Source organism: Acidovorax sp. Root219 (assembly GCF_001428665.1).
Classification (GTDB): Bacteria; Pseudomonadota; Gammaproteobacteria; order Burkholderiales; family Burkholderiaceae_C; genus Acidovorax.
In genome coordinates, this window is record NZ_LMIJ01000001.1 from 183,051 (window position 1) to 227,355 (window position 44,305).

Annotated in this window: 42 protein-coding genes and 1 riboswitch; of the genes, 14 read left to right on the forward strand and 28 right to left on the reverse strand. The window is 68.2% G+C overall.

Translation table 11 applies throughout. The features are described from left to right. Positions 1-386: 386 nt before the first annotated feature. Genes ASE28_RS00845 through ASE28_RS00875 form a run of 7 tightly spaced genes read right to left on the reverse strand, consistent with a single transcriptional unit; the run spans position 387 to position 7,721 of the window. The gene (locus ASE28_RS00845; RefSeq protein ID WP_057263840.1) at positions 387-1,064 is read right to left on the reverse strand and encodes an energy-coupling factor ABC transporter permease; all 678 of its coding nucleotides are present in this window, start codon (positions 1,062-1,064) and stop codon (positions 387-389) included. A gap of 51 nt (positions 1,065-1,115) precedes the next feature. Beyond that, positions 1,116-1,889 carry an ABC transporter ATP-binding protein gene (locus ASE28_RS00850; RefSeq protein ID WP_057263842.1) on the reverse strand — a complete coding sequence of 258 codons (774 nt, stop codon included), beginning with the start codon at positions 1,887-1,889 and terminating at the stop codon, positions 1,116-1,118. Beyond that, a complete protein-coding gene (locus tag ASE28_RS00855; protein WP_057263844.1) occupies positions 1,886-2,926 on the reverse strand; it encodes an iron ABC transporter permease in 1,041 nt (346 codons plus the stop codon). Before ASE28_RS00855 ends, ASE28_RS00850 begins: the two co-directional genes overlap by 4 nt. After that, a complete protein-coding gene (locus ASE28_RS00860) occupies positions 2,923-3,822 on the reverse strand; it encodes an ABC transporter substrate-binding protein (RefSeq protein ID WP_057263847.1) in 900 nt (299 codons plus the stop codon). The genes ASE28_RS00855 and ASE28_RS00860 overlap by 4 nt, the downstream gene beginning before the upstream one ends. Beyond that, positions 3,819-4,424 carry a bifunctional adenosylcobinamide kinase/adenosylcobinamide-phosphate guanylyltransferase gene (locus ASE28_RS00865; protein WP_057263849.1) on the reverse strand — a complete coding sequence of 202 codons (606 nt, stop codon included), beginning with the start codon at positions 4,422-4,424 and terminating at the stop codon, positions 3,819-3,821. The genes ASE28_RS00860 and ASE28_RS00865 overlap by 4 nt, the downstream gene beginning before the upstream one ends. After that, positions 4,421-5,788 (reverse strand): cobyrinate a,c-diamide synthase, encoded by a 1,368-nt coding sequence (locus ASE28_RS00870; protein ID WP_057263851.1) that lies wholly within the window; start codon positions 5,786-5,788, stop codon positions 4,421-4,423. The genes ASE28_RS00865 and ASE28_RS00870 overlap by 4 nt, the downstream gene beginning before the upstream one ends. Before the next feature lie 43 nt (positions 5,789-5,831). Further along, positions 5,832-7,721 carry a TonB-dependent receptor domain-containing protein gene (locus ASE28_RS00875; protein WP_057263853.1) on the reverse strand — a complete coding sequence of 630 codons (1,890 nt, stop codon included), beginning with the start codon at positions 7,719-7,721 and terminating at the stop codon, positions 5,832-5,834. An 86-nt stretch (positions 7,722-7,807) separates the two neighbouring features. Continuing rightward, positions 7,808-8,047, reverse strand: a riboswitch (cobalamin riboswitch). Between the two features lie 36 nt (positions 8,048-8,083). Here ASE28_RS00875 and ASE28_RS00880 point away from each other — a divergent pair. The 4 genes from ASE28_RS00880 to ASE28_RS00895 all read left to right on the forward strand — a co-directional run bounded on the left by ASE28_RS00880 (position 8,084) and on the right by ASE28_RS00895 (position 10,612). Further along, positions 8,084-8,308 carry a hypothetical protein gene (locus ASE28_RS00880; protein WP_007858570.1) on the forward strand — a complete coding sequence of 75 codons (225 nt, stop codon included), beginning with the start codon at positions 8,084-8,086 and terminating at the stop codon, positions 8,306-8,308. Beyond that, on the forward strand, positions 8,305-8,721 hold the full coding sequence (locus ASE28_RS00885) for a cell division protein ZapA (RefSeq protein WP_057263855.1): 417 nt from the start codon (positions 8,305-8,307) through the stop codon (positions 8,719-8,721). The genes ASE28_RS00880 and ASE28_RS00885 overlap by 4 nt, the downstream gene beginning before the upstream one ends. A gap of 393 nt (positions 8,722-9,114) precedes the next feature. After that, positions 9,115-9,702: an ankyrin repeat domain-containing protein gene (locus tag ASE28_RS00890; protein WP_082607803.1), complete on the forward strand. Its 588-nt coding sequence runs from the start codon at positions 9,115-9,117 to the stop codon at positions 9,700-9,702. Positions 9,703-9,796: 94 nt separating this feature from the next. Then, positions 9,797-10,612: a sulfite exporter TauE/SafE family protein gene (locus ASE28_RS00895; protein WP_057206337.1), complete on the forward strand. Its 816-nt coding sequence runs from the start codon at positions 9,797-9,799 to the stop codon at positions 10,610-10,612. An 81-nt stretch (positions 10,613-10,693) separates the two neighbouring features. Here ASE28_RS00895 and ASE28_RS00900 read toward each other — a convergent pair whose 3' ends face one another. Continuing rightward, entirely contained in the window at positions 10,694-11,071 is a 378-nt protein-coding gene (locus tag ASE28_RS00900) for a hypothetical protein (protein ID WP_057206339.1), read from the reverse strand. Then, a complete protein-coding gene (locus tag ASE28_RS00905) occupies positions 11,056-12,090 on the reverse strand; it encodes an NAD(P)-dependent alcohol dehydrogenase (RefSeq protein WP_057263859.1) in 1,035 nt (344 codons plus the stop codon). Before ASE28_RS00905 ends, ASE28_RS00900 begins: the two co-directional genes overlap by 16 nt. A gap of 86 nt (positions 12,091-12,176) precedes the next feature. Between ASE28_RS00905 and ASE28_RS00910 the strand changes: the two genes are divergently transcribed. Continuing rightward, positions 12,177-12,995, forward strand: coding sequence for a helix-turn-helix domain-containing protein (locus tag ASE28_RS00910; RefSeq protein WP_057263861.1), 819 nt, complete (start codon positions 12,177-12,179; stop codon positions 12,993-12,995). 73 nt (positions 12,996-13,068) lie between these two features. Here ASE28_RS00910 and ASE28_RS00915 read toward each other — a convergent pair whose 3' ends face one another. From ASE28_RS00915 to hemN, 4 genes are all read right to left on the reverse strand, one after another. Continuing rightward, positions 13,069-15,537 (reverse strand): bifunctional diguanylate cyclase/phosphodiesterase, encoded by a 2,469-nt coding sequence (locus ASE28_RS00915; RefSeq protein WP_057263863.1) that lies wholly within the window; start codon positions 15,535-15,537, stop codon positions 13,069-13,071. After that, positions 15,534-16,862 carry an HD-GYP domain-containing protein gene (locus tag ASE28_RS00920; protein ID WP_057263865.1) on the reverse strand — a complete coding sequence of 443 codons (1,329 nt, stop codon included), beginning with the start codon at positions 16,860-16,862 and terminating at the stop codon, positions 15,534-15,536. The genes ASE28_RS00915 and ASE28_RS00920 overlap by 4 nt, the downstream gene beginning before the upstream one ends. Positions 16,863-17,203: 341 nt before the next feature. Beyond that, complete coding sequence (locus tag ASE28_RS00925) at positions 17,204-17,929, reverse strand: sulfite exporter TauE/SafE family protein (RefSeq protein ID WP_057263867.1); 726 nt, start codon at positions 17,927-17,929, stop codon at positions 17,204-17,206. Between the two features lie 2 nt (positions 17,930-17,931). Then, positions 17,932-19,314, reverse strand: coding sequence for an oxygen-independent coproporphyrinogen III oxidase (gene hemN, locus ASE28_RS00930; RefSeq protein ID WP_057263869.1), 1,383 nt, complete (start codon positions 19,312-19,314; stop codon positions 17,932-17,934). 172 nt (positions 19,315-19,486) lie between these two features. Here hemN and fnr point away from each other — a divergent pair, with 172 nt between their 5' ends. Further along, on the forward strand, positions 19,487-20,206 hold the full coding sequence (gene fnr, locus ASE28_RS00935; RefSeq protein ID WP_057263871.1) for a fumarate/nitrate reduction transcriptional regulator Fnr: 720 nt from the start codon (positions 19,487-19,489) through the stop codon (positions 20,204-20,206). A 4-nt stretch (positions 20,207-20,210) separates the two neighbouring features. On the opposite strand, the gene ASE28_RS00940 is transcribed toward fnr, so the two are convergent. The 3 genes from ASE28_RS00940 to ASE28_RS00950 form a co-directional block, all read right to left on the reverse strand. After that, complete coding sequence (locus tag ASE28_RS00940; protein ID WP_082607804.1) at positions 20,211-20,819, reverse strand: histidine phosphatase family protein; 609 nt, start codon at positions 20,817-20,819, stop codon at positions 20,211-20,213. After that, positions 20,791-21,762, reverse strand: a complete 972-nt coding sequence (locus ASE28_RS00945; protein ID WP_057263875.1) for an MBL fold metallo-hydrolase — start codon at positions 21,760-21,762, stop codon at positions 20,791-20,793. Before ASE28_RS00945 ends, ASE28_RS00940 begins: the two co-directional genes overlap by 29 nt. Before the next feature lie 120 nt (positions 21,763-21,882). After that, positions 21,883-22,863: a tripartite tricarboxylate transporter substrate binding protein gene (locus tag ASE28_RS00950; protein ID WP_057263877.1), complete on the reverse strand. Its 981-nt coding sequence runs from the start codon at positions 22,861-22,863 to the stop codon at positions 21,883-21,885. 95 nt (positions 22,864-22,958) lie between these two features. On the opposite strand from ASE28_RS00950, the gene ASE28_RS00955 reads away from it, so the two are divergent. From ASE28_RS00955 to iaaH, 3 genes are all read left to right on the forward strand, one after another. Further along, positions 22,959-23,771 carry an IclR family transcriptional regulator gene (locus ASE28_RS00955; protein WP_057263879.1) on the forward strand — a complete coding sequence of 271 codons (813 nt, stop codon included), beginning with the start codon at positions 22,959-22,961 and terminating at the stop codon, positions 23,769-23,771. 55 nt (positions 23,772-23,826) lie between these two features. Then, the gene (locus ASE28_RS00960; protein WP_057263881.1) at positions 23,827-26,166 is read left to right on the forward strand and encodes a cytochrome P450/oxidoreductase; all 2,340 of its coding nucleotides are present in this window, start codon (positions 23,827-23,829) and stop codon (positions 26,164-26,166) included. Between the two features lie 111 nt (positions 26,167-26,277). Beyond that, complete coding sequence (iaaH, locus tag ASE28_RS00965; protein WP_235516009.1) at positions 26,278-27,834, forward strand: indoleacetamide hydrolase; 1,557 nt, start codon at positions 26,278-26,280, stop codon at positions 27,832-27,834. Here iaaH and ASE28_RS00970 read toward each other — a convergent pair. Then, on the reverse strand, positions 27,831-28,763 hold the full coding sequence (locus tag ASE28_RS00970) for a LysR family transcriptional regulator (RefSeq protein ID WP_057206368.1): 933 nt from the start codon (positions 28,761-28,763) through the stop codon (positions 27,831-27,833). The two genes, iaaH and ASE28_RS00970, sit on opposite strands and share 4 nt — an antisense overlap. A 98-nt stretch (positions 28,764-28,861) precedes the next feature. On the opposite strand from ASE28_RS00970, the gene ASE28_RS00975 reads away from it, so the two are divergent. After that, complete coding sequence (locus ASE28_RS00975; protein ID WP_057263883.1) at positions 28,862-29,545, forward strand: glutathione S-transferase family protein; 684 nt, start codon at positions 28,862-28,864, stop codon at positions 29,543-29,545. Between the two features lie 48 nt (positions 29,546-29,593). Further along, entirely contained in the window at positions 29,594-30,595 is a 1,002-nt protein-coding gene (locus tag ASE28_RS00980; RefSeq protein WP_057263885.1) for an MBL fold metallo-hydrolase, read from the forward strand. A 56-nt stretch (positions 30,596-30,651) separates the two neighbouring features. On the opposite strand, the gene ASE28_RS00985 is transcribed toward ASE28_RS00980, so the two are convergent. Beyond that, positions 30,652-31,536: a LysR substrate-binding domain-containing protein gene (locus tag ASE28_RS00985; RefSeq protein ID WP_057263888.1), complete on the reverse strand. Its 885-nt coding sequence runs from the start codon at positions 31,534-31,536 to the stop codon at positions 30,652-30,654. 180 nt (positions 31,537-31,716) lie between these two features. Here ASE28_RS00985 and ASE28_RS00990 point away from each other — a divergent pair, with 180 nt between their 5' ends. Beyond that, on the forward strand, positions 31,717-32,742 hold the full coding sequence (locus ASE28_RS00990) for a tripartite tricarboxylate transporter substrate binding protein (protein WP_057263889.1): 1,026 nt from the start codon (positions 31,717-31,719) through the stop codon (positions 32,740-32,742). 4 nt (positions 32,743-32,746) lie between these two features. After that, positions 32,747-34,219: an amidohydrolase family protein gene (locus ASE28_RS00995; protein WP_057263892.1), complete on the forward strand. Its 1,473-nt coding sequence runs from the start codon at positions 32,747-32,749 to the stop codon at positions 34,217-34,219. A 48-nt stretch (positions 34,220-34,267) separates the two neighbouring features. Here ASE28_RS00995 and ASE28_RS01000 read toward each other — a convergent pair whose 3' ends face one another. The 10 genes from ASE28_RS01000 to ASE28_RS01045 all read right to left on the reverse strand — a co-directional run bounded on the left by ASE28_RS01000 (position 34,268) and on the right by ASE28_RS01045 (position 43,651). Further along, positions 34,268-35,038: a helix-turn-helix transcriptional regulator gene (locus tag ASE28_RS01000; protein ID WP_057263894.1), complete on the reverse strand. Its 771-nt coding sequence runs from the start codon at positions 35,036-35,038 to the stop codon at positions 34,268-34,270. A gap of 278 nt (positions 35,039-35,316) precedes the next feature. Further along, a complete protein-coding gene (locus tag ASE28_RS01005; RefSeq protein ID WP_057263896.1) occupies positions 35,317-35,613 on the reverse strand; it encodes a hypothetical protein in 297 nt (98 codons plus the stop codon). Between the two features lie 160 nt (positions 35,614-35,773). After that, a complete protein-coding gene (locus ASE28_RS01010) occupies positions 35,774-36,061 on the reverse strand; it encodes a FixH family protein (protein ID WP_057263898.1) in 288 nt (95 codons plus the stop codon). Between the two features lie 59 nt (positions 36,062-36,120). Beyond that, the gene (ccoG, locus tag ASE28_RS01015; protein WP_057263901.1) at positions 36,121-37,578 is read right to left on the reverse strand and encodes a cytochrome c oxidase accessory protein CcoG; all 1,458 of its coding nucleotides are present in this window, start codon (positions 37,576-37,578) and stop codon (positions 36,121-36,123) included. A 115-nt stretch (positions 37,579-37,693) separates the two neighbouring features. Further along, positions 37,694-38,614: a cytochrome-c oxidase, cbb3-type subunit III gene (gene ccoP / locus ASE28_RS01020; RefSeq protein ID WP_057263903.1), complete on the reverse strand. Its 921-nt coding sequence runs from the start codon at positions 38,612-38,614 to the stop codon at positions 37,694-37,696. Between the two features lie 47 nt (positions 38,615-38,661). Further along, positions 38,662-38,799 carry a cbb3-type cytochrome c oxidase subunit 3 gene (locus tag ASE28_RS01025; protein WP_057206393.1) on the reverse strand — a complete coding sequence of 46 codons (138 nt, stop codon included), beginning with the start codon at positions 38,797-38,799 and terminating at the stop codon, positions 38,662-38,664. Positions 38,800-38,938: 139 nt separating this feature from the next. Beyond that, a complete protein-coding gene (ccoO, locus tag ASE28_RS01030) occupies positions 38,939-39,571 on the reverse strand; it encodes a cytochrome-c oxidase, cbb3-type subunit II (RefSeq protein WP_057206395.1) in 633 nt (210 codons plus the stop codon). 26 nt (positions 39,572-39,597) lie between these two features. Continuing rightward, positions 39,598-41,040 carry a cytochrome-c oxidase, cbb3-type subunit I gene (gene ccoN / locus ASE28_RS01035; RefSeq protein ID WP_057263905.1) on the reverse strand — a complete coding sequence of 481 codons (1,443 nt, stop codon included), beginning with the start codon at positions 41,038-41,040 and terminating at the stop codon, positions 39,598-39,600. 62 nt (positions 41,041-41,102) lie between these two features. Next, entirely contained in the window at positions 41,103-41,240 is a 138-nt protein-coding gene (ccoS, locus tag ASE28_RS01040) for a cbb3-type cytochrome oxidase assembly protein CcoS (RefSeq protein ID WP_007860012.1), read from the reverse strand. Then, complete coding sequence (locus ASE28_RS01045) at positions 41,240-43,651, reverse strand: cation-translocating P-type ATPase (RefSeq protein WP_057263908.1); 2,412 nt, start codon at positions 43,649-43,651, stop codon at positions 41,240-41,242. Before ASE28_RS01045 ends, ccoS begins: the two co-directional genes overlap by 1 nt. Before the next feature lie 103 nt (positions 43,652-43,754). On the opposite strand from ASE28_RS01045, the gene ASE28_RS01050 reads away from it, so the two are divergent. Continuing rightward, on the forward strand, positions 43,755-44,198 hold the full coding sequence (locus ASE28_RS01050) for a universal stress protein (RefSeq protein ID WP_057206401.1): 444 nt from the start codon (positions 43,755-43,757) through the stop codon (positions 44,196-44,198). Positions 44,199-44,305 lie beyond the last annotated feature (107 nt).

The window sequence follows — 44,305 nt, forward strand, 5'->3', positions numbered from 1 at the left end:
GCCCACCCCATGCTGACCGTGCCGAGAAGCGCAGGGCCTGGGGTGGGTGCGTGTGCCGCAGGACACACGCACTTCGTGATCTGNNNNTTGGCCGCAGGCCGAACGCAGCGAGTTCTGCGGCACCACCCCAGGCCCGAGCATCGCAGGTTGCCCCGTTCGCCCATCGGGCGAGCGGGGACACGGGCTGTGGGGTCGCCTTTTCTTTGGTGACTTTCTTTTGGCGACGCAAAAGAAAGTTACTGCGCCGCCGGGCGCACATCCCGGCTCCCGCGCCAGGCACAGACACTCCGTCACCAGAGCGACCAGCCCATCGAATGACCTGCAGCCGCCAGGCTGAGACCCGGCCTGCGCCCCTAGCAAAGAAACAGAACCAACCACAAGAAAACTCAAGCCGCCTGGTGCAACCGCCGCTCAACGAAAGAAGAACCTTCCAGACGACGCAACGCCTTGGCAGCCGCCAACACGCCCAGATCCACCAAAGGCTCCAGCAACACCACCGTCATGTAAGCAGCCCCGAACGTCGCAATGCTCTCCAGATTCGCAGAGCCAACACCCGCACCGTAGATCGCCCAGAAAGCCACCCACATCACGATCCCACCCTGGTACGCCACCGACAACTTGAACGTCTGCGCATACGTCATGTCCACATACGCCATGCTTTCCGGCACGATGCGCTTGGCAATCGCCGCCGTCGCGAACAACGGCACCAGCAAGGTGGTGACATTCATCCCGTACTGCGGCAGATCCTGCTGCGCAAAGAACACGCTCTGGATCAACAACCCGCCCGCCAAGCCGATGGCCGCCGGCGCAGCGCCGAACAGCAGCAGCAAGGTGGTGCCCAGGATCAGATGCACCTCGGACACCCCCACCGGGTGGTGCGGCAGCAACTCGAAGAACGCAAACACCAGCGCGATCGTGAAGACCGAGCGTGCCAGCAGGGCCAAGGGGCCCTCTTTCTTCACCATGTCGAGCGCCAGCTTGCCGGCGTACAGCAGCGCCGTGGCGCCCGTGGCATAGCTCAGGAAGATCTTGGTGGTATCCACCAGCCCGGGTTCGATGTGCATGGCACGGCTCCTTGGTTAAAACAAATGAAAGAGAGAAAACAAAAACAGCGATCAGCGCGGCAAGGCCACCCACTGCCCCAGCAGCGCGTGCACCGCGATGCGGTTGTCGAAAACGGCTTCCAGCGCGCGGTGGGTGACAGGCTCATCACAACCCCCCTGGTGGGTGATGCGGCCCTGGGCCATCACCACCAGATCGTCGGCCTGCAGGGCCAGCGACACCTCATGCAGCACGCTGACCACTGTGTTGCCGGCAGCGACCAGGGCACGCACGGTGTGCAGCCAGTCGGTCTGGTGCGGCGGGTCGAGGTTGGCCAGGGGTTCGTCCATCAGCAGCACCTGGGCCTGCACGGCCAAGGCGCGGGCCAGCAGCACGCGCTGGCGCTCGCCGCCTGAGAGCTGCGACAGGGGGCGGTCGCGCCAGTCCCAGGCCTGGGTCGTGCGCAGGGCCTGCTCCACGGCGGCATGGTCGGCGGGCGACGGCGGGGCCAGCCAGGGCTGGTGCGGCAGGCGGCCGAGCATGGCCACGTCGTAGCTCGTCAGATCGTCGGCCGAGCCCTCGTTCTGGCCCAGCCATGACAGCTGGCGGGCGCGCTCACGGGCCGGCACCTGGCTGAGCATGCGGCCGAGCAGCGCCACATGGCCATCGACATGGCCGCGCGGCAACAGGCCGGCCAGCACCTTGAGCAAGGTGGACTTGCCCGCGCCGTTGGGCCCGACGATGCTCGTCCAGCGGCCCTCGGGCAGGTGCAGGTCGATGCCGTGCAGCACCTGTACCCCGCCCACGCGCGCGGTGATGTGGTGGGCGCTGAGCGCAATGCCCTTCACAGGCCGCCCCCGTGCGCGGTGCGCCGGTGCATCAGCCACAGCAGGTAGGTGCCGCCCAGCGCCGCGGTGAGCACGCCCACGGGCAGCTCCTGCGGCGCCAGCATCCAGCGCGCCAGGATGTCGGCGGCCAGCAGCAGCACCGCGCCCATGAGGCTGGACAGCAAAATGTGCCGCTCGTGCGTCACGCGCACCATGGAGCGCACCAGGTGCGGCGCCGCCAGGCCGACAAAAGCGATCAGCCCGGTCTGCGCCACGGCGGTGCCGGTGGCCAGCGCCATGGCGGCCACCAGGCCGGCACGCATGGGCCCGAGCGGCAGGCCCAGGCTGGCGGCGGTGGACTCGCCCAGCGTGAGGCCGTCGAGCGCGCGCGCCAGCACCCAGGCCAGCAGCGCGCACAGCGCCCAGGCCGCGCCCATCAGCGCGCAGGCGATCCAGCCGACAAAGGCCGTGCTGCCCAGGATGAAGGCCTGCATGGCCTGCAGGATGTCGGGCGAGGCCAGCTCGACCAGGTCGCGCAGGGCACCCAGCACCACGCCCACGATGACGCCGGCCAGCAGCAGGCGCAGCGTGTGCTGCACGCCCTTGGCCAGCACCAGCGTGAGCACCACGGCCCCGGCAGCACCGAGAAAGGCCATGCCGGTGATGCCGATGCGCGCCATCCACTGCGCGGCCACGGGCGATACGCCGAACATGGCCATGGCCACCGCGCCGCCCAACGCCGCGCCCGAGGCGCTGCCCAGCAGGTACGGGTCGGCCAGCGGGTTGCGGAACAGGCCCTGCGCCACCGCGCCGGCCAGGCCCAGCAGCGCACCGGCCAGCCAGGCGCCCAGGGTGCGGGGCAGGCGGATGTCCCACACGATCTGGCGGGCCACCGGGTCGTCGCCCATGTGCACCAGGCTCTCCAGCCCCGTGCTGCCTACGGCGATGCCCAGCACCAGCAGGACCAGGCTGGCCAGCAGCAGCCACAGCGCGCACCAGGCTGCGCGGCGCCGGCCCGCAGCCGAGGGGATCAGGAAGGCTTTTTCAGCAGCAGTCATCGTGCCTTTTCGGTCAGGCAGCGCGCCATGATGCGCGCGGCCTCGGCCATGCGCGGGCCGGGGCGCACCACCACGTCGGAGTCGCCGGGGCCGAACACGCAGATGCGGTCATCGCGGATGGCGCGCATGCTGGCCCAGCCGGGGTACGGCACCATGGCCTGCATGCTGCGGTTGCCGATCATGATCACATCGGGGTTGGCGCGCACCACGTACTCGGGGTTCAACCGGGGGAAGGGGCCGAGCGATGCGGGCACCACATTGCGCGCGCCCAGGCGGGTCAGTGTCTCGCCGATGAAGGAGGACTCACTGGCCGCATACGGCCCGCGGCTCACCTCGAAGTACACGCGCGTGCCACGCGCCTTGGGCGGCAGCGACTGGGCCGCTGCCTGCACGGCCGCATCGATCACGCGCCACAGCCGGTCGGCGCCCTCAGCCTTCGGCACACCCAGCACCTGGCCCACCACGCCGAGCACACGGCGCACGTCGGCATGGGTCTTGGGCTCCAGCACCACGACCTTCAGGCCCAGGGCCTCCAGGCGCTCGCTGGCGCGCGAGCTCATGGCCAGCAGCACCACATCGGGCTTCACGGCGACGATGGCCTCGATGCTCGGGTCGATCCCGCCGCCCAGCTTGGGCAGCCTGTTCACCGACTCAGGCCAGTTGGAATAGCGGTCCACCCCCACCAGGCGGTGGCATTGGTCGAGCTCGCAGACGCTCTCGGTCAGCGAGGGCAGCAGCGTCACGATGCGCTGCGGCGGCTGGGGCAGCGACACCACGCGGCCGCGGTCGTCCGTCACCTGCACGGGCTGCGCCTGCGCCAGCCCCGCCATGAGCAGGCCCAGCACCACGATGATGGCGATCACCCAGAGGATGCGGCGCACGGGGGTCGGGGTCATCCGCGCGGCTCCTTCAATGCCAATGGCAGGCCGGCCGCCATCAGCGTCACGCGCGGGCACGCCTCGGCCACCTGCTGGTTCAGCGCGCCCAGCGCATCGACGAAGGCCCGCACCTCGCGCCCCAGGGGGATGACCCCCAGGCCGATTTCGTTGCCCACCATAACCACGGGGCCGGGGGCTTGCTGCAATGCGGTGAAGAAGTGCTGGCGCTGGGCCGCCCAGTCGCTGTCCAGGGCGTCGCGGTCCTCACGGCCCATGGTCTCGGCGCCCGCCGGCATGGTCCAGTTGGTGAGCCACAGGGTCAGGCAGTCGACCACGACCAGCGTGTCGGCACTGCCGAGCTGGCGCAATGCGCCAGCTAGGTCGCGCGGTTCTTCCAGAGTGGCGAGGCCGGGCGCGCGCTCTGCGCGGTCGCGCTGGTGGCGGGCGATGCGCTGGCGCATCTCCTCGTCCCAGGGCTGGGCCGTGGCGACCAGCACGGCACGGTGCGCGGGCGAGCGGGCCAGCCAGTCGCGCGCGATCAGCTCGGCTCGGCGCGACTTGCCGCTCTTCTGGCCGCCGAGGATGAATTCGGTGGTGATGGTGGATGGCAGGGTCGTCATGCGGGCACGCCCTCCTCGCCCAGCAAGTGCGCCACCGCTGCGGGGGCGGATGCAAACCAGGCGTGGAAGTAGCTCGCGTGGATGCTGCCCTGGCGGTACAGCGCCTCACCGGCATCGGGCGCAGGCGCCACATCAGGGCGCGCTGTGCGACCCACCACGGGCACCGTGGTCTGGGCGGTGGAGTAATGGAAGGTGTGGCCGCGCAGCGTGTGCCCCGCCACCGTGAGGTGCTGCGGGCCCAGCGCGGCCAGCCGCTTTTGCATGGCCACGCGGCCGGGCAGCAGGCCCCATAGCGGCTGCTGCGCGCCATCGGCCAAAGTGATCGATTCGAACAGGGCCATCATGCCCCCGCATTCTGCCCACACGGGCTTGGCCGCAGCCACATGGGCGCGCAGGCTGGCCTGCATGGCGGTATTGGCTGCGATGGTGGCGGAATGCAGTTCGGGGTAGCCGCCGGGCAGCCATACGGCTTCGCAGGCGGGCAGCGCGGCATCGTGCAGCGGCGAGAAGAACACCACCTGGGCGCCCATCTGCGCGAGGCACTGCAGGTTGGCCGCGTAGATGAAGCAGAAGGCCTCGTCGCGGCCCACGGCCACGGTGCGGCCAGCCAGCAACGCGGGCACAGGCACGACCGCTGCGGGCGCGGGGAAATCCACCGCCCAGCGCTGCAGATCATCCAGGGTCATCTGGCCGAGCAGAGTGGCCGCCAGCGCATCGGCTGCGGCATCCAGGCGCTGCATGGCATCGTGCAGCTCATGCGCCACCACCAGGCCCAGGTGGCGCTCGGGCAGCAGCGGTGCCGATGCCTTGGTGGCGACATCGCCGGGCGCCACGCGCATCAGCGCGCCCATCCAGTCGTCGGCATCCTGCAGGCCATCGCGCAGCATGTCGGCATGGCGTGCCGACCCCACGCGGTTGGCCAGCACGCCAGCCCAGGGCAGGCCCGCGCGGTAGTGGCGCAGGCCAAAGGCCAGTGCGCCGAAGGTGCCGGCCATGGCGGCGGCATCGATCACCGCGAGCACAGGCACGCCAAAGCGCTGCGCGAGGTCGGCCGCGCTCGGCGTGCCGTCAAAGAGGCCCATCACGCCTTCGATCAGGACCAGGTCGCTCTCTTGCGCGGCCTCGTACAGGCGCTGCGCGCAATCGGCCTCGCCATTCATCCACAGGTCGAGCTGGTGCACGGGTGCACCGCTGGCGAGCTGGTGCCAGTGCGGGTCGAGGAAATCGGGGCCGCACTTGAACACCCGCACCCGCCGGCCCTGGCGCGCATGCAGGCGCGCCAGGGCCGCGGTGACGGTGGTCTTGCCCTGGCCGGATGCCGGGGCGGCGATCAATATCGCCGGACAGCGTGCCGGGGTGACCATTCTTCTTGCTTCCCTTCCCTGCTCTCTCTCGTTGTGCTTGCGCTTACTGCGGCGCCCACTTCACGCCCACATAGACCGCACGGCCGGGGGTGGCGTAGGTACGGGCCAGCTCATAGTTCTTGTCGGCCGCGTTATCGAGCCGCGCCATCAGCGTGAAGTCGCGTGCGATGCGCGTGCTGGCGTACAGGTTGAACAGGCTGTAGCCGCCCAGCACAAAGGTGTTGGCCACGGTGTCGAAACGGCGGCCCGAGGCCTGCACCTCGGCGCCCACGGTCCAGCCGGCCAGCTGCGTGTCGGCGCCCAGGGTGCCGTGGCGCTTGGCGCGGCGCGCCAGCATCTTGCCGGTATCGAGGTCGCGCGGGTTCTGCAGGTCCAGCGAGCCGCGCAGCTGCACGCTGCCCAGGCGGTAGGAGCCTGCGAAGGTCACACCCTTGTACTCGGCACGCGCCACGTTCGCATAGCAACCTTGCGTGGAGGGGCAGCGCCCGGCGGGGCCGAAGACGATCAGGTCCTGCACGCGGTTGCGGTAGGCAGTCACCGAGAAGCTGCTCGAAGCCTGCGCCCAGCGCAGGCCCAGCTCGGCGTTGCGGCTGCTCTCGGGGTTCAGGCTGCCCGTGCCGTATTCGCTGAAGCGGTGGTACAGCGTGGGGGCGCGGAAGGCCGTGCCCACCGATGCCGTGGCGCGCCACTGCGGTGCAAAGGTGTAGCCATAGGCCAGGCTGCCCGTGCCCTTGCCGCCGAACTCGCTGTCCGAGTCGTGGCGCACATTGGCCTGCAGCGTGTGGGCACCGGCGGTATAGCCGTAGCCCAGCGCCAGCGCGTCCTGCGAGCGCTTGCGGTCTATGGGGGCGTTGTCCAGGCGGTCTTCACGGCGCTCCAGCGCTGCCGTCACCAGGTGCGGGCCCTGGCGCCATTCGTTCTGGAACAGGTAGCCGCGCAGCCGCGTTTCGGTCAGGTAGAAGGCAGGGGTGGTCTGGTACTCGTCGCGCGAGTCGGTGATCTGCACGCGCGTCTTGTACTGCGGGGTCCACTGCGCCTGCCAGTTCAGGCCCAGGGCGTGCAGCTGGTGCTGGTTGCGGTCGTCCTTGCCAAGGCCGCTGTCGTAGCCACTGTCCAGGTCGTTGGCGAGCAGCGTGGCTTCCAGCCGGTGAGTAGCGTTGACCTGCAGGCCCACGCGGGCGCTGGCCGAGGTGCTCTCATAGCCGTCGCGGTCGGGGTTCTGCGTGGCGACGGTGCGGGCGTTGAAGCCCTTGCTCTCCTCGCGTGCGATGCCCAAGGCGTAGTCGATGGTGCCGCTGGCACCGCTCACGCCGGCCTCGGCCTTGCGTGTGCCGTGGTTGCCAAAACCGATGCCCACGTAGGGCGCCACGCCCTGCTCGCCGCGCTTGGTGAAGATCTGCACCACGCCGCCCATGGCGTCGGAGCCATACACCGCGCCGGCCGGGCCGCGCAGCACTTCGATGCGATCGATCTGCGCCAGCGGGATCGACTCCCACGCCGCGCCGCCGGTGGATTGCGAGTCCATGCGCACACCGTCGATGTAGACGGCCGTGAAGCGCGACTCCGCGCCGCGCAGGAACACGCCGGTGGTGGTGCCGGGCCCGCCGTTGCGCGAGATCTCGATACCGGGCACGCGTGCCAGCACGTCGGCCAGGCCCGTGGCGCCGCTGGTCTCGATGGTCTGGCGGTCGATCACGGTCACGTCGGCCACCAGGTCGGACAGGGGCTGCGGCGTGCGCGTTGCGGTCACCACAGTTTCGCTCAGCGAAGGCGCGCGCAGATTCTGCGCCAGCAGCACAGCGCCATTGGCACCGGCCTGCTGGGCCTGGGCGGCGCAGGCACCGAGCACAGCCAACGCCACCAGGGCGGGACGCAGGCACAGGGGCTTGGCGATGGACGCAGCAAGGCACGCACGGGGGGTACGGATTTTCATGGGGCGAATCGTCAGCAAACAAACCCGTGCCGGCCTCCCGCCAGCGAAATGGGTGATACGGCTGCGCGTGCCCTGCAATCCAGGGCGCATGCAACCACCGTGTTGGCCGGTATCCGGGCTGGCGGAACACTCCCCAACGCCTTCCCAGGTGCTTGTTCAAGGCACCCAGTGGCATGTGGCTGGAGAGAGAAGCCCGAAGGCTTCGTCCGCTGACCGTTGCGGGGGCAGCGCAGGCTCGGCGCGCCATGCGTGGCGCCACCTCCCTGCTTCCCGTTGAACTGCAGCATGTGAACCACACCGCGAGCACCAACCCGGTGATTTTACGACCGTTTACAACCCGCCGTCCTACAATCGGTGGCTGTATGGCAACAACACCATCGACCACTGACCAGATCGCCGAGCGCGTGGAGCGCCTGCTGGTGCGCCACGCCGAACTGCAGCGCACCAACGCCCTGCTGTCCGAGCAGGTGGCCGCACTCACCCAGGAGCGCGACTCCCTCAAATCCCGCCTGAGCGCAGCGCGCTCGCGCGTGGACGCCCTGCTCGAGCGCCTGCCCCAGGCCCCTCCCGCGAAAGACGCCGCATGAAGCAAATCGAGGTGCAGATCCTGCAGCAAAGCTACCTGCTCAGTTGCCCCGAGGGGCACGAGAGCCGGCTGCTCGATGCCGTGGAGCGCGTGGACACCGCCATGACCCGCATCCGCGATGCCGGCAAGGTGCGTGCCCGTGAACGCATCGCGGTGCTGGCCGCCCTGAACCTCGCCTTCGAGATCGCCGACCGCGAAGCCGCCGACCTCGCCGAGGCGGCCGACCACCCCCACCCCGTGCCCATGGCCACCCCCATGGCGATGGGCGACGACATGCCGGCGCCCCCGCCGCAGCGCAGCGCCAGCGGCGTGCAGGAATCGCTGCTGCCACCCGATGCGGACGAGGCCCTGCGCCTGCAAAGCCTGGTGCAGCGCCTGGACCAGGCCCTGGGCGAAGACGGTCGGCTGCTGTAAGGCCAGAAAGCGCCGCGCCGCACGCTATCAGCGGCACACATTCTGGAGATTTTCTTTACATCGCCTAACGGCTGCAAAGGGCATTTTCAGCGTCTACAATAAACGTGTCTGCGGTGCCGCCGGGTCTTATATTTCCTTGAACCAATGCTCAACGAGCACGGGCTTGGTACATCGCCAGGGGAGCGTGATCATCTCGCGTCAGATGAACCCAACACCTGGCTGCCCTCGCCCACCTGAACCCCCGGTTCAGGATGAGGGTCCGGTAGCAATACCGCAGACACCTATTCCCGAAATGGCTGCCGGAGCGATCCGGCAGCCATTTTTTTCGGCCCTGCATTCGCCTGCATCCTGCCAACAAACTGTTCCACCGCTCCAGGTCTTCCACCCCCATCCATGCAAACCCGATCCACCATCCGCCAGGCAGTCTGCTGCTGCGTGCTTGCCATGATCGCGTTGCCCGTGCTGCCCCAGACCGGTGCCGCCAAGTCAGTGCACCGCGCCACGCTGTACGACGCCGCCGTGTTCAATGACCGCGCTGCGGTGGAACGGCTCCTGGCCCGCGACCCAGCCAGCGTGAACCAGGGGGACGCCGCAGGCTTTACGCCGCTGCACGGCGTGGCCGGCGAAGAGCACACCGCCATGGCCCGCCTGCTGATCGCGCGCGGCGCCAACGTGAATGCGGCCAACCGCGAAGGCACCACGCCGCTGCATTTGGCCGCCTACCCGGAGATGGCAAAACTGCTGGTGCAAGCAGGCGCAAAAATCGAGGCCCGCGACCACGGCGGCAACACCCCGCTGCATTCCGCCACCGAGCACCCGGAGATGCAGGACGTGATGGCGCAGTTGCTCAAGCTGGGCGCCAACCCGAATGCGGCCAACAAGGCTGGCGAAACACCGCTGGATGTGGCGCTCACGAGGCAGGAGCGCGGGAAGGTGGCGCTGCTGCGTCGCCACGGAGCGCAGCCACGCAAGGCGAAGTAGCCAGACCCCTGCGGCCCGGCAAGCCCCGCGCTCTACAATTCCTGCCGCATTGCCGCACCTTCCCGCCCCCTCCATTTCCATCTGCCACCTCCCCATGCTCGACCCCCTCCTGATCGTTGAACTCGGCGTCCTCGGCCTGTGCACGGGCTTTCTCGCGGGGCTGCTGGGCATTGGCGGCGGCATGCTGATGGTGCCCTTCCTGACCTACATCCTGGGCGCGCGCGAAGTCGCGCCGGACCTGGCAGTGAAGATGGCCATCGCCACCTCGATGGCCACCATCGTCTTCACCTCCATCTCCAGCGTGCGCGCGCACCACAAGCGCGGTGCGGTGCGCTGGGACATCGTCCAGCGCCTGGCGCCGGGCATCGTGATCGGCGGCTTCGCGGCCAGCCTGGGCATCTTCGCGCTGCTCAAGGGCTCGTCGCTGGCGATCTTCTTCGCGCTGTTCGTGAGCTTCTCGGCCAGCCAGATGCTGCTGGACAAGAAGCCCGCGCCCACGCGCCAGATGCCGGGCACCGGCGGGCAACTGGCCGCGGGTGGGGTGATCGGTTTCCTGTCGGGCCTGGTGGGTGCCGGCGGCGGCTTCGTGAGCGTGCCCTTCATGACCTGGTGCAACGTGGCCATCCACAATGCCGTGGCCACCAGCGCCGCACTGGGCTTTCCGATCGCGCTGGCCAACGTGGTGGGCTATGCCGTCAGCGGGCAGACGGTGCAGAACCTGCCGCCCGCCTCGCTGGGCTACATCTGGCTGCCCGGCCTGGCCGTGATCGCGGTGTGCAGCGTGCTCACCGCACCGCTGGGCGCCAAGGCTGCACACAACCTGCCGGTCAAGCAGCTCAAGCGCGTATTCGCCAGCCTGCTGTTCTGCCTGGCCGCGTACATGCTCTACAAAGGCCTCTCAAGTATCTGAGGGCCAGCGCCGATTGATGCCGTGCGGCCCGCAAAAACGCCTCCTTCGAGCCCTCTGCGGCGGCTTTGGTCCGCGCCTGGTCTACGCGGCAAGCTGCTCTGCAAACTGGTAGAGCGAGCGGATCCGCCCTGCCTCGTCCAGTACCAGCAGGTCCAGCCCGCGCGCTTCAATTGGGCCTCCCACGCGGGGCAGCATCTCCCAATGGAATTTGACAAGGTGGTTGTGGCTATCGGCATTGCCGCGGGAGCGAAAGATGAAGTCGCGCTGGTGCACCCACTCCATGTGGGCCCTGTCCACGCGCGCGGCGATCTCGCCCAGGCCTCGGGCGGTGAAATTGCGGGTGATGTTCTCGGCCCCGGGTGCCCACAGCCGCTCCACGATCGCCCGCCGCCGTGGGGCATCGGGTTCGTGCCACATGGCCAGGTACTCGGCAATGAAACTGTCTAGTGGCTGCTGCATGAATCTCTCCCGGTGGCTTCCATGGAAATGACGACCTTGCCGAACGACTGGCCGCGCTCGAAGTGGCGGTACGCCTCTTGGGCTTGCGCGAATGGGAATACGCTGTCGATGACGGGCCGTATCTGGTGCTCCGTGAGGGCCCGGTTCATCGCCTCGAAGCTGTCGCGATTGCCGACGAACACGCGGCGGATGGTGGCCATGCTGGCGCCGTAGGCCTGCGAGGAGATCTCGATGTTCGCCTTGTGCACGCCGCGCGCGATCAACAGCATCACCTGGCCATGCAGGCCCACCGCACGAATGGACTGCTCAATGGTGTCAGCCCCGAAAGTCTCCACCACCAAGTCCACCCCCGCGCCGCCGGTGACCGCGCGCACCGCCTTGCCCCACTCGGGCTCATGGCAGTAGTTGATGACTGCATCCGCACCCAGTGCCTTGAGCCGATGGCCCTTCTCGTCGCTGGAAGTGGTGGCGAGCACCCGCGCACCCATGGCCTTGGCCAGCTGCAGCGCGAACAACGAGACGCCACCCGAGCCCAACACGAGCACCGTCTGCCCCGCCACAATGGGTACGGCGCCTGCGACACAGTTCCACGCCGTAACCCCGGCGCAAGGCAGCGTGGCGGCCTCTAGCCATGTCAAGTGAGCGGGCACGCGCACGGCCCACTCTTCATGCAGTACTGTGTACTCGGCAAGCATGCCGTCGAGCGTGCAACCCAGCTGGTCAAACACGTCGTAGCCGATGGGACCACTCTTCCAGCGCGCGAAATAATTGCCCGCCACGCGGTCGCCGATAGAAAAGCGTTTGACATGCCCGCCCACGGCTACCACCTCCCCCGCGCCGTCCGATAGCGGCACCACGCCGGACCTCGCGGCGATGGGGTACGTGCCCGCCTGGATGAACAAGTCGCGCTTGTTGAGTGATGCGGCCTTGACGCGCACAACAATGTCGCTGGGGCCTGGCGTGGGCACCTCGCGCTCCTGCGCCGAGATGCCGTTGGGGTGGAGGAAATAAGTTTGCATGGGGTGCATTCTTAGGCCCGCTACCTGGGCTGTCGATAACGTCGCAGGTTATTGCCGCCACGAAACGAAACGTTATTCTTGGAGCCATGAAGACTGCATCGCATTTTGGCCCGCAACTCAAATCATGGCGTGCCATGCGCGGGCAAAGCCAGATGGATCTGGCGTTGGCTGCGGGCGTCTCCACACGCCACGTGAGCTACCTGGAAACCGGCAAGGCCCGCCCCAGTCGCGAGATGGTGGCGGTGCTGACGAAAGCCATGGACCTGCCCCTGCGCGCGCGAAACCAGCTGCTGGCTGCTGCCGGCTTCGCGCCGCTCTATACCGAAACGCCAATGGACGGACTCACACTCGGACCCGTGCGCGACGCGCTGCAGTTCGTACTTCAGGCCATGGAGCCCAATCCCACCTTCATCGTCAATCGCTGTTACGACGTGGTCGACGCGAACGCAGCAGGAAGGTGGGTGCTGGCCACCTTCACCGCCGATGCCGGCAAGTGTGCAGCACCCGTCAACATGGCGCAGCTGGTCATGCGCACCGAAGGCATGCGGGGCTTCATCCGGAACCTGGAGGAAGTGCAGCGCAAGGTACTGGGCCGCCTGCGTCGCGATTTGGGCAGCGCGCATGTGCGCGAGCAACGCGACGACGAACTGCTGATGGAGATCGATCCCGTACTCAAGGCTCTGGGCGAGCCGCGCCTGCCGGTCGAGACACTGCCACTGATCTCAGGATTGAACTTGAAACGAGACAGCATCGAGCTCAATCTTTTCACCACCATTGCCACCATAGGCACGGCGCAAGACGTAACGTTGCAGGAGATGCGGATCGAGACATTGTTTCCAGCCGATGCAGCGACGCGGACCGTACTTGCCGAACGCCCGCCCCTGGCAAGCAGGCTTGCGGGCTGAGAAGGTCGATTGCTTGCACCACTGCTGGCAGATCGGCGCCCAGCTCTTTGCAACGACAAATGCCCCTGAGGGCTCAGTCACCAGGCTCTGGCGCGGGCTTCGCAGCCACAGGCTGCGGCGCCGGCACACCGGGCGGTGCCACCGTAGGCCGGCCCAGCAGGCGCCGAAAGTCCTCGGCCGGCAGGCCGGGCGCACACAGAAAACCTTGGTAGTGGTCGCAGTGCATCTGCTGCAGCACGGCACGCTGCACTTCGGTCTCCACCCCTTCGGCCACCACCTCGATGCGCATCGCGCGGCCCATGCTGATGATGGCGCTGACGATGGCGCGGTCGCCATCGTCGTCGGGCAGGCCGCGCACGAAGGACTGGTCGATCTTGAGCTTGTGGATGGGCAGCTTCTTGAGGTACGCCAGGCTCGAATAGCCGGTGCCGAAGTCGTCGATGGCCAGGCTCACACCCAGGCCCGCCAGTTCGTGCAGGCGCTGCTCCATTTCGGTAGCGTCCTGCAGCAAAATGGTTTCGGTCAGCTCCAGCTCCAGCAGTGTGGGCGGCAACTGGTGCACGGCCAACAGGCGCGTGAGCCGCTCCACGAAGTCGGGCTGGCGGAATTCGAGCGCCGAGACGTTGACCGACACCACGATGGGGTGGCCGCTGTGGATCCAGGCCGCCGCCTCGCGCACGGCCTGCTCCATCACCCAGGCGCCCAGCGTGACGATGTAGCCGGATTCTTCGGCCAGCGGGATGAACATGCCGGGCGAGACGGAGCCGAACTCGGGGTCGGTCCAGCGGATCAGCGCCTCGGCGCCGGTGATGGCACCGGTCTCCATGCTCACCTGCGGCTGGTAGTGCACGGCCATGCGCTGCTCGCCCAGGGCCTGGCGCATGGCGTGCTCCAGCTTCATGCGCGAGAGCAGGTTGGCGTTCATCTGCGGCTGGTAGAAGCCGTAGCTGCCCCGGCCGCGTTCCTTGACCTGGTACATGGCCGTGTCGGCCTGTTTGATGAGCTCGTCCAGCGAGCTGCCGTCCTGCGGGTACAGCGCCATGCCGATGCTGCACTGGATCGAAAAGCCCATGCTGTCAAGCGTGAAGGGGCGCAGCATCTCATCCAGGATGCGGCGCGCCACGCTCTCGGCCACCACGGCATCGCCGCCGTGCAGGTAGATCACGAACTCGTCGCCGCCCAGGCGGCACAGCATGTCGGTCTGGCGCAGGCAGGTCTGCAGGCGCTCGGCCACCAGCTGCAGCACGCGGTCGCCGAACGGGTGGCCCAGCGAGTCGTTGATGATCTTGAAGCGGTCGAGGTCCAGGAAAAGAATGGCAAAGCCGGTGTCGCTCTGGCGCGCACCCTGGATCGCCGTGTCCACGCGCTGCGACAGCAGCAGCCGGTTGGGCAGGCCGGTGAGCACATCGCTGTAGGCCAGCTCTTCGATGCGCTTTTGTGCGGCGTGCTGCAAGGTGAGGTCGCGCATGAAGACGATGCTCTGCACCAGCCGGTCCTCGTCGTCGCGCAGCGCCACCCAGGACAGCTGCACGGCGCAGTAGGCGTCGTTTTCGCGGGGCAGCCACAGCTCGCCCTCCCAGAAGCCCTCGCGCGCCCAGCCGGCCTCGACCTGGGCCATGAAGTCGGCATCGGGCCCGCCACCGAACAGCGAGGCTGCAGCCGCACCCTCGAAGGCGCGCGCGGTCTTGCCCACCAGGCGCTCGCAGCCGGGGTTCATGCGCATCAGGCGGTGGTGGCTGTCGGCGATGAAGATCGCGTCCATGCTCGACTCGAACACCCGCGCCGCCAGGCGCAGGCTGGCCTGCACCTCGTTCTGGCGCGTGATGTCGCGAAACGAATACACCCGCCCCACGGCGCGCCCCTGGCTGAACTGGGGCACCGAGCGGCGCTCCAGGCTCATGCCGTTGCGCAGCCCGAGGATGTCGATGCTCTCCTGCATAGGCTCGGCCACCACGGCGGCCAGGCGCTCGACGTAGGTGGGCACGTCGGCCACCTGGTCGGCCATGTGGGCAAACAAGGCCTCGTCGTCGCGGCGCACCAGCAGCGGGGCCGGCACGTTCCACAGCTGGGCCAGCCGCTGGTTGAAGGCGCGCACCCGCCCATCGAGGCTGCACACGAGCATGCCGTCGGCGGCCGAATCGAGCGTGGCACGCAGCTCGGCCAACAGGGTTTCGAGCTCGCGCTCGGTGGCCTGCTGGTGGCTTCGGTCCACCATGGTGACGAGGAAGGCCGTGCCGCCTTCGAGCCGGGGCACGCGCGTCACGCGCCGCTCCACCGCCACCAGGATGCCGGTGGCGTGCAGCACGCTGGTGTGCGAATGGATGCCGTCGGCCACCACGGCGGCCGGCTGGCTCCAGAAGATCTGGTCCTGCGGCGTGGCCGCCAGCAGGGTGACCGGCGTGCCCAGCATGTCGGCGATGGTCAGGCCCGTCAGGTGCTCGGCCGCCTGGTTGGCGGCCAGGATGTACAGGGTCTTTTCATCGACGAGCCATACCGCCTCCAGCAAACCGTCGATCCATGCCTGCGGCAGCGGCCGGATCACGCTCCACCCTCGTCGGGGACGGGGGCCACGGCACGCTCGAAGAAGTAGCAGATGCGCTTGCGCGGCGACAGGTAGTCGAGCGCCTCGCGCGGCAGCTGGGCGGGCTTGAGGCTGCGGCGTATGCCGAGCTCGGGCACCGTCTCCAGGTCCAGGATGGGCGCCTCGTCCTTGGGCACGCGCGGGTCGTGCACGATGACCTTGGGGCGCAGCGGCCGCGAGGAGTTGACCGAGGCCACGATGGCGTAGCGGTCGTTGACCAGCTGCACGATGGAGCCCGGCGGGTACACCCCCATCATGCGGATGAAGGCCCCCAGCACAACGGCGTCGAAACGCGCCTTGTGCTGGGCGAAGATGACGGACAGCGCCTCGTGCGGGGTCAGCCCGCCCATGCCGCTGCCGGGGCTGCACAGGCGGTCATAGTGGTTCACCAGCGCCAGCACCTGGCCGGGGCGCGAGAGGTCTGCCGCCGTGAGCCGCATCGGAAAACCGCTGCCGTCCACCATCTCATGGTGCTGCGCAATGGCCAGCAGCACCGGCTTGCCCAGGCCCATGCGGCCCGCCAGCGCCACGGATTCGCGCACATGGCCTTCGTAGCGGGCGCGGTCGGGCGCGGGCATGTGGGCCTGTACGTTCTTGAACGCGTCGGGCAGGCGCATCTTGCCCAGGTCATGGATCAGGGCGGCCACGCCCAGGTCCTGCAGGTCCTCGGCCTTCATGCCCAGGGCCTTGCCCAGCAACAGGCTGACGACCAGCACGTTCACGGGGTGCAGCGCCCCGGGCTCGCCCACGCCTTCGGAGAGCAGGCGGATCACCGAATCGCCGTTGTTGAGCAGGTCGCTGACGCAGCCGGCCACCAGCACTTCACCCTCGGTGCGGGCGCGCTCGGGGTGGTCCACGACCACCTTTTCCAGCGCCACATAGCGGCGCGTGGCCTCGCCAAAGCGCTGGTTGCACAGGGCCAGGGCGCGGTTCTGCGCCTCCAGCAGCCGGCGCCGGCGGGCGGCGGCTTCGTCCACAGCCGGGTCGGGTGGCACAGCCAGCGGAGCGGGGGCCGTCGCCTCCCGCGCGGCGCCTGGAGCATCGGCGGGCGGTGCATCCTCGGGGCTACCCACCGGGGGCAGCGCCAGCTCGCGCAGGTCGGGATCACTCTTCTTGGGGACGTAGCGCACCTCCGTCAGCCCCAGTTCGCGCAAGGTGGCGATCTGCTCGGCAGACGCCACCCGGAAACTGCTCACAGGAAACGGATGGTGCATCCAGCCGAGGTCGAGCTGGATGTACATGCCGATGCGCAGCTGGCTGATGTCGATGAGGATGGAAGAATTCACTTCGGGGCGTACGGGTGGAAGCACGGCGGCACCGCTGCCACCATTGGTTACACCATTATCACCAGTTCTGAAGGCCTGTCTTGTCTTGCAATGTCATAGGACATAGCCATGGCAATACTGTCTCGAATTCGGTGATGCAATGCGCAACACCCCGGGGGAAACCCTGCACCACAGCGTTGCGCCAAAGCCGCGTTTCGCTCCCGGCCGCATCCCTGCAGACGCAGAGCCCTGGCAATGCACCGATCAGGCGGCCCTGCGATCCGTGCAACTGCGTAGGACGCGCAAAACAACAGCGGGTGGCTGCGGTGGGGGGCTCCCAGCCGCTTGGCTGACCGGGTGTATCACCGGCACCACAACGAGGGCTTGTAGACCAGGTCCATCCACAGCGCCCAGCCGGCCGCTGCGCACAGCAGCCCCCCGGCCACGCGCGTGCCCCAATCGGCCCGGGCCTGGTTGATGCGGCTGCGCAGGCGCGACCAGAGCCACGGCCCGCCCATCAGCCACAGGCCACTGCCCAGGGCGAACAGCGCCATGGTGGCGCCCCCCTGCACCGGCCCACCGCTGAGCGCCGCCACCAGCAGGGCCGAGTACAGCAGGCCGCAGGGCATCAGCGCCCAGAGCAGCCCGGCCGCACCCACACCGCCCGCCCCGGCTGTCAACGGTCGCACGCGCTGCCACACCGCCCGCCCCAGCCCTTCCACCCAGGCCGGCTGGCGCGCCTGCACCAGGAGCAGCAGGCCCCAAGCCATCATGGCCAGGTGCGCAAAGGTCCAGGCCGGCTGCAGCGCTGCTGTGCGCTGGGTTAGCCAGGCCAGGCTGTCCATGGCCAAGGCGGCCGTCGCGCCCAGGCCCGCATAGCCCGCCACCCGCCCACCATGGAAGGCCAGCATCCGGCCGAGGGCCAGCGATGGCGGCTCCAGCCGGGCACCCGCCGGCCCGGTCCAACGCACAGGCTGGGTTCCGGCCTGCCCCACCAGCGCCCCGCAAGGCGCCGCGCACATGGCCAGGCAGTGCGGGCCGCCGGCCAGGCCCATCAGCAGCGCGGTCCAGCCCAGGGTGGACAGCATGGTCAGATGATCCGGGAGAACCGGGCGCGGTTGCGGTCGGCCTGCAGGTAGCGGTCGAACACCATGGCAATGCCGCGAACGAAGAACCAGCCCATGGCCGAGACGGTGATGCCCTCCTCGGTCACGCTGACCAGGCCCTGCGCCTGCAGGCCTGCCAGCTGCTCCAGCTCGGCCGCGAAGGTGCGCCGGAAATCGATCAGCCAGCCCGCCTCGATGGATTCGAACAGCAGCTCGCCCTGGCACATCAGCGCCATGATCACGGCGCGGCGCACCAGGTCGTCGCGGTTCAGGGCCAGGCCGCGCACCACGGGCAGGCGGCCCTGGTCCAGCAGGTCATAGTACTCGTCCAGGGTCTTGGCGTTCTGGCTGTAGGTGGCGCCCACACGGCCGATGGCCGAGACCCCGAGGGCGATCAGGTCGCAGTCGGGCTGGGTGCTGTAGCCCTGGAAGTTGCGGTGCAGCCGCCCCTGGCGTTTGGCCACGGCCAGCGCATCAGTGGGCAGGGCGAAGTGGTCCATGCCCACGTACACATAGCCCGCGTCCATGAACTGCTGCAGCGAGCGCGAGAGCATGGCCACCTTGGACGGCGCCGCCGGCAGCTCGGCCGGCACGATGCGCCGCTGCGGCTTGAAGCGTTCTGGAAGGTGGGCATAGGCATACAAGGCGATGCGGTCGGGCCGCAGCTGCTTGACCTGCTCCAGCGTACGGTCAAAGGACTCGGGCGTCTGCCGCGGCAGGCCGTAGATCAGGTCGACGTTGACCGAGTCGAAGCCCAGGCTGCGCGCCGCCTCCACCAGCGCAAACACCTGCCCAGCCGGCTGCACGCGGTGCACGGCCTTCTGCACGTCGGCATCGAAATCCTGCACGCCGAAGCTCAGGCGGTTGAAACCCAACTCGGCCAACACGGCCAGGCGCTCGGGGGTCACGGTACGCGGGTCCACCTCGATCGAGTATTCGCCACCCGGCGCAAACGTGAAGCTGCGCTTGAGCACCGCCATCAGCTCGCGCAGCTTGTCGTCCGACAGAAAGGTGGGCGTTCCCCCACCCAGGTGCAGCTGGCTCACCACCTGGCCCGTGCCGCAATGGGCCGTGTGCAGCTCCACCTCTCGCGCCAGGTAGCGCAGGTACACATCGCCCCGGTCGTGGTGCCTGGTGATGATCTTGTTGCAGGCGCAGTAGTAGCACAGCGATTCGCAAAACGGAATGTGCACATACAGCGACAGCGGCAGCGCCTTGCCCGGCGTGCCCGCCTTGCGCTGGGCCAGGGCCAGCACATAGTCGTCTTCGCCAAAGGCCTCCACGAAACGGTCGGCCGTGGGGTAGGAGGTATAACGGGGACCCGGCACGTCGAAACGGCTCAGGAGTTCGGGCGTCACAGCGGTCATGGGGAGCGTTTCCTTATTGGATATGCACTTTGCCGCAGCCCTGCGCCCCCGTCCTTGACCTATATCAAGTGTTGAGAGTCCCACAGGGCCCACAATTTGATGCATGTCAGCCACCACCATGCTCCTTCCACCGGATGCGATCCGTTCGCACCCCCACCCAGCTGCTGTGACCATGAACCCGCTCGCCATCAAAGTCGCCTGCTCCAACTGCAACCTGCGTGAGCTGTGCATGCCCGTGGGCCTGGACGAAAAGCAGCTGGAGCGCATCGACGAGATCGTGGCCGTGCGGCGCAAGGTCAAGCGCGGGGGCACGCTGTTCCACAACGGTGAGGTGTTCACCTCGCTGTACGCCATCCGCACCGGCTTCTTCAAGACCTGCGTGGCCACCGAGGACGGGCGCGACCAGGTGACGGGCTTTCAGATGGCGGGCGAGATCATCGGGCTGGACGGCATCGTCAACGACCACCACACCTGCGACGCCGTGGCGCTCGAAGATGCCGAGGTCTGCGTGATGCCATTCGACCGCATCGAGGAGCTCTCGCGCGAGGTCACGGCCCTGCAGCACCACGTGCACAAGATCATGAGCCGCGAGATCGTGCGCGAGCACGGTGTCATGCTGCTCTTGGGCAGCATGCGTGCCGAGGAGCGCCTGGCCGCCTTCTTGCTGAACCTGGTGCAGCGCCTGCACGCACGCGGGTTCTCCCAGTCCGAGTTGGTGCTGCGCATGACGCGCGAAGAAATCGGCAGCTACCTGGGCCTCAAGCTCGAAACGGTGAGCCGCACCTTCTCGAAATTCGCCGAGGACGGCATCGTCGAGGTCAAGCAGCGCCATGTGCGCATCCTGGATACCGATGCCTTGAAACGCATCGTGAATTCCCAGACCTGTAACTAGCCCCTCAGACCTGGACCTGCAAGCGGGCCAGCACCTCGGTCTTGCCGCTGCGGTCGGCGCGCAGGATCAGCGCCTCGCCCGAGCTGGTGTTGCTGCCCGCAAGATCGGACAGCACGAACATGTGCGTGAACCAGGCCTCGAAACGGCCGCCGCGTGCCGATGCGGTCGCCAGCGCCTGGCGCAGTTCGCGCAGATGGGCTGTGCCCGTGGTTTCGGGCGCCCCATGCGGTGAGCCCAGCGCCGGCCACACCTGGGGTGCGGCAAAGGCCAGCGTGGCCGTGTCGATGCAGCGGCACCAGGGGCTCGAAAGCACCTTGGCCGGCTGCAACTGGCGCTCCTTGAACCACACACCGGTGCGCCGCCCCTGCTCGCGGCCTTCTTCGCTGAGGTTGCGCTGCGTGCCGCAGTCGCCCAGGCGAAACCCCGGCGGATCGAAGGTGCCGGGCGCCAGCGCGTGGCGGAACGCGGCCACCACCCCGCCCTTGCGCAGCAGGGCCTCGGCCTCGGCGTCCTGAGCGGCCCAGGCGTGCAGCGTGGTCAACGCCAGCCCTGCGCCCAGAAGGGTGCGCCGGCCAACGGCCGCTTCAGGCTGCGGGTTGGAAGGCATAGCCATTGCCCGATGCGGCCACGCGCCCGAAAGCCGGGAACGGGAAGTGGAAGCCCCCAAGCATAGCGTTGCTGGCGGTGATGCGCTGGAACACCTCGCGCCGCACCTTGCGCGCGGCCTCGGCATCCATGTCGAAGGTCACGGCCCAATCGGGATTGCGGGCGAACAAGGCCGGCACGTTGGTCAGGTCGGCCACGTAAAAGAAGTTCTGACCGGCAGACTTGAGTTCGAACAGGGTATGGCCCGGCGTGTGCCCGTAGGCCGCCACGGACTGGATGCCCGGCGCCACCTCGGTGCCCGCCCCGAACTGCACCAGCGTGTCGGCCGGCATCGTGGCAAAGGTGCGGCGCACGTTCTCGAAGGCGCCCTTCATTCCCGCAGGAGCGGCCGCCATGCGGGCATCGTCCATCCAGAAGGCATGCTCGGCGGCCGGCACCAGCACCTTGGCCTTGGGGAAGGTCAGCACGCCCGCCTTGTTGCGAATGCCGTTGATGTGGTCGCCGTGGTAGTGGCTGATGAGCACGGTGTCGATGTCATCGGCCTTCAGGCCTGCAGCGGCCAGGCTCTCCAGCAGCTTGCCGGTGGTGGGGCCGCCAAATTCGCCCAGGCCCGTGTCGATCAGGATTTTGCGCCCGCCTGCCACCACCAGGAAGGGGGTGTAGGGCACGTCGATGTAGTCCGTGGGCAGGCCCTGCGAGGTGAGCAGCGCACGCACCTCGGCCAGCGGCGCGTTTTTCACGAACTCCTCGCCCAGGGGGCGGCGCGTGATGCCATCGACCAGCGCCACCACCTCCACATCGCCCACCTTCATGCGCCGAAAGCCGGGGTTGGGCAGGGTGGGCGTACCGAAGTTGGGCGCGTTCTGCGCCCACACGGGCACGAACGAGCCCGCAGCGTAAATGGCAGGGGCGGCAAGCCCAGCACCCAGGAAATGGCGGCGTGACAGCATGAAACTCTCCGGTATCGGGTTGAACTGATCAGTTTTCAACTGTACCGGGGGTGGCACGATGGCACCAGGCCCGGTTCAAACCAGTAGGGGCCATGGGGTCTTGCCGGGAGCGCGTATGCCTCAATCGAGGGTAATGCGCTGCGCCTTGATCAGCTTGTGCCACCGGTCCGTCTCGGTGCGGATCAGGTCTGCATACTGGGCCGGCGTGCTGGCCACGGGCTCGATGCCGAAGTCGATGAGCTTTTGCTTGACCGCAGGCTGGTTGATGGCCGCAGCCACCTGTTTTTGCAGCGAGGCCACCACGTCCGCCGGTGTGCCTGCGGGCGCGACGATGCCCACCTGGGCCGAGGCCTCGACGTTCTTGAAGCCCAGCTCGGCGAAGGTCGGCACATCGGGCAGCTGCGGCAGGCGCTTGGCACTGGCCACGGCCAGCGGCCGCACCTTGCCGGCCTTGATGAAGGCGCCACCGGCGGCCAGGTCGACCATCATGGCGGGAATCTGCCCGCCGGCCAGGTCCGTGAGCGCCGGCGCAGCGCCGCGGTAGGGGATGTGGGTCATGAACAGGCCGGCATCGACCTTGAGCAGCTCCATCGCCAGGTGGTGCGGGCTGCCCGCGCCGGCCGAGCCGAAGCTCATGGCGCCGGGCTTGGCCTTGGCCTTGGCGACGAAGTCCTTGGCGTCCTTGAAGTCGGCGCCCGGGTTGACCACTAGGATCATCGGGAACTTGCCCATCAGCGTCACGGGCAACAGGTCCTTGCTGGGGTTGTAGGTCAGCTTGCTGTACAGCGCGGGGTTGAACACCATGGTGCCGTTGTCGGCCGACAGGATGGTGTAGCCGTCGGGCGCGGCGCGTCCCGTTTCCACGGCGGCGATGGCCGTGTTGCCACCGGGCTTGTTGTCGATCAGTACCGGCTGGCCGACCTGGGTCGACAGCTGCTGGCCCACCGTGCGCGCGAGAAAATCGGAGCCGCCGCCCGCCGGGTACGGCACCAGCCAACGGATGGCCTTGGCCGGGTAGGTTTGCGCGCTGGCCGGGACGGCCCAGGCCAGCAGGGCCGGCAGAGCGAGCATTCCGGCCAACAAGCGACGATTCTTCAACATGTCTGCACCTCAGGGGATTAATATCTGCGTGATGTTACTCCGCTATGCGTAATAGCCTGGGGCAGCGTTTACCCTAGGTTTTCGACCAAAACACCATGACCACATCCCCTTCCACGGCCCGGGTGGCCGACCGCCGGCAACGCGTCCAATCGGCCGAAATGGGGCTCAGCGTGCTCAAGGCGCTGACCCGCCTGGGCGGTGCGGCCAGCCTGACCGCCACGGCCGCCGAGGTGGACGAGAGCCCTGCCAAGGTGCATCGCTACCTGGCCAGCCTGTGCCAGCAGGGCTTTGTCGAGCAGTCGCCCGTCAACCAGCACTACTACCTGGCGCAGGAGTCGATTGCCATTGGCCTGGCGGCCCTGCGCCAGTGCGACCCCATCCGCCTGGGCGAGGCGTCCCTGCAGCGGCTGCGCCAGGCGCTGGAGGTCACCGCCTTCCTGGCGGTCATGGGCAACAAGGGGGCCACCGTGCTGCGCATGGAAGAGCCCACCCTGCCCGTCACGGTGAACATCCGCGCGGGCTCGGTACTTTCCACGCTGTGGTCGGCCACGGGCCGGGTGTTCCTGGGCTTTTCCAGCGACCGGCTGGTGATCGACATGGCCGAGCAGGAGCTGGCCGAGGCCTCTGCGGACAGGCGCGCGCAGCTCGACGGCACCCGGCCCGTCGAGCAGTTGCGACAGCAAGTGCGAGCGCGGGGCTGGGCCGTCGCCCACGACTCGCTGCTCAAGGGCATCAGTGCGCTCGCGGCGCCGGTCTTCGACGCCACCGGCAATGTGTGCGCCTGCCTCACCACCCTGGGGGCCACGGGCGGCTTCGACCTGCGGCCCGATGGCGCCATCTGCCCCGCACTTCTGCAGGAGGCGCGGCTCATCAGCCGGGCCATGGGCTACCAGGGGAACCCAGGGTAAACCCGAGTCCTTGCATCTATATTGCGTAATACATTTACGCAAAAGGAGATTCACGATGACTGTCCCCGCCAACGCCTCCCGCTGCCCGGTCGACCATGCGGCGATGGCCGCCACCCTGAAAAGCCCCACGGGTTGCCCGGTGAGCGCGCGTGCGGCGGCGTTCGACCCGTTCGCACCCAGCTACCAGCAGAACCCGGCCGAGGTGGTGCGCTGGGCGCGCGAGGAGGAGCCCGTCTTCTACAGCCCCGAGCTGGGCTACTGGGTGGTGACGCGCTATGAGGACGTGAAGGCGGTGTTCCGCGACAACATTCTGTTCTCGCCTTCCGTCGCGCTCGAAAAGATCACCCCCGCCACCGACGAGGTGCTGGCCATCCTGAAAAGCTATGGCTTCGCGATGAACCGCACCATGGTCAACGAGGACGAGCCGGACCACATGGCGCGCCGGCGTCTGCTGATGGATGCCTTCATGCCCGAGCGCCTGATGGACTACGAGCAGCCCATCCGCGACTTGGCGCGCAAGTACATGGACCGCTTCGTGGACAAGGGGCGCGCGGACCTGGTGGCCGACATGTTCTACGAGATTCCGCTGACCATCGCGCTGCACTTTCTCGGCGTGCCGGACGAAGGGGCCGAACAGTTGCGCAACTTCGCGGTGGCGCACACCCTCAACACCTGGGGCCGGCCCACGGCGCAGGAGCAACTGGAGATCGCCCACAACGTGGGCCGCTTTTGGCAGACGGCCCAGGGCATTCTAGACACCATGATGGCCCAACCCGACGGCCAGGGCTGGATGTACGACTCGATCCGCCAGCACCACACACACCCGGACATCGTGACCGAGTCCTACCTGCGCTCAATGATGATGGCCATCCTGGCCGCTGCGCACGAGACCACGTCGAACGCCACAGCCAACGCCTTCATGACCCTGCTGTCGCACCGCCATGCGTGGGAAGAGATCTGCGCCCAACCCGCGCTGATCCCCAATGCGGTGGAAGAATGCCTGCGCGTGGCCGGCTCCATCATCGCCTGGCGGCGCATGGCCACGCGCGACACCGAGGTCGGCGGCGTGAAGATTCCCCAGGGCGGCAAGCTGCTGCTGTTCCAGGCATCGGCCAATGCGGACGCCAGCCACTTCGAGGACCCGGACCGGGTCGACCTGCACCGCGAGAACGCCGTCGAGCACCTGACCTTCGGCTACGGCGCACACCAGTGCATGGGCAAGAACATCGGGCGCATGCAGATGCGCATCTTTCTGGAAGAATTCGTGCGCCGCCTGCCGCACATCGCACTCGTCGAAGGGCAGCAGTTCGAGTTCCTCTCGAACACCTCGTTCCGGGGCCCGTCGGCGCTGTGGGTGCAGTGGGATCCGCTGCAGAACCCCGAGCGCCAGGCCGACAAGGCGCCTGCCGTGCTGGCGAAGTTCCAGATCGGCCCGCCGCCCAAGGACGGCATTGCCCGCGCGGTAGTGCTCAAGGACAAGATCCCCGAGGGCGACGGCCTCTACCGCTTCGTGATCGCCGCTGCCGGTAGCACGCCCCTGCCGGCCTGGACTGCAGGCTCGCACATCGACCTCATCGCCGGGGGCCACCGGCGCAAGTACTCGCTGTGCGGCGCGGGCGCCCACCCGGGCTGCTACGAGATCGTGGTGCAGCGCGAGGAAGGCGGGCGCGGCGGCTCGCGGCACTTCTGCGACACCCTGCAGCCCGGCGACGAACTGCAGCTCGCCGGTCCAAAGAACCTGTTTCGCATCGATGAGGCCGGCGCCCACCACATCCTGCTGGCCGCAGGCATCGGCATCACGCCCATCCTGGCCATGGCGGACCGGCTCAAGGCCTTGGGCCTGTCGTACGAGCTGCACTACGCGGGCCGGTCGCGCCAGAACATGGCGCTGCTCGCGCGCGTGCTCAAGGACCACGCCGGCCATGCCACCCTGCACATCAAGGCCGAGGGGCAGCGCATGGACCTGCCCGCGATGCTGCGGCATGTGGACGGCGGCACCCGCGTATATGCCTGCGGGCCGGACCGGCTGATCGCCGAACTCGAAACCCTGGGCGAGCACTGGCCCGAGAGCGTGCTGCGCTTCGAGCACTTCAGCACCGACAACGCAGCGCTCGACCCGAGCAAGGAGCACGCCTTCGTCGCCGAGCTCAAGGACTCGGGCCTCACCATCGAGGTGCCCCGGCATCAGACCCTGCTGCAGGCACTGCAGGCCGCGGGCGTCGATGTGCCCTGCGACTGCGGCGAGGGCCTGTGCGGGGCCTGCGAGGTGCAGGTGGCCGGTGGCGACATCGACCACCGCGACAAGGTGCTCACCAAGACGGAGCGACAGGCCAACCAGCGCATGATGGCCTGCTGCTCGCGGGCAGCGGGAGAACGTGTTGTATTGTTCCTTTGACGGAAGGCCGGGCCCCATTTGGTGGCCCGCCTCCTCAATCCTGGGGATACCGCGCCCGGCCATGCGCCGATAACCTGAAGGCTCCGATTTTCGACCTTCAGGAGCGCCTTCATGAGCCAGCCTTCGCCCGAGCCCCGCCGCCGGTTTCTGCAACGCACCGGCGCCCTCGCCGGCACCCTCACCGCCCCCGCCTGGCTGGCCGCCTGCGCGAGCACGGCATCCACGCCATCGGACCTCACCCAGCTGACATCCGCGCAGGCCATCGCACAGATCAAGGGCGGCCGGCTGTTGGCGGTGGACTATGTGGCAGCCCTGGTGGCGCGCGCCAAGGCGCTGCGGTCGCTCAACGCCCTCATCACGCTCGACGAAGCCGGCGCCCTGGCCGCCGCGCGGCGCATCGACGCAGCACGGGCATCCGGTGCGCCGCTCGGCCCGATGGCTGGCCTGGTGATCGTGGCCAAGGACAACATCAACACGGCCGACCTGCCCACCACAGGTGGCACGCCCGCGCTGCAGGGATTCAGGCCGCCGCGCACGGCACCGTCGCTGCAAAAGCTCATCGACGCGGGTGCCATCGTGCTGGGCAAGGCCAACCTGCACGAGCTGGCCTTCGGCATCACCAGCACCAATTTCTCGCCATTCGCTGGCGCCGTGGGCAACCCCTACGACCCCACGCGCATCCCCGGGGGCTCGTCGGGCGGCACGGCCGCAGCCATTGCCGCGCGCATGGTGGCGGCCGGCTTGGGCACGGACACGGGCGGCTCCACCCGCGTACCTGCCGCCCTGTGCGGTATCGTGGGCCTGCGCCCTTCGGTGGGCAATGGCGGCGCCGAGCGGCGCTACCACGACCCATTGGCTGTGGTGCCCATCAGCCACACGCGCGACACCGTGGGCCCCATGGGCCGCACCGTGGCCGACGTGGCGCTGCTCGATGCGGTGATCACCGGCGAGGCCAGCCTGCCCGCCATGCCGCTGTCCCGCGTGCGCCTGGGCCTGCCGCGCCCGCTGTGGGCGGGGCTCGATGCCTCGCTGGCCACGGTGGTGAACGCCGCCCTGGCCCAACTGCGCGCGGCCGGCGCCACGCTGGTGGAGGTGGACATGGCGCAACTGCTGCCACTCAACGAAAAGATGTCGTTCCAGATCGCGCTGCACGAGCCCGTGGCAGACCTGCCCGCCTACCTTGCGGCCAACAACGCCCCCGTGAAGACGGTGGCCGAGGTCGCGGCCAAGGTGGCCAGCCCCGACGTGCAGGGCGCCTTCGGTGCCATCACCGCCGATGCCTTTGGCGCCGCCTACCCCGAGGCCATGGCCGTGCACCGGCCGCAATTGCAGGCGCTGTATGCCAGCACCTTTGCGCAGGGCCAGTTCGATGCCCTTCTGTTCCCGACCACGCCACTGCCCGCCGTGCCCATGGACCGGGCCAAGGGCTCGTCCACCGTCAAGGTCAACGGCGGGGCGGATGCGGACACATTCGCCACCTTCATCCGCAACACCGACCCGGGCAGCAATGCCGGCATACCGGGCCTCTCGGTACCCGCGGGCCTGACCAGCGCGGGCCTGCCCGTGGGGCTGGAGCTCGACGGTCCGGTGGGCAGCGACCGCAGGCTGTTGGCCATTGGCCTGGAGATCGAGAAGGTGCTGGGCAGCGTGCCGGCGCCCAAGATCTAGGAGACCACCGCGTCTTCACCTGCCTGCTCTGCGACGGCCGTGACGAACAGCTCCCGCAGCCAGCGGTGCCCCGCATCTTCCTGCGCGCGGGCATGCCAGGCCATGGCCAGGTTGAAGGGCGGTATCTCGAACGGCGCGGGCAGTATCTCCAGGATCTGCGCGTAGCGGCGCAGCAGGTGGCTGGGCAGGGTGGCCACGCAGTCGGTGTGCGTGAGCACCAGGGCCACCTGGTTGTAGCTGGGCACGGTGACCACCACGCGCCGGCTGCGTGACAGGGCCGCGAGCAGGTCGTCGATCTGGCTGTGCGGGTGGCCCACCTGCGAGACCAGCACATGCGAGAGGCCGCAGTATTCGTCGAGCGTGGCGGCCACCTTGCCGCGCGGGTGGCCGATGCGCTGCGCCATCTCGAAGCGGTCGCCCATCAGAAAGCGTGACTTGAGCGGGCCCGGCACCTTGCCCACATCGCCCAGGTACAGGTCCACCTCGCCGCGCTCCATGCGCTCCACCAGCCCGGAGTCGGCCGCAGGCACGAAGCTCACGCGCAGGTCCGGGTTGCCGGTGCCCACGATGCGGCCGAGCGCCGCCAGGCCGAGGATGCTGAACACGCTGTCGTTCGCCGCGATGACGAAGGCGCGGCGCGCGGTGGCGGGGTCGAAGCTGTCGCCCAGCTCCACGGCACCGCGCAGCTGGTTGAGCGCCTCGCTGAGCCGAGGTTTCAACTCCAGCGCGCGGTGCGTGGGCACCATGCCGCGGCCGTTCTCGGCGGGCACCAGCAGCGGGTCTTCAAACAGGTCGCGCAGCTTGGCCAACTGGCCCGACAGGCTGGGCTGGCTGATGTTCAGGCGCCGCGCCGCGCGTGTGACGTTGAGCTCGTCGAGCAGCGCATCGAGCGAGATCAACAAGGGCAGATCGGAACGCCGGATATCCATGGTGCCTATACCTCCTATCGGCAATTCCGACTCACGCTGCAGTGCCTGCGCGCCCTATCGTTGCGCACCTTTCCACCGCACCGACTGTGAGTTTTCAGATGATCCAATTTTATTACCACCCCACCCCCAACCCGCGCAAGGTCGCGCTGCTGCTGGAGGAACTGGGCCTGCCCTACCAGATGGTGCCCGTCGATACCTCGAAGGGCGAGCAGCACAGCGCCGCCTACCGCGCCATCAACCCCAACGGCAAGGTGCCGGCGCTGGTCGATGGCGATGCCGTGGTGTTCGACAGCGCAGCCATTTTGCTGCACCTGGCCGAGAAGACCGGGCGCTTTCTCGGCGTGCCCGGTGCCGCAGGCCGCGCCGAGATGCTCTCGTGGCTGATGCTGGCCGCCACGGGCCTGGGCCCTTTCACCGGCCAGGCTGTGCATTTCACCCACTACGCCCCCGAACCCAAGGAGTATGCGCTGCACCGCTACCTGTTCGAGGCCGAGCGCCACTGGGCGCTGTTCGACGCACGGCTGGCCACGCGCCGCTATGTGCTGGGTGATGACGCCTACAGCATCATCGACATGTCGCTCTGGGGCTGGTGCGGCGGCCTGGCCTACCTGATAGGCGACGCGGCGTGGGCGAAGTTTCCGAACATCAAGCGCCATTTCGACGAACTCAATGCCCGGCCCGCCGCCATTGCGGCCATGGCCCTGGCCACCAGGCACGCCTTCAAGGCCGAGCTCGATGCCGATGCCAAGGCCCAGCTGTTCCAGCACGGCCGGGTGGCCTGAGGCCACCGCCATTCACCAGACCTCTACACACTTCATCCATTCCAAGACATGACCACAACACGCCGCTCCCTGATCTCCCTGGCCGTCGCCGCATCGCTGCTCGGCCCCGCTCTGGCCATCGCCCAGGCCGCTGCGCCTGCCGCCCCGGCCAGCGCTCCCACCGCCACCCAACAGGCCGGCTTCTACCGCTTCAGCGTGGGCGGCGTACAGGTCGTCGCCCTGTCCGACGGTACGGTGCCGCAGGACCTGCACACCCTGCTCACCAACACCACGCCCGCACAGACCGACCAGTTGCTGCAGCGCGGCTTCCTCGCCAACCCGGTGGAGGCATCGATCAACGCCTACCTGGTCTATGCCGGTGACCGCCTGGCCCTGGTCGACGCCGGTGCCGGCGCCTTCTTCGGTCCAGATGCCGGCGGCAAGCTGGTCGCCAGCCTCAAGGCCGCGGGCGTGGAGCCCGCGCAGATCCAGGATGTGCTGCTCACCCACATCCACACCGACCACAGCGGCGGTCTGGTCGATGCGCAGGGCCAGCGCGTGTTCCCCAACGCCACGGTCCATGTGGGCAAGCCGGACCTGGACTTCTTCCTCGCCCCCGCCAACCAGCAGGGCGTGCGCGGCTACGACAAAGCCTATTTCGAGCAGGCCACCACGGCCCTGGCGCCCTACGTGAAATCAGACCAGGTGCGCTCCTTCACCGGCGCGGTGGAGTTGGTACCCGGCATCCGCTCACGGCCCACCCCGGGCCACACGCCCGGCCACGCCTTCTTCGTGCTGCAGGGCAAGGGCGGCGAGGCGCTGGAATTCATCGGCGACATCCTGCATGTGCAAGCGGTGCAGATGCCCCGGCCGGACGTGACCATCGTCTACGACGTGGTGCCCCACGATGCCAAGGCGCAGCGCAAGCAGCAGTTCGCGCGCCTGGCCAAGGAGCGGCGCATGGTGGCTGCGGCGCACATCCCCTACCCGGGCGTGGGGTACCTGCGGGATGAGGGCAAGGGCAAGTACGCATTCGTGCCGGTGGACTACCGGTACCGCGCCGCCGATTGAGCGAAGCGCCTGTTCGTGGCCCCTGTTGAGACCGCGAGCAGGCCCGTGGGCCGGCGCTATTCGCGCGCCAACCCCAGCAGCCACTCGCGAAAGGTCTGAAGCGCCGGCAAGCGCTCCGACTCCTCGGGGTAGACCAGGTAGTAGCCCTTGGCGTAGCGCCACACGCGGGGGGACAAGCGCTGCAGCCGGCCGGCCTGCACCATGTCCTGCGCCATGTAGGCTGGCAGTAGCACCACGCCCAGGCCCGCCACGGCGGCGTTGAGCGCCATGGACATGATCTCGAAGCGCGGACCATCGCGCCCCGGGCTGGCGCCGATCTGCTCGAAGGCGAACCACTGCTCCCAGCCGTCGGGCAAGGTGTGGTGGTTGAGCAGCGCCGCGCGCGGCGTGCTTGCATCCACCCGCGCGCCATGGCGCTCCAGCCAGGCGGGCGCAGCGTAGGGCGACAGGTCCAGCGCAGCCACGAAGTCGCTGTGCAGGCCAGGGCGCTGGCCGTCGCCGAACTCCAGCGAGGCGTCGATGGCTCCGGTCTTGAAGTCCACCGGCCCCACGCGCGTGCTCAGGTTCAGCGTGATCTCGCCATGCGCGCGGGTGAAGGCAGGCAGGTGCGGAATCAGCCAGTACGCGCCAAGCGATGCGCCCACCGACAAGGCCAGCCCGCCGCCCCGCCCCTTGAAGGCCATCACGTTCACCGTGGCACGCTCCAGGCGCTGCAGCAGCGGGGTGACTTCGTCGAGGTAATAGCGGCCTGCGTCGGTGGGCACCAGCGCGTCGCGCCGGCGGGTGAACAGGCGCACGTCAAGCCGCTCCTCCAGCGCCTGGATCTGCCGGCTTACCGCGCCCTGGGTGAGGTGCAGTTCCTGCGCGGCAGCGGTGAACGAGCCCAGCCGCGCACTGGCTTCCAGGCACAGCAGCGACGTGGTCGAAGGGGCACGGTACATGCTTTACTCCATGAGGTATGCACATGATCGGTGCATTGAGCAGCTATGAAAAATCCCATTCACCACAAAGATGCATGAGCATTTTGCATGGTAGCCGCAGAAAACATGGTTTGTGCAAAACGGGGGCGGTTTCTAGCATTCCCATCGTGATCAGCCTTCAACAACGAAAGGAATGCGCCCATGACCTCCCCCGCTTCGCGGCCCTCTCCCACTGTGTCGCCCGCTGCAGCCACCCGCCGCCGGTGGCTGCAATCGGCCACCGCCGCGTCCGCCGCCGCACTGCTTCCGCAGTGGGCGCAGGCCGCCGCCGGCTACCCGGAGCGCCCCATCCGCCTGGTGCTGCCCTCGGCCGCTGGAGGCTCGCCCGACGCCATCGTGCGCATCCTCACCAACGAGCTGGCCAGGTCCATCGGCCAGCCCTTCGTGGTGGACAACAAGCCCGGCGCCAGCGGAGGCATCGGCATGGCGGACGTGTTCCGCGCCGCACCCGATGGCTACACCCTGGGCTACGGCAACGTGGGCACGCTGGCCATCAACCGCGCGCTGTATGCCAGGCTGCCCTACGACCCCGATGCCCTGGTGCCCATCGCCCTGCTGGGCTTCGTGCAGAACGCGCTGGTGGTGCGCAAGGATCTGCCGGCCAACAGCGTGAAGGAGCTGATCGCGCTGGCCCGCGTGAAACCCGGCGACCTGAGCATGGCATCGGCCGGCAGCGGCACCACCGGCCACCTGAGCGGAGAGCTGTTCAAGTCCATGGCGGGTGTGTCCATGACGCACATCCCCTACCGGGGCAGCCCCCAGGCCATCCAGGACCTGATGGGCGGCGTGGTCGACGTGATGTTCGACAACCTGAGCTCGATCACCCCGCACATCCAGTCGGGCCGGGTGCGCGTGCTGGCCGTCACGGGCGCCGCGCGCAGCCCGCTGCTGCCGCAGACGCCCACCGTGGCCGAGGCCGGTGTCAAGGGCTACGAGACCGTGGCCTGGGGCGGCATCGTCGCGCCGCCGGGCCTGCCCAAGCCGCTGGTGGCACAGCTGAACAAGGCCATCAACGACTTGCTGCGCCTGCCCACCGTGCAGGAGAAATACGCCGCCATCGGCTTCGAAGTGACGCCCGGCCCGGCCGAGCGGCTGATGGAGCGCGCGAAGAAGGAATCGCCCATGTGGGCCGAGATGGTCAAGCGCTCCGGCGCGCAGGTGGGTTGACCGCATGCTGGACCTGATCATCGCTGGGGGCACGGTCGTCGACGGCAGCGGTGCACCACGCTTACGCGCTGACGTGGGTGTGGCCCAGGGCCGCATCACCGCCGTGGGCGACCTGCGCGGCCAGCCGGCCCGGGCCCACCATGACGCCACAGGCCGCATCGTCTGCCCCGGCTTCATCGACGTGCACACGCACGACGACCGGTTGCTGCTGGGCACGCCGCACGGCCCCCACCCCAAGCTCACTCAGGGCGTGACCACGGTGGTCACCGGCAACTGCGGCATCAGCCTGGCGCCACTGCTGAGCGCCACCACGCCCCCGGCCCCGCTGGACCTGCTGGGCGCCGACGACTGGCGCTACGCGCGCTTTGGGGACTACCTCGATGCGCTGCAGGCCGCCCGCCCCGCGCTCAATGCCGTGTGCCTGGTGGGCCACTCCACCCTGCGCGTGCGCCACGTGGCCGATCTGGAGCGCCCCGCTACGCCGTCAGAGGCGGCCCGCATGGCGGCCGACCTGGCAGACGCGCTGGATGCGGGGGCCAGTGGCCTGTCCACCGGGCTGTACTACCCGCCAGCGCGCGCGGCCACCGCCGAAGAAGTGATAGCCGTGGGAGCCCCTATCACCGCAGCGCGCGGCATCCTCACCATGCACCTGCGCGATGAGGCCGACGCTATCGACGACGCGCTGCGCGAGGCCCTGCACATCGGCCGCGCCCTGGGCGTGGAGGCCGTGCTCTCGCACCACAAGCTCATCGGCCAGCGCAACCACGGCAGGTCGGTGCAGACCCTGGCCGCCGTGGACGCGGCCGCCGCGCACCAGCCGGTGTGCATGGACTGCTACCCCTACAACGCTTCATCCACCATGCTGCTGGCCGCGCGCGTGGGGCAGTCCAGCGAAGTATTGGTCACCTGGTCGCGCGGCGACCCCAGCGCCGCTGGCCGCTCGCTGTTCGCCCTGGCGCGCGAGCGCGGCTGCACGCCCGAGGCCCTGGTGGAGCAGTTGGCACCCGCTGGCGCGGTGTACTTCGCCATGCACGAGGACGATGTGCGCCGCATCCTGGCGCACCCGCTCACCATGGTCGGATCGGACGGACTGGCCCACGACGCCGTGCCCCACCCGCGCCTGTGGGGCACCTTCCCGCGCGTGCTGGGGCACTATGCGCGCGAGCAGTGCCTGTTCCCGCTGGAGACCGCCGTCTACAAGATGACCGGCCTGAGCGCACGCCGCTTCGGCCTGGCAGACCGGGGAATGATCGCGCCTGGGTATGCAGCCGACATCGTGGTCTTCGACGAGGCCCACGTGGCCGACCGCGCGAGCTTCGAGCATCCCACCACGCCGAGCATTGGTATCGACGCAGTCTTCGTCAACGGCCACCTGGCCTGCGAGCAGGGGCGCACGGTGCATGGGCATGCGGGGCAGGTGCTGCGGCGGCAGCAAGGTCAGCCCGCTTTGCCTGCGCCACAGGGCCAGATGGGTTGAAGAATGCGAGCGAAGCCTTCGCTCCGCACTCGCGGTCCAGGGACAGCCTCAGTGGGACCGCCTCGCCCCCAGCAGCCTCTGCACCAGTTCCGTACGGTTATGCACCCCGAACCGCTCGAACAGTGCATCCACATGCGTGCGCACGGTCGAGTAGCCAATCCCCAGCTCCGCCGCGATCTTCTTGTCGGGCCAGCCCGCGCACAGCGCCTGGGCGATTTCGCGGGCGCGGCCGTTGAGGCCTTGCCAGGGGTCGGGTGAAGCGGGTACAGGTGCGACCGGCGCCGTGTCCGCCGGCCGCGCGCCCAGCCGCCGCAGCGCGCCGGTGAACGCCGGCTGCACCAGCCGCAGCAAGTCCAGCGTGTCGCGGTCGAACGGCCCGCGCTGGCGGCTGCGCCAGATGCGCAGGTCACCGAGGTTGCGCCCGCCGTCCCAGGCAAAGAGGTTCACGCCGTGGTGCAGGCCGTCGCGGGCCAGGAAGTCGTTGAAGAACTCGGTCTTCATCAGTTCCTGCTGGGGCAGGATCTGCGTGACCAGGGTGGGCTCGCGGCGCTGGCGCAGTTGGTGGGTGATGGGGTCGCGGTACTGGTAGTACGCCTCGTACGCCCGCAGGTTGGCGTCGTCCATGTGGATGGAGGCGCGGTCGCCAAAGCGCTGGGCGCCGTCGTCCCAGGCGTACGAGGCGAAATGGTCGGCCTGCAGCAGGGCCAGCAGGTCGCTGCCCACGGCCAGGCGCAGCGGGGCGCTCGCCGGCAGTTCGGCAGCCTCCAGCCGGCCCATCAGGCGGGACAGCATTTCTACGCGGGCATGGCTCAGGTACATGGCGGGAGGGTGCGAGGCTTAGGCACAGCGATGGTGCTGGCCTGCCCGCTACTGTAGGGACATCACTGCCCGCATTCAAGAGCTGTGCCAGGCTCGCTTTCCCTTACACGATCTCGCTCTGGGTCTCGGTACCGGCCAACAACCTGGCCATGCCCCCGCTGACGAAAACTGGCGCGGCAAAGGCCAGTGCCCCCGCGCAAGGGCCGCCCCGCCGCGCTGGGGGCGTCCCACTCCCGACTCGCTCAGCGAGGCGAGAGAGGGGGAAGGCGCGAAGCGACTCAGGGGGTGTCAATCCTATGCCGTGCGCAATCCGCCGGCCGCTCGGTCACGGGCACCGGGCAGCGGTTGACCTCGAACGGCGACATGGACAGCAACGTGGTGAGCGCGCTCGATGCCATGGTCACCAGCCAGAACGCGAAGAAGGCGATGGTGTAGACGCCCTCGCGCGACAGGGCCAAGGGCTGGCCGAACCAGTGCATGTCCTGTGGGTCCACCATGGCGAAAACCAGCATCTCCAGCACGCCGGCCGTCAGAAAGGCGGGCCAGGCGATCCACATCAGTCGCTGCAATCTCATGGGCTTGTCTCCTTGTTACGGTTTTGCCTTCAATCGGCTAACGTCGTTGGGGAGCCTTGCCGTGCTACAGCACTGTCTGCGGCTCCCCGCCTAGTTATCCGATCGAATTCAAAACCGCTTTGCTCGTTGGGTGTTTCGTTCTTTGGAGGCTGCGCCGCTTTCAGCGCGGCTTGTCCTGCTCGGGCGTGGCCGCGTGGTTGCGGGCCTTCATGGCAGGGGCCAGGCTGCTGCCCTTGTCCTCCAGCGTCTTGTTGATCTCGATGCCTTGCTGGTAGTAGTCCTCCGCCACCACGGGGTCGGGGCGGGCGATGGCGATCCACAGCGTGGCAAAGCCCGCGACGACGACGATGGCCGGGCCGGAGATGACCAGCCAGACATGGCCGAATTTCCACCAGGGAGCGGCGGCTGTGGCAGCGACGGGCGATGCGGCGACGGAAGGGGATGGCATGGGGTACTACTCCTGACGGACAAGGACAACAAAGGGGCGGCAGCGGCTGGCGGGCACGGTCAGCGCGGCACCAGAAACACCGACTTCTCGGTGACATGGCCCCCGCCACCCAGGGCCTCGATCTCGAACTGCACGGGGTGCGATCCAGGCGGGGCCGAGCCGTACGGGATCTGCAGGCGCACGGCGACCCAGCGCGACTCGGCGGCGCCGATGTCGACTTCGGCCTCCGATGCCACCGTGAGCCCATCGAGCCCGTGCGCGCCGATGCGGTAGCGCTGGCCGGCCTCGGTGGCGTTCATGATCTGCAGGCGGTAGATGTTCTCAAGCTGCCCACCCGCGACGATGCGCGAGAGCGCGGCACGGTCGCGCACCACGTCGACCTTGAAGGCGGTGCGCAGGGCCAGGCTGGCCGTGAGCCCCACGCACAGCGCGAGCAGGATGGCGCTGTAGATGAGCACGCGGGGCCGCAGCACGCGGCGCAGCATCTGCGCGCCGCTCCAGCGGGCCGCCACGGCGTTCTCGGTGGCATAGCGGATGAGGCCGCGCGGGTAGTGCACCTTGTCCATCACGGTGTTGCAGGCGTCCACGCACAGGCCGCAGCCGATGCACTCGTACTGCAGGCCGTTGCGGATGTCGATGCCCACGGGGCAGACCTGCACGCACAGCGTGCAATCGATGCAGTCGCCCAGGCCCTTGGCCTTGTGGTCCACGGTCTTGCTGCGCGGGCCTCGGGGTTCGCCACGCGCCAGGTCGTAGCTGACGACCAGGGTGTCCTTGTCGAACATGGCGCTCTGAAAGCGTGCATACGGGCACATGTATTTGCACACCTGCTCGCGCATGTAGCCCGCATTGCCATAGGTGGCAAAGCCGTAGAAAAAAACCCAGAAGATCTGCCAGCTGCCCTGCAGCGCCAGCAACTCGGCACCCAGTGCGCGGATGGGCACGAAATAGCCCACGAAGGTGAAGCCCGTCCACAACGCCACGCTGATCCAGAGGAACTGCTTGACGGACTTCTTGCGGACCTTCTCCCAGGTCCAGCCACCAGCATCCAGGCGCAGGCGCGCGCTGCGCTCGCCCTCCACCTTGTGCTCGATCCACATGAACATCTCGGTGTACACCGTCTGCGGGCAGGCGAAGCCACACCACAGGCGCCCGGCCACCGTGGTGAACAAAAACAGCGACATCGCACTGATGATGAGCAGGCCGGTGAGGTAGATGAAATCCTGCGGGTACAGCACGAAACCGAACAGGTAGAAGCGCCGCGCGCCCAGATCGAACAGCACCATCTGCCGCTCGCCCCACTGCAGCCAGGGCACCACATAGAACACCAGCTGCGTGAGGGCCACCATGGCCCAGCGCCAGCGGGCGAAGGTGCCGCTGATGGAGCGCGGGTAGATCTTCTTTTGCGCCTCGTACAGCGACACGACTTCGGCCGCTGCGTCGGTGCTGCCCCCAGGGGCGGCAGCGACCGGGGTGATGGGAATGACCTTGCGGGCAGGCCCGCTGGGTGGCTTCATGGCAGTTCTCTAATAGGGGGCCGATCGCAATGCCCTTTGGGGCATGCACCGGCCGGCGCGCTACGGCCCCGCCGTATGGCGGCGAAGCCTTTGCGCCAGGGTTCAGGTCACACGGTCATCGCGTTGCGGCTGCGGCACCGTTGTTGGAGAGGCTCCACACGTAGGAGGCCAGCACATTGATCTGCGCCTCGGTCAGCTTCTCGGCCTGGGCGGGCATCTGGTTGGTCTTGCCGTTGTTGACCATGGCGGTGATGGCGGCTTCGCCCCAGCCGTGCAGCCACACGTCGTCGGTGAGGTTGGGGGCGCCCAGGGCCTGGTTTCCCTTGCCGTCCATGCCGTGGCAGGCGGCGCAGGCGGCAAACTTGGACTTGCCCAGCGATGCGCGCAGCGAGTCGTGCGGGCTCTTGGAGAGGCTCAGCACGTAGTGCGAAAGGTTGCGCACGTCCTCGGGCGAGCCCACGGCGGCCGCCATGGGCGGCATCACGCCGATGCGGCCCTGCGCGATGGTCTCGCGGATCTTCTCGGGTGAGCCGCCGTGCAGCCAGTCGGCATCGGCCAGGTTGGGAAAGCCCTTGCTGCCGCGCGCGTCGGAGCCGTGGCACTGCGCGCAGTTGTTCATGAACAGGCGCTCGCCGATGGCGTGGGCCTGCGGGTCGCGCGCCATGTCCTCGGGCTTCATGTCAGCAAAGCGGGCGTACAGCGGCGCCAGCTCGGCCTTGGCCTTGTCCATCTCGGCCTGGTACTCGCCCAGCTGCGTCCAGCCGAGCTTGCCGGCAAACGTGCCCAGGCCCGGGTAGGCGGCCAGGTAGGCCAGGCCGAAGACGATGGTGATGACGAACAGCCATACCCACCAGCGCGGCAGGGGGTTGTTCATCTCGACCAGGTCTTCGTCCCAGACGTGGCCCGTGGTGTTGTCAGCGGTGGCCATGACCTTCTTGCGGCCGGCCATCCACAGCAGCAGCCCGCAGGCGACGATGCCGCCCAGGGTCACGGCGGTCACGAAGACCGACCAGAAATTGCTGGTGAAGTCACTCATGGGGTGCTCTCTTGTTCATGTGGTTGTTGTTCTTGAGGCGGGCACGGTCACTCGTGCTCGAAGGGCACGCGGCCCGCTTCGTCGAAGCGGTCCTTGTTGCTGCCCAGGTAGGCCCAGACCCAGATGCCGACAAAGCAGGCCAGCGAGGCCAGCGTGGCGACGATGCGCATAGTCGTGATATCCATTGCAATCTCCCAGAATGTGGTGTTACTTGGAGCGGGAAAAAAACTCAGCGAAGCGGTTCTGGCCAGGCGCTGCGTCGCAGGCAGTACGGGTAGTACGACAAGACGCGGCAACGACGCCAGAAGAGTTTTTTAGCCGCTCTTACTTGAGCGCGCGGCCCATGACCTGCAGGTAGGCCACCAGGGCGTCCATCTCGGTCTTGCCCTTGAGCTCGGCGGCCGCGTCGGCGATCTGCCCGTCGGTGTAGGGCACGCCCACGGTGCGCAGTGCCTTCATGCGGGGGGCTGCAACGGCAGTGTCGACGGGTGTCTTCTCCAGCCAGGGATAGGCGGGCATGTTCGACTCGGGCACCAGGTCGCGCGGGTTGGTCAGGTGGATGCGGTGCCACTCGTCGCTGTACTTGCCGCCCACGCGGTGCAGGTCGGGGCCGGTGCGCTTGCTGCCCCACTGGAAGGGGTGGTCGTACACGAACTCGCCAGCCACCGAATAGTGGCCGTAGCGCAGCGTCTCGGCGCGAAAGGGGCGGATCATCTGCGAGTGGCAGTTGTAGCAGCCCTCGCGGATGTAGATATCGCGCCCGATCAGCTGCGTGGCGGTATAGGGCTCCACGCCCTTGACGGCCTCGGTGGTGGACTTCTGGAAGAACAGCGGTACGATCTCTACCAGACCGCCGATGGCGATCACCAGCAGGATCAGCACGATCATCAAAAAGTTGTTGGTCTCCACCTTTTCGTGGCTGAAACCGGTGGTCGCGGGGGTCTTGTTGTCAGACATGGATGAAAGCTCTCCGTACGTGCTGCTCAGGCGTGGGCAGCGTGCACTGCAGGGATGGCGACCTTGACCGAGCGGCCGGCGATGGCGGTGGCCCACACGTTCCAGGCCATGACCAGCATGCCGCCCAGGTACAGCAGGCCGCCGAGCACGCGCACCACGTAGAAGGGGTAGGTGGCCTTGACGCCTTCGACGAAGGTGTAGGTGAGCGTGCCGTCGGGGTTGATGGCGCGCCACATCAGGCCCTGCATGACACCGGCGATCCACATCGCGGCGATGTACAGCACGATGCCCACGGTGGCCATCCAGAAGTGCAGCTCGATGGCCGGCACGGAGTGCATCTTCTCGCGGCCGAACAGGCGGGGAATCAGGTAGTACAGCGAGCCCATGGAGATCAGGCCCACCCAGCCCAGGGCGCCCGAATGCACGTGGCCCACGGTCCAGTCGGTGTAGTGGCTCAGGGCGTTGACGGTCTTGATGGACATCATCGGGCCCTCGAAGGTGGACATGCCGTAGAACGACAGCGACACGATCAGAAAGCGCAGGATGGGGTCGTCACGCAGCTTGTGCCAGGCGCCCGACAGGGTCATCACGCCGTTGATCATGCCGCCCCAGCTGGGCGCCAGCAGGATCAGCGAGAACACCATGCCCACCGATTGCGTCCAGTCGGGCAGCGCGGTGTAGTGCAGGTGGTGCGGGCCGGCCCACATGTAGGTGAAGATCAGCGCCCAGAAGTGCACGATGGACAGGCGGTAGCTGTACACCGGGCGGCCGGCCTGCTTGGGGATGAAGTAGTACATCATCCCGAGGAAGCCGGCGGTCAGGAAGAAGCCCACCGCGTTGTGGCCGTACCACCACTGCACCATGGCGTCCTGCACGCCGGCGTAGGCCGAGTAGCTCTTCATCCAGCCCGCAGGCACCGCGGCGCTGTTGACCAGGTGCAGGATGGCCACGGCCAGGATGAAGGCGCCGAAGAACCAGTTGGCCACGTAGATGTGGCGCACCTTGCGCATGCCTACGGTGCCGAAGAACACGATGGCGTAGGACACCCAGACCAGCGTGATCAGGATGTCGATGGGCCATTCGAGTTCGGCGTATTCCTTGCCCGAGGTGTAGCCCATGGGCAGGCTGATGGCCGCCGCCACGATGACCAGTTGCCAGCCCCAGAAGGTGAAGGCCGCCAGCGGCGCTGCGAACAGCCGCACCTGGCAGGTGCGCTGCACCACGTAGTAGCTGGTGGCAAACAGCGCACAGCCGCCAAAGGCGAAGATGACGGCGTTGGTATGCAGTGGACGCAGGCGCCCGTAGCTGAGCCACGGAATGCCGAAGTTGAGTTCAGGCCAGGCCAGCTGGGCGGCGATGATGACGCCCACCAACATGCCCACCACCCCCCATACCACTGCCATGATAGAAAACTGCCGCACGACCGTGTCGTTGTAGTGCGCAGCAGCTGTGTTTTGCGTTGAATCCATCGGGCACCTCTTTGTGTTGGAATGAGTCTCCGGCAAGAGGGGCCGATGGGTATTGACGCATGTCAATCATTCCGGAGAATGCGCTCGCCCTCTTGCTCCACGCTCTCGAACTGCCCGCGGTACACAGCCCACCACAGGCCGGCCAGGATCAACAGCACCAGCACCACGGACAGGGGGATCAGCAGGTACAGGATGTCCATCACACGGTCTCCAGCGCGGTCCTGGGCAGCGCACAAGCAGCGTCTTGCCCAGGCCTCGCCTCCCCCACCAGCCGGGCCAGGCGCGAGGCGTTGAGCACCACCAGCAGCGAGCTCAATGCCATGCCCAGCCCCGCCAGCCAGGCGGGCATGTAGCCCAGCACCGCCAGCGGCACGCACAGCGCGTTGTAGGCGGCCGCCCAGCACAGGTTCTGGCGCACCACGCGCAGCGTCTTGCGCGCCAGCAGCACGGCCTGCAGCACCAGTTGCAGGCTGCCGCCCAGCACCACGAAGTCGGCGCGCGAACGCGCCAGCGGCACGGCGCTGCCAAAGGCGAAGGACACGTTGGCCCCGGCCAGCACGGGGCCATCGTTGAGCCCGTCGCCCACCATGGCGACCTGCCGGCCCTGCGACTGCAGTGCCTGCAGCGCCGCGAGCTTGCCCCCTGGCGAACAATCACCCTGCGAGTGCGCGATGCCGGCCTGCGCAGCCACGCGCTGCACCGACGCCATGCGGTCGCCCGAGAGCACGTGCACGGCCACGCCTTCGCGCTGCAGCGCCTGTACCACGTCGCAGGCCTCGGGCCGCAGGCTTTCGGCCAGGGTGAAGCGGGCCAGCTCGACGGCGGCACCGCGCCCGTCCGTTTCCTCAGACAGCACCACCTGCAGGGCCGCGCTGTCGGCGCCCTGCCCTGCACCCACACCCGCATGGCGCGCAGAGCCCAGGCGCAGGCGGCGCGGGGCCAGCGCACCGGTGGTGTCGATCACGCGGGCGGTAAGGCCCTGCCCCGCTTCTTCCACCACCTCCGTGGCCGCCCAACGGCCAGGGCCGCCATCCGCCGCCGCGCACAGGACGCGTGATGCGGGGTGCATGGACTGGCGCGCCAGGGCGGCGGCCAGCGCCAGGGCATCGTGCCGCGCCAGGCCGGTGATGGTGTGCACGCCCTGCAGTGCCATGCCCTCGCGCGTGAGCGTGCCGGTCTTGTCGAACACGAGGGTGTCCACCGCCGCCAGGGCTTCGAGCCCCTGCAGGTTGCGCACCAGCAGGCCATGGCGCGCCAGGGTGCCGGCAGCGGTGAGCATGGCCACCGGCGTGGCCAACGACAGCGCGCACGGGCAGGTGACGATGAGCACCGCCACCGCCACCATGAGCGCATGGCTGGGGCTGCTGGGCCACCAGTACGCAGCGGCCAGCACGGCGGCGAGCAGCACGGCGATGAGAAAGGGCCGCGCCACGCGGTCGGCCAGTTGCGCCAGGCGCGGCTTTTGCAGCGATGCGCTTTCCATCAGCGCCACGATCTGCGCAAAGCGCGTGGCGCTGCCCGTGCCCTCCACGCGCACCTGCACGGCTGCCTGCAGGTTGTAGCTGCCCGCCACCACAGCGCTGCCCTGCGGGCGCGCCACGGGCGTGGACTCGCCAGTGAGCAGGGCCTCGTCGGCCTGCGTGCTGCCGTCGGTGATGCGGCCATCGGCCGGAAAGGCCTCGCCCGGCAAGACGCGGATCACGTCGCCCACCGCCAGGCGCCGCGTGGCCACGCGGGTGAAAGCGCCATCGGCACCGCGCCGCTCCACGCTGTCGGGCAGGCGGTTCATCACCGCCTCCAGCGCGCCGGCGGTGCTGTCGCGCAGGCGCAGCTCCAGCCAGCGGCCGGTGAGCAAGAAGAACACGAACATGGTGAGCGAGTCGAAGTACACCTCCTTGCCGAAGACGCCCGCCGGGTCGAAGGTGCCCGCCGTGCTCACGGCAAAGGTGATGGCCATGCCCAGCGCCACAGGCAGGTCCATGCCCACGCGGCGCAGGCGCAGGTCGCGCAGCGCGCTGGCAAAGAAGGGGCCGCAGGCAAAACACACCACCGGCAGCGTGATGACCCACGAGGCCCAGCGCAGCAGCGTCTCCATCTCCTGCGACAGATCGCCCGGCTGCGCCACATAGGCGGGCCACGCGTACATCATCACCTGCATCATGCAAAAGCCCGCCACCAGCCAGCGCCACAGCGCGCGCCGGCTCTCTTGCTGGCGCTGGGTGCGTGCGAACGCATCCATCGCTGGCAGCGCCTGGTAGCCCGCACGGGCCACGGCGGCCATCCAGGTGGAGGGCAGCACCTGCGCGGGCTGCCACCGCACGCGCGCACGGTGCGTGGCGGCACTCACATCGGCCTGCAGCACGCCAGGCACGCTGCGCAGCGCGTCTTCGATGCTGAGGGCGCAGGCCGCGCAGTGCATGCCCGAGAGCACCACATGCGACTCCCAAGCGGGCGCGTCCCCAGGGGCGGACTCCACCGGCGCTCCGCGGCGGTCGCAGGGGCGGCCAAAGGAAGACCACTCCTGCGGATCGTCGAGCAGTGTGGCGTACGGCTGCTGTGGCGAGGCCACCGGCGAGCTTGCATCTGCGGGGCTGGGGGTGGCATTTGACATGGCTCAAGCCTATCGCCGCAGCCCGGTTGGCTTGTTGACCTGGATCAAGGCGGGGAACATCATGGCCCTTACGCTTGCACTATCTACAAGCAAGGAGACCACCATGTACCAACGCATCCTGATCGCCACCGATGGCTCCACCCTGTCCGACAAGGCGGTGGACCATGGGCTTGGACTGGCCGAACTGACATCGGCCACCGTCATCGCTCTCAAGGTGGTGCCGCGCTACCCGCGCAGCTACTTCGAAGGCGGCATGCCTGTGGAGATGAGCGACGTGAAACGCATCGAGCAGCAGTGGAACGATGCCGCACAGGCCATGGTGGATGCCGTCAAGGCGCGCGGTGGCGCACGCGGCATCACAGTGAAGGCCGTGGTCCACAAATCCGACCTGGTGGCCGAGGCGATCATCGCGGCGGCCAGGAAGCACAAGGCGGATCTGATCGTGATGGCATCGCATGGGCGCAAGGGGGTCAAGCGGTTGTTGATGGGGAGTGAGACGCAGCATGTGTTGACCCATTCGCACATTCCGGTGCTGGTGTTGAGATAGCGGTTTGCGACCTGTGGTTGCCCATGGTTGCCGCGTGCCTTTGCGAAGGGCGGGAGCCGGGGTGTGCGCCCGGCGGCGCACCTACCTTCTTTTGCTTCGTCAAAAGA

Bases quoted from the DNA above. Each gene is read 5' to 3' on its own strand.
- hemN (WP_057263869.1), bottom strand. From the start codon at position 19,314: ATGACCGCTGTGACGCCCGAACTCCTGAGCCGTTTCGACGTGCCGGGT.
- ASE28_RS00870 (WP_057263851.1), bottom strand. From the start codon at position 5,788: ATGGTCACCCCGGCACGCTGTCCGGCGATATTGATCGCCGCCCCGGCA.
- ASE28_RS00925 (WP_057263867.1), bottom strand. From the start codon at position 17,929: ATGCTGTCCACCCTGGGCTGGACCGCGCTGCTGATGGGCCTGGCCGGC.
- ASE28_RS00910 (WP_057263861.1), top strand. From the start codon at position 12,177: ATGAAGACTGCATCGCATTTTGGCCCGCAACTCAAATCATGGCGTGCC.
- ASE28_RS01010 (WP_057263898.1), bottom strand. From the start codon at position 36,061: ATGCCATCCCCTTCCGTCGCCGCATCGCCCGTCGCTGCCACAGCCGCC.
- ASE28_RS00895 (WP_057206337.1), top strand. From the start codon at position 9,797: ATGCTCGACCCCCTCCTGATCGTTGAACTCGGCGTCCTCGGCCTGTGC.
- ASE28_RS00990 (WP_057263889.1), top strand. From the start codon at position 31,717: ATGACCTCCCCCGCTTCGCGGCCCTCTCCCACTGTGTCGCCCGCTGCA.
- ASE28_RS00950 (WP_057263877.1), bottom strand. From the start codon at position 22,863: ATGTTGAAGAATCGTCGCTTGTTGGCCGGAATGCTCGCTCTGCCGGCC.
- ccoN (WP_057263905.1), bottom strand. From the start codon at position 41,040: ATGGATTCAACGCAAAACACAGCTGCTGCGCACTACAACGACACGGTC.
- ASE28_RS00855 (WP_057263844.1), bottom strand. From the start codon at position 2,926: ATGACTGCTGCTGAAAAAGCCTTCCTGATCCCCTCGGCTGCGGGCCGG.
- ASE28_RS00865 (WP_057263849.1), bottom strand. From the start codon at position 4,424: ATGACGACCCTGCCATCCACCATCACCACCGAATTCATCCTCGGCGGC.
- ASE28_RS01045 (WP_057263908.1), bottom strand. From the start codon at position 43,651: ATGTCAAATGCCACCCCCAGCCCCGCAGATGCAAGCTCGCCGGTGGCC.
- ASE28_RS00985 (WP_057263888.1), bottom strand. From the start codon at position 31,536: ATGTACCGTGCCCCTTCGACCACGTCGCTGCTGTGCCTGGAAGCCAGT.
- ASE28_RS00970 (WP_057206368.1), bottom strand. From the start codon at position 28,763: ATGGATATCCGGCGTTCCGATCTGCCCTTGTTGATCTCGCTCGATGCG.
- fnr (WP_057263871.1), top strand. From the start codon at position 19,487: ATGAACCCGCTCGCCATCAAAGTCGCCTGCTCCAACTGCAACCTGCGT.
- ASE28_RS00845 (WP_057263840.1), bottom strand. From the start codon at position 1,064: ATGCACATCGAACCCGGGCTGGTGGATACCACCAAGATCTTCCTGAGC.
- iaaH (WP_235516009.1), top strand. From the start codon at position 26,278: ATGAGCCAGCCTTCGCCCGAGCCCCGCCGCCGGTTTCTGCAACGCACC.
- ASE28_RS00980 (WP_057263885.1), top strand. From the start codon at position 29,594: ATGACCACAACACGCCGCTCCCTGATCTCCCTGGCCGTCGCCGCATCG.
- ASE28_RS00995 (WP_057263892.1), top strand. From the start codon at position 32,747: ATGCTGGACCTGATCATCGCTGGGGGCACGGTCGTCGACGGCAGCGGT.
- ASE28_RS00975 (WP_057263883.1), top strand. From the start codon at position 28,862: ATGATCCAATTTTATTACCACCCCACCCCCAACCCGCGCAAGGTCGCG.
- ASE28_RS01050 (WP_057206401.1), top strand. From the start codon at position 43,755: ATGTACCAACGCATCCTGATCGCCACCGATGGCTCCACCCTGTCCGAC.
- ccoS (WP_007860012.1), bottom strand. From the start codon at position 41,240: ATGGACATCCTGTACCTGCTGATCCCCCTGTCCGTGGTGCTGGTGCTG.
- ASE28_RS00890 (WP_082607803.1), top strand. From the start codon at position 9,115: ATGCAAACCCGATCCACCATCCGCCAGGCAGTCTGCTGCTGCGTGCTT.
- ASE28_RS01025 (WP_057206393.1), bottom strand. From the start codon at position 38,799: ATGGATATCACGACTATGCGCATCGTCGCCACGCTGGCCTCGCTGGCC.
- ccoP (WP_057263903.1), bottom strand. From the start codon at position 38,614: ATGAGTGACTTCACCAGCAATTTCTGGTCGGTCTTCGTGACCGCCGTG.
- ccoO (WP_057206395.1), bottom strand. From the start codon at position 39,571: ATGTCTGACAACAAGACCCCCGCGACCACCGGTTTCAGCCACGAAAAG.
- ASE28_RS01005 (WP_057263896.1), bottom strand. From the start codon at position 35,613: ATGAGATTGCAGCGACTGATGTGGATCGCCTGGCCCGCCTTTCTGACG.
- ASE28_RS00885 (WP_057263855.1), top strand. From the start codon at position 8,305: ATGAAGCAAATCGAGGTGCAGATCCTGCAGCAAAGCTACCTGCTCAGT.
- ASE28_RS00900 (WP_057206339.1), bottom strand. From the start codon at position 11,071: ATGCAGCAGCCACTAGACAGTTTCATTGCCGAGTACCTGGCCATGTGG.
- ASE28_RS00880 (WP_007858570.1), top strand. From the start codon at position 8,084: ATGGCAACAACACCATCGACCACTGACCAGATCGCCGAGCGCGTGGAG.
- ASE28_RS00860 (WP_057263847.1), bottom strand. From the start codon at position 3,822: ATGACCCCGACCCCCGTGCGCCGCATCCTCTGGGTGATCGCCATCATC.
- ccoG (WP_057263901.1), bottom strand. From the start codon at position 37,578: ATGAAGCCACCCAGCGGGCCTGCCCGCAAGGTCATTCCCATCACCCCG.
- ASE28_RS00955 (WP_057263879.1), top strand. From the start codon at position 22,959: ATGACCACATCCCCTTCCACGGCCCGGGTGGCCGACCGCCGGCAACGC.
- ASE28_RS00945 (WP_057263875.1), bottom strand. From the start codon at position 21,762: ATGCTGTCACGCCGCCATTTCCTGGGTGCTGGGCTTGCCGCCCCTGCC.
- ASE28_RS00940 (WP_082607804.1), bottom strand. From the start codon at position 20,819: ATGGCTATGCCTTCCAACCCGCAGCCTGAAGCGGCCGTTGGCCGGCGC.
- ASE28_RS00875 (WP_057263853.1), bottom strand. From the start codon at position 7,721: ATGAAAATCCGTACCCCCCGTGCGTGCCTTGCTGCGTCCATCGCCAAG.
- ASE28_RS00905 (WP_057263859.1), bottom strand. From the start codon at position 12,090: ATGCAAACTTATTTCCTCCACCCCAACGGCATCTCGGCGCAGGAGCGC.
- ASE28_RS00960 (WP_057263881.1), top strand. From the start codon at position 23,827: ATGACTGTCCCCGCCAACGCCTCCCGCTGCCCGGTCGACCATGCGGCG.
- ASE28_RS01000 (WP_057263894.1), bottom strand. From the start codon at position 35,038: ATGTACCTGAGCCATGCCCGCGTAGAAATGCTGTCCCGCCTGATGGGC.